The 57,509-nt window shown below is 53.9% G+C and carries 56 protein-coding genes, 3 tRNA genes and 1 pseudogene (2 of these 60 only partly in view); 9 read left to right on the forward strand and 51 right to left on the reverse strand.

Annotation, left to right across the window (positions count from 1 at the left end; genetic code table 11):
• The 13 genes from PHACT_RS01525 to uvrB form a co-directional block, all read right to left on the reverse strand.
• Positions 1–260, reverse strand: partial view of an EAL domain-containing protein gene (locus PHACT_RS01525; protein WP_245730543.1) — the beginning only. It extends 1,060 nt beyond the left edge of the window; 260 of the gene's 1,320 nt are visible here — the first part of the coding sequence; the start codon lies at positions 258–260; its stop codon lies beyond the left edge, outside the window.
• Positions 261–456: 196 nt separating this feature from the next.
• Positions 457–533 (reverse strand) — tRNA-Pro (locus tag PHACT_RS01530).
• A 166-nt stretch (positions 534–699) separates the two neighbouring features.
• Positions 700–3,597 (reverse strand): TonB-dependent receptor domain-containing protein, encoded by a 2,898-nt coding sequence (locus PHACT_RS01535; RefSeq protein WP_070115609.1) that lies wholly within the window; start codon positions 3,595–3,597, stop codon positions 700–702.
• A gap of 366 nt (positions 3,598–3,963) precedes the next feature.
• Complete coding sequence (locus PHACT_RS01540) at positions 3,964–4,317, reverse strand: MerR family transcriptional regulator (RefSeq protein ID WP_070115610.1); 354 nt, start codon at positions 4,315–4,317, stop codon at positions 3,964–3,966.
• The gene (ihfA, locus tag PHACT_RS01545; protein ID WP_070115611.1) at positions 4,301–4,606 is read right to left on the reverse strand and encodes an integration host factor subunit alpha; all 306 of its coding nucleotides are present in this window, start codon (positions 4,604–4,606) and stop codon (positions 4,301–4,303) included. The genes PHACT_RS01540 and ihfA overlap by 17 nt, the downstream gene beginning before the upstream one ends.
• A 2-nt stretch (positions 4,607–4,608) precedes the next feature.
• Positions 4,609–7,023 carry a phenylalanine--tRNA ligase subunit beta gene (pheT, locus tag PHACT_RS01550; RefSeq protein WP_070115612.1) on the reverse strand — a complete coding sequence of 805 codons (2,415 nt, stop codon included), beginning with the start codon at positions 7,021–7,023 and terminating at the stop codon, positions 4,609–4,611.
• Positions 7,024–7,067: 44 nt separating this feature from the next.
• A complete protein-coding gene (gene pheS, locus PHACT_RS01555; RefSeq protein ID WP_070115613.1) occupies positions 7,068–8,084 on the reverse strand; it encodes a phenylalanine--tRNA ligase subunit alpha in 1,017 nt (338 codons plus the stop codon).
• A gap of 88 nt (positions 8,085–8,172) precedes the next feature.
• Positions 8,173–8,529: a 50S ribosomal protein L20 gene (gene rplT / locus PHACT_RS01560; RefSeq protein ID WP_070115614.1), complete on the reverse strand. Its 357-nt coding sequence runs from the start codon at positions 8,527–8,529 to the stop codon at positions 8,173–8,175.
• A gap of 26 nt (positions 8,530–8,555) precedes the next feature.
• On the reverse strand, positions 8,556–8,750 hold the full coding sequence (rpmI, locus tag PHACT_RS01565) for a 50S ribosomal protein L35 (RefSeq protein ID WP_070115615.1): 195 nt from the start codon (positions 8,748–8,750) through the stop codon (positions 8,556–8,558).
• 71 nt (positions 8,751–8,821) lie between these two features.
• On the reverse strand, positions 8,822–9,352 hold the full coding sequence (gene infC / locus PHACT_RS01570; protein WP_070115616.1) for a translation initiation factor IF-3: 531 nt from the start codon (positions 9,350–9,352) through the stop codon (positions 8,822–8,824).
• 54 nt (positions 9,353–9,406) lie between these two features.
• Positions 9,407–11,326: a threonine--tRNA ligase gene (gene thrS, locus PHACT_RS01575; RefSeq protein ID WP_070115617.1), complete on the reverse strand. Its 1,920-nt coding sequence runs from the start codon at positions 11,324–11,326 to the stop codon at positions 9,407–9,409.
• A gap of 89 nt (positions 11,327–11,415) precedes the next feature.
• Positions 11,416–11,492: transfer RNA gene (locus PHACT_RS01580), tRNA-Val, on the reverse strand.
• A gap of 149 nt (positions 11,493–11,641) precedes the next feature.
• Entirely contained in the window at positions 11,642–13,687 is a 2,046-nt protein-coding gene (uvrB, locus tag PHACT_RS01585; protein ID WP_070115618.1) for an excinuclease ABC subunit UvrB, read from the reverse strand.
• Positions 13,688–13,872: 185 nt separating this feature from the next.
• Between uvrB and PHACT_RS01590 the strand changes: the two genes are divergently transcribed.
• Positions 13,873–13,947 (forward strand) — tRNA-Asn (locus PHACT_RS01590).
• A gap of 152 nt (positions 13,948–14,099) precedes the next feature.
• The gene (locus tag PHACT_RS01595) at positions 14,100–14,804 is read left to right on the forward strand and encodes a peptidylprolyl isomerase (protein ID WP_317622234.1); all 705 of its coding nucleotides are present in this window, start codon (positions 14,100–14,102) and stop codon (positions 14,802–14,804) included.
• On the opposite strand, the gene PHACT_RS01600 is transcribed toward PHACT_RS01595, so the two are convergent.
• The 11 genes from PHACT_RS01600 to gyrA form a co-directional block, all read right to left on the reverse strand.
• The gene (locus PHACT_RS01600; RefSeq protein WP_070115619.1) at positions 14,805–16,784 is read right to left on the reverse strand and encodes a nucleoside-diphosphate sugar epimerase/dehydratase; all 1,980 of its coding nucleotides are present in this window, start codon (positions 16,782–16,784) and stop codon (positions 14,805–14,807) included.
• The gene (locus PHACT_RS01605; protein WP_169819364.1) at positions 16,781–17,725 is read right to left on the reverse strand and encodes an MraY family glycosyltransferase; all 945 of its coding nucleotides are present in this window, start codon (positions 17,723–17,725) and stop codon (positions 16,781–16,783) included. Before PHACT_RS01605 ends, PHACT_RS01600 begins: the two co-directional genes overlap by 4 nt.
• A gap of 217 nt (positions 17,726–17,942) precedes the next feature.
• Entirely contained in the window at positions 17,943–18,287 is a 345-nt protein-coding gene (locus PHACT_RS01610; protein ID WP_070115621.1) for a ComEA family DNA-binding protein, read from the reverse strand.
• Between the two features lie 102 nt (positions 18,288–18,389).
• Complete coding sequence (gene pyrF, locus PHACT_RS01615; protein ID WP_317622235.1) at positions 18,390–19,118, reverse strand: orotidine-5'-phosphate decarboxylase; 729 nt, start codon at positions 19,116–19,118, stop codon at positions 18,390–18,392.
• 35 nt (positions 19,119–19,153) lie between these two features.
• Complete coding sequence (locus PHACT_RS01620; RefSeq protein ID WP_139141399.1) at positions 19,154–19,444, reverse strand: lipopolysaccharide assembly protein LapA domain-containing protein; 291 nt, start codon at positions 19,442–19,444, stop codon at positions 19,154–19,156.
• Between the two features lie 121 nt (positions 19,445–19,565).
• Positions 19,566–19,856: an integration host factor subunit beta gene (ihfB, locus tag PHACT_RS01625; protein WP_070115623.1), complete on the reverse strand. Its 291-nt coding sequence runs from the start codon at positions 19,854–19,856 to the stop codon at positions 19,566–19,568.
• A 19-nt stretch (positions 19,857–19,875) separates the two neighbouring features.
• Complete coding sequence (gene rpsA / locus PHACT_RS01630; protein WP_070115624.1) at positions 19,876–21,552, reverse strand: 30S ribosomal protein S1; 1,677 nt, start codon at positions 21,550–21,552, stop codon at positions 19,876–19,878.
• Positions 21,553–21,829: 277 nt separating this feature from the next.
• Positions 21,830–22,525: a (d)CMP kinase gene (gene cmk / locus PHACT_RS01635; RefSeq protein WP_070115625.1), complete on the reverse strand. Its 696-nt coding sequence runs from the start codon at positions 22,523–22,525 to the stop codon at positions 21,830–21,832.
• Between the two features lie 31 nt (positions 22,526–22,556).
• On the reverse strand, positions 22,557–24,449 hold the full coding sequence (locus PHACT_RS01640; protein WP_070115626.1) for a prephenate dehydrogenase/arogenate dehydrogenase family protein: 1,893 nt from the start codon (positions 24,447–24,449) through the stop codon (positions 22,557–22,559).
• Positions 24,450–24,452: 3 nt separating this feature from the next.
• A complete protein-coding gene (pheA, locus tag PHACT_RS01645; RefSeq protein ID WP_169819365.1) occupies positions 24,453–25,322 on the reverse strand; it encodes a prephenate dehydratase in 870 nt (289 codons plus the stop codon).
• Positions 25,312–27,945, reverse strand: coding sequence for a DNA gyrase subunit A (gyrA, locus tag PHACT_RS01650; protein ID WP_070115628.1), 2,634 nt, complete (start codon positions 27,943–27,945; stop codon positions 25,312–25,314). The genes pheA and gyrA overlap by 11 nt, the downstream gene beginning before the upstream one ends.
• Positions 27,946–28,177: 232 nt before the next feature.
• On the opposite strand from gyrA, the gene PHACT_RS01655 reads away from it, so the two are divergent.
• The 6 genes from PHACT_RS01655 to PHACT_RS01680 all read left to right on the forward strand — a co-directional run bounded on the left by PHACT_RS01655 (position 28,178) and on the right by PHACT_RS01680 (position 33,398).
• Positions 28,178–29,536, forward strand: coding sequence for a TRZ/ATZ family hydrolase (locus tag PHACT_RS01655; RefSeq protein WP_070115629.1), 1,359 nt, complete (start codon positions 28,178–28,180; stop codon positions 29,534–29,536).
• Positions 29,533–30,243, forward strand: a complete 711-nt coding sequence (gene ubiG / locus PHACT_RS01660; protein WP_070115630.1) for a bifunctional 2-polyprenyl-6-hydroxyphenol methylase/3-demethylubiquinol 3-O-methyltransferase UbiG — start codon at positions 29,533–29,535, stop codon at positions 30,241–30,243. The genes PHACT_RS01655 and ubiG overlap by 4 nt, the downstream gene beginning before the upstream one ends.
• The gene (locus PHACT_RS01665; protein WP_070115631.1) at positions 30,240–30,959 is read left to right on the forward strand and encodes an HAD-IA family hydrolase; all 720 of its coding nucleotides are present in this window, start codon (positions 30,240–30,242) and stop codon (positions 30,957–30,959) included. The genes ubiG and PHACT_RS01665 overlap by 4 nt, the downstream gene beginning before the upstream one ends.
• Positions 30,949–31,764 (forward strand): YciK family oxidoreductase, encoded by an 816-nt coding sequence (locus PHACT_RS01670; protein ID WP_083264255.1) that lies wholly within the window; start codon positions 30,949–30,951, stop codon positions 31,762–31,764. Before PHACT_RS01665 ends, PHACT_RS01670 begins: the two co-directional genes overlap by 11 nt.
• 234 nt (positions 31,765–31,998) lie before the next feature.
• The gene (locus tag PHACT_RS01675) at positions 31,999–32,955 is read left to right on the forward strand and encodes a GGDEF domain-containing protein (protein WP_070115632.1); all 957 of its coding nucleotides are present in this window, start codon (positions 31,999–32,001) and stop codon (positions 32,953–32,955) included.
• Positions 32,955–33,398 carry a hypothetical protein gene (locus PHACT_RS01680; RefSeq protein ID WP_070115633.1) on the forward strand — a complete coding sequence of 148 codons (444 nt, stop codon included), beginning with the start codon at positions 32,955–32,957 and terminating at the stop codon, positions 33,396–33,398. The genes PHACT_RS01675 and PHACT_RS01680 overlap by 1 nt, the downstream gene beginning before the upstream one ends.
• 44 nt (positions 33,399–33,442) lie before the next feature.
• Here PHACT_RS01680 and rluB read toward each other — a convergent pair whose 3' ends face one another.
• The 5 genes from rluB to PHACT_RS01705 all read right to left on the reverse strand — a co-directional run bounded on the left by rluB (position 33,443) and on the right by PHACT_RS01705 (position 37,957).
• A complete protein-coding gene (gene rluB / locus PHACT_RS01685; RefSeq protein ID WP_070115634.1) occupies positions 33,443–34,261 on the reverse strand; it encodes a 23S rRNA pseudouridine(2605) synthase RluB in 819 nt (272 codons plus the stop codon).
• On the reverse strand, positions 34,254–35,030 hold the full coding sequence (gene scpB, locus PHACT_RS15935) for an SMC-Scp complex subunit ScpB (protein WP_317622271.1): 777 nt from the start codon (positions 35,028–35,030) through the stop codon (positions 34,254–34,256). Before scpB ends, rluB begins: the two co-directional genes overlap by 8 nt.
• A gap of 115 nt (positions 35,031–35,145) precedes the next feature.
• Positions 35,146–35,982 carry a segregation and condensation protein A gene (locus tag PHACT_RS01695; protein WP_070115635.1) on the reverse strand — a complete coding sequence of 279 codons (837 nt, stop codon included), beginning with the start codon at positions 35,980–35,982 and terminating at the stop codon, positions 35,146–35,148.
• A 25-nt stretch (positions 35,983–36,007) separates the two neighbouring features.
• The gene (locus tag PHACT_RS01700; protein WP_211284377.1) at positions 36,008–37,222 is read right to left on the reverse strand and encodes a tryptophan--tRNA ligase; all 1,215 of its coding nucleotides are present in this window, start codon (positions 37,220–37,222) and stop codon (positions 36,008–36,010) included.
• A 114-nt stretch (positions 37,223–37,336) separates the two neighbouring features.
• Complete coding sequence (locus PHACT_RS01705) at positions 37,337–37,957, reverse strand: L-threonylcarbamoyladenylate synthase (RefSeq protein WP_070115636.1); 621 nt, start codon at positions 37,955–37,957, stop codon at positions 37,337–37,339.
• Positions 37,958–38,153: 196 nt separating this feature from the next.
• Between PHACT_RS01705 and PHACT_RS01710 the strand changes: the two genes are divergently transcribed.
• Positions 38,154–38,453 (forward strand): YciI family protein, encoded by a 300-nt coding sequence (locus PHACT_RS01710; RefSeq protein WP_070115637.1) that lies wholly within the window; start codon positions 38,154–38,156, stop codon positions 38,451–38,453.
• A gap of 60 nt (positions 38,454–38,513) precedes the next feature.
• Here PHACT_RS01710 and PHACT_RS01715 read toward each other — a convergent pair whose 3' ends face one another.
• The 22 genes and pseudogenes from PHACT_RS01715 to PHACT_RS01820 form a co-directional block, all read right to left on the reverse strand.
• Positions 38,514–39,113: a peptidylprolyl isomerase gene (locus PHACT_RS01715; RefSeq protein WP_083264256.1), complete on the reverse strand. Its 600-nt coding sequence runs from the start codon at positions 39,111–39,113 to the stop codon at positions 38,514–38,516.
• Complete coding sequence (locus PHACT_RS01720) at positions 39,110–39,925, reverse strand: exodeoxyribonuclease III (RefSeq protein ID WP_245730545.1); 816 nt, start codon at positions 39,923–39,925, stop codon at positions 39,110–39,112. The genes PHACT_RS01715 and PHACT_RS01720 overlap by 4 nt, the downstream gene beginning before the upstream one ends.
• A 485-nt stretch (positions 39,926–40,410) precedes the next feature.
• Positions 40,411–40,932 carry a molybdenum cofactor biosynthesis protein B gene (gene moaB / locus PHACT_RS01725; protein WP_070115638.1) on the reverse strand — a complete coding sequence of 174 codons (522 nt, stop codon included), beginning with the start codon at positions 40,930–40,932 and terminating at the stop codon, positions 40,411–40,413.
• Between the two features lie 10 nt (positions 40,933–40,942).
• Entirely contained in the window at positions 40,943–42,016 is a 1,074-nt protein-coding gene (gene moaA, locus PHACT_RS01730) for a GTP 3',8-cyclase MoaA (protein WP_070115639.1), read from the reverse strand.
• 41 nt (positions 42,017–42,057) lie between these two features.
• On the reverse strand, positions 42,058–43,329 hold the full coding sequence (gene ccmI, locus PHACT_RS01735; protein WP_139141400.1) for a c-type cytochrome biogenesis protein CcmI: 1,272 nt from the start codon (positions 43,327–43,329) through the stop codon (positions 42,058–42,060).
• Between the two features lie 48 nt (positions 43,330–43,377).
• Positions 43,378–43,887 carry a cytochrome c-type biogenesis protein gene (locus tag PHACT_RS01740; protein WP_083264257.1) on the reverse strand — a complete coding sequence of 170 codons (510 nt, stop codon included), beginning with the start codon at positions 43,885–43,887 and terminating at the stop codon, positions 43,378–43,380.
• Positions 43,884–44,426: a DsbE family thiol:disulfide interchange protein gene (locus PHACT_RS01745; protein WP_070115641.1), complete on the reverse strand. Its 543-nt coding sequence runs from the start codon at positions 44,424–44,426 to the stop codon at positions 43,884–43,886. The genes PHACT_RS01740 and PHACT_RS01745 overlap by 4 nt, the downstream gene beginning before the upstream one ends.
• A gap of 71 nt (positions 44,427–44,497) precedes the next feature.
• Positions 44,498–46,459, reverse strand: a pseudogene (locus PHACT_RS01750) (heme lyase CcmF/NrfE family subunit); the annotation flags it as partial.
• Positions 46,456–46,932 (reverse strand): cytochrome c maturation protein CcmE, encoded by a 477-nt coding sequence (ccmE, locus tag PHACT_RS01755; RefSeq protein ID WP_070115643.1) that lies wholly within the window; start codon positions 46,930–46,932, stop codon positions 46,456–46,458. The gene ccmE and the pseudogene PHACT_RS01750, both read right to left, overlap by 4 nt.
• Entirely contained in the window at positions 46,929–47,162 is a 234-nt protein-coding gene (gene ccmD, locus PHACT_RS01760; RefSeq protein ID WP_083264258.1) for a heme exporter protein CcmD, read from the reverse strand. The genes ccmE and ccmD overlap by 4 nt, the downstream gene beginning before the upstream one ends.
• 59 nt (positions 47,163–47,221) lie before the next feature.
• Complete coding sequence (gene ccmC, locus PHACT_RS01765) at positions 47,222–47,968, reverse strand: heme ABC transporter permease CcmC (protein ID WP_070115644.1); 747 nt, start codon at positions 47,966–47,968, stop codon at positions 47,222–47,224.
• Between the two features lie 161 nt (positions 47,969–48,129).
• Positions 48,130–48,831: a heme exporter protein CcmB gene (gene ccmB, locus PHACT_RS01770; RefSeq protein ID WP_070115645.1), complete on the reverse strand. Its 702-nt coding sequence runs from the start codon at positions 48,829–48,831 to the stop codon at positions 48,130–48,132.
• Positions 48,828–49,514 carry a cytochrome c biogenesis heme-transporting ATPase CcmA gene (gene ccmA / locus PHACT_RS01775; protein ID WP_070115646.1) on the reverse strand — a complete coding sequence of 229 codons (687 nt, stop codon included), beginning with the start codon at positions 49,512–49,514 and terminating at the stop codon, positions 48,828–48,830. The genes ccmB and ccmA overlap by 4 nt, the downstream gene beginning before the upstream one ends.
• Positions 49,515–49,607: 93 nt before the next feature.
• On the reverse strand, positions 49,608–50,027 hold the full coding sequence (locus PHACT_RS01780; protein WP_083264259.1) for a DUF2802 domain-containing protein: 420 nt from the start codon (positions 50,025–50,027) through the stop codon (positions 49,608–49,610).
• 6 nt (positions 50,028–50,033) lie between these two features.
• Positions 50,034–50,507, reverse strand: a complete 474-nt coding sequence (locus PHACT_RS01785; RefSeq protein WP_070115648.1) for a chemotaxis protein CheW — start codon at positions 50,505–50,507, stop codon at positions 50,034–50,036.
• Between the two features lie 135 nt (positions 50,508–50,642).
• Complete coding sequence (locus tag PHACT_RS01790; RefSeq protein ID WP_070115649.1) at positions 50,643–51,482, reverse strand: chemotaxis protein CheW; 840 nt, start codon at positions 51,480–51,482, stop codon at positions 50,643–50,645.
• The gene (locus PHACT_RS01795; protein WP_070115650.1) at positions 51,475–52,287 is read right to left on the reverse strand and encodes a ParA family protein; all 813 of its coding nucleotides are present in this window, start codon (positions 52,285–52,287) and stop codon (positions 51,475–51,477) included. Before PHACT_RS01795 ends, PHACT_RS01790 begins: the two co-directional genes overlap by 8 nt.
• Before the next feature lie 34 nt (positions 52,288–52,321).
• Positions 52,322–53,365, reverse strand: a complete 1,044-nt coding sequence (locus tag PHACT_RS01800; RefSeq protein WP_070115651.1) for a protein-glutamate methylesterase/protein-glutamine glutaminase — start codon at positions 53,363–53,365, stop codon at positions 52,322–52,324.
• A gap of 73 nt (positions 53,366–53,438) precedes the next feature.
• Positions 53,439–55,628 (reverse strand): chemotaxis protein CheA, encoded by a 2,190-nt coding sequence (locus PHACT_RS01805; protein WP_070115652.1) that lies wholly within the window; start codon positions 55,626–55,628, stop codon positions 53,439–53,441.
• Between the two features lie 51 nt (positions 55,629–55,679).
• Positions 55,680–56,543 carry a protein phosphatase CheZ gene (locus PHACT_RS01810; protein WP_083264260.1) on the reverse strand — a complete coding sequence of 288 codons (864 nt, stop codon included), beginning with the start codon at positions 56,541–56,543 and terminating at the stop codon, positions 55,680–55,682.
• A 10-nt stretch (positions 56,544–56,553) separates the two neighbouring features.
• Entirely contained in the window at positions 56,554–56,934 is a 381-nt protein-coding gene (locus PHACT_RS01815) for a chemotaxis response regulator CheY (RefSeq protein ID WP_317622236.1), read from the reverse strand.
• A gap of 184 nt (positions 56,935–57,118) precedes the next feature.
• Positions 57,119–57,509, reverse strand: the 3' portion of a protein-coding gene (locus tag PHACT_RS01820; RefSeq protein WP_070115653.1) for an RNA polymerase sigma factor FliA. It continues 344 nt past the right edge of the window; the window shows 391 of its 735 coding nt (coding positions 345–735); its start codon lies off the right edge, out of view — the gene reads right to left on this strand; it ends in the stop codon at positions 57,119–57,121.

Here is a 57,509-nt window from a genome sequence, read left to right on the forward strand (position 1 = left end):
GGGCCACGGCGGCCCACTTCAATTTCACTGCCATCGGGTCGTTCCAGCACGATCTCGACCCGTCCGCTCTGCATAAAGTAGGCGCACTCACCCGGCTCACCCTGACGCATGATGATCTCACCTGCACGGTACAGCTTTTCTACCTGCAGGCCATCCACTGGATCCAGTACGGGTACCTCCCCAGGGGTCGTGTCCGCGTTGTCCGATGCGGCCTCAGCCTTGGTATCAGGCCCGGCGTTGTTGTCAGGATCTATTTTCACATTCACTACTTTTTTCTAACGACGGATTGGTGACCTGAGTTTACGATGGATTGTCGCTTAACACCAGCAGGCAAGCATCTGAAAGAAAAGGGTATAAAGTCAGCGACAGGCAGCGGGCAAAATCCAAAAAAAAAGAGCAAACCAGAGGTTTGCTCTTTTTAACAGGCCAGTCGACAGAAGTCTCCAGCCCCGGATCTGGTCGGAACGGCAGGATTTGAACCTGCGACCCCTACACCCCCAGTGTAGTGCGCTACCAGACTGCGCTACGCCCCGAAAATCGAGCTGGCATTATACTTGGCTTGTGCCGGCTTGCAAGCCCGACAGGTAATAAACCTGAGCGAAAAAAACAAGGCGGCCCGGGGGGAAACCTGGCCGCCTTGTTAGTGATCTCATGCGTGGTGCGGTGCCTGCCGTCGAAAGCGACGACAGGCAACAGCACTTACATCTCGAACGTTACCCGGCCATAGACCATGCGGCCAGTCGGGTCATACAGGAAGGACTCCACACCACCGAGCAATGGCACTTTCTGCGGTGCCCGGTCAAACAGGTTGCGTGCACCGACAGTGAACGCAAATTCGCCACCAAACGCTTCCAGGCCACGGTAGTTGTAGCTGGCATCGGTAATGGTAGACGCGCGCAGCACGTCGACATCACGATAATTGCTGAACGGCAGGAACTGCTGGAACGAGAACTTGCTGGCATCAAAGGTCATCTCATCGAGGTAACGCACGATCACGTTGACGCTGTGTTGATCACGAGACCAGCCCAGACGAACGTTGGCTTTCCATTCCGGCATTGGCGGTACTGCACCGGTGAGGTTGTTCTGGTTGCCTACGGCTTCCACAACATCCCGATCGGGTGACAGCTGATACTCATAAGTATCTACAAACGTGGCGTCAACGCCAACGTTGAACATACCCAGGTCAGCAACCGGGAACAGATAGTCGAATTTGATATCAATTGCTTCCACCAGCATGCTGGACGCATTGGTGTCACTGCTGATGATACGATCTATCTGCGCAACGTTGTTGGGATCGCGCTGGATACGGGGATCAGACTGAGGACTGGCAACCCAGGCGCGGACCATATCGGCTGGTGGCGTACCCGTACCGGAGTATCCAGTGGCCTGACGGAAGTTAAAGAAGTCAGACGCCAGAATATCAGCCGTGGTGGAGGAGATAATACGATCAGTAAAATCTGTCTCGCTATAGTCGATATCAAGTGTCATGCCTTCCAGCAGGTTCAGCGTAAAACCTATACCCATGGTGTCTGCCGATTCCGGTACCAGATCGGGGTTACCCTGGGAACAGTTGGCAGTGAACGCAGCGAATGTCGTGAACGGATCGGCGACATTGGTCAGACCACAGGACTGCGGCGCATTCAACTGATTGAGTGACGGTGCAATAAACGAGGTACCTTTGGTGGCACGTATCGACAGCCAGTCAGTCGGCAGGTAGATCAGGCCGTACTTCGGATCAGTTGAGCTTTGACCGGTGCTGTACTCTTCGTTTCGCACGGCAACCTGCAGCTCCAGGTTATCCAGGACCGGCAGTGCCAGCTCACCAAAGAACGCGTCCGCTGTTCGGCTGTCGCTGAACGGAAACAGCTGAGTGCCGATAAACACGTCGCCAGTCAGGCTGTGCAGGCTGGGCGTATTGTCAAAACGGTCGTCACGGCGTTGATAACCCACCGCAGCACCAATTTGCCCACCTGGCAGCTCAAACCCGCCCGGCGCGATAACACCATTAAACACCAGATCAAACGTTTGCAGGGTGTCAACATCATCAACACGGTTCTGCACGTAGGTGGAGTCAGCAACTGCCTGAGTGTTCAGGTTATTGCCGTCGGGTGACACAAATGGGTTAAAGCAGGCTTCGCGGTCATTGACCACGTCGCAATTCAGCCCCTGAGTCAAAAAGCCCAGGCTGAAGTTGTTAGCGCGGCTGTTGTCTGTCGAGCGTGCATACATATAAGTCGCTTTACCATCCCAGCCTTCGACAAACGGTACGGTAAAGTCAGCAGACAGCGCAGAGCGGAAGCCAAACAGCAGGCCTGACCCTACGGTAGAACCATCGGCTCCAAGCTGTGATGGCAAGGTGCCATGTTTACCCCAAGGACGCCAGGCTGAGAACGCAACATCTTCGTTAAACGGGATACCGCTCGGGTCACGAATTACCTGACCGTTAGGACCACGATCGGGCACACCATCACCGTTGGCATCCTGAGCAAATAGCTGATTGCCATTTGCATCCTGCGCCGGGAACGGGTTGCCAGGCAACTCGCCACGAATATCGGGCAGCTCACCGGTTCGACCACCAGGGTTAGACGGTGAACCACGGTTGGCCGTCCAGCGCTTGTAGTAGCTCCATTGACCAGAAAGCGTCAGGTCTGAGCTGACGTCGTATGTCAGGTGTGTGAACGCCTGCGCTGAATCCTGCGCAGCACGGTAATCCCAGAACTCTCCAAAATCGAACCAGCACTGGCCGCCAAAGGTGAAACCGTTGGGGTTATTGCCAACCTGGGTAGGATCCTGACGGACACCGCCGCAATTAGGGTCAGAGCGGACGGCAGTGGCACCGGTCAAATCGCCGTTCTCATCACGCAACGGCACGCGGTAACGGCCCGGGTTAGGTGTGCTTGAGGATGTCAGGCCAGCATTCATCAGCTCGGGCCGATCAATCATTTTCAGTCGACCATTGGTGCGGTATTCACCGGCAACAACAATGTCGATCCCGTTCCATTCGGTACCTGCCAGCAGGCTGAACTGATCGTCAGTGTAATCGCCACGGTCATCGCCCTGGCGATATGCTTCCAGCCGCACACCGTCATAGGATTTGCGTGGCACAAAGTTGACCACACCAGCAACTGCCTGAGAGCCGTAAAGAGCAGCGGCACCATCTGTCACAATATCCAGACGGGCAATGGCGATCTGTGGCAGGAAGGTATTGACGTTAGTGCCAATAACACGCATGCCATCGACCAGGTTCAATGTAGCACCGGCCCCCAGGCCACGCAGATTGATTGACGTCGCGGTGCTTGATGCACCTGTTAACGAGTTTTGAGTAACTGAAGAACCTTGGTTAAAGCTCAGGTTATTGATGACATCACCCATGTTGGGTGTGCCTTCAGTGGCAATGTCTTCAGCATCAAATTGAAGAATTGGAGATGCCGCCTGAAATCCTTCAGTGCGGCGGATAAAGGAGCCGGTTACAACAACTTCCTCTACCTCAGGTGATCCTTGTTGAGCAATGGCAGCGCCAGTAGGCACTAACAGGCTTGCAGCAATTGCTGCGGATAGCAGTTTGACTCTGTAAGTAAAAACAGACTTTGGTTTCATCCATAGACCTCTAGCATTTTTTATGATTGTAGGTCTGCCACACAGATGGGATGCATGACAACAAGTGGCAATATTTTTTGCCTTTTTGCATCCGACAGCACACTTGGTACCTTCGAATCGCTGATGGACTATATCACTGCAGATTATGTTGTAAAGGCCAAAAGGTGACGAATTGTTACGCCATCCCGGACAACTGTTCGGTATGGCACCTTTACACTGCAATTAATGTGAGAGATCTGGAACCTGAGGCGGGGGTAATGAGTACAAAGGACAGAGCCAGAGCATGAGTCTGAGTCTGAGCAAGGTCAAAACAGAAAAGAGAGGAAATGGAATAGGAACAGGAGAGAACTCAAAGCATGAGCGAAATCAAAGAAAAGACAACGCTTCTTCCAGTTCCTTGATCATCTGTTTGAGCTCAGCTGATTCAACAGCGGGTCCGGCAGAGGTTTCCTGGTGACCATTCATGCGCTGGCGCGCACCACCGATGGTAAAGCCCTGTTCGTATAGCAAGGATTTGATCTGACGGATCAGTAGGACGTCTTCGCGCTGGTAATAACGACGATTGCCTCGGCGCTTGACAGGTTTCAGTTGCGGGAATTCCTGCTCCCAGTAACGTAGCACGTGAGGCTTCACTGTACACAGTTCACCTACTTCGCCAATGGTGAAGTATCGTTTCGCCGGTATCGGCGGAAGTTCCTTGGTGCTATTGGGTTCCAGCATACTTTTCTACCCGCGCCTTCAACTTCTGCCCTGGCCGGAATGTGACAACACGTCGCGCCTTGATTGGAATTTCTTCACCGGTTTTGGGGTTTCGACCCGGACGCTGCTTTTTGTCGCGCAAGTCGAAATTACCGAATCCGGACAGTTTAACCTGCTCACTGCTTTCCAGTGCCAGCCGGATTTCCTCAAAAAACTGTTCAACCAGTTCCTTGGCTTCGCGTTTATTGACGCCGAGCTCATCAAATAAGCGTTCGGCCATCTCAGCTTTTGTCAGTGCGCCCTTCTCCATGCTTATTTCCTTAACTTTGCATTAAATTTGTCTTCCAGGCCTTTGACACAACGCTCAATTATCACATTGATATCGTCGTCGCCTAGAGTGCGCGAAGGATGCTGCCAGGTCAAGCCCAGAGCCACACTTTTTTTGTTTTTACCCAGTGCATCACCTTGAAATACATCAAATATTCGTAAACCGACGAGGAATTCGCCTGCTTCTGCCTGCAAATACTCTCGCAATGCACCTGAGGTCACCTGTTGATCAAGTACCACGGCCAGATCGCGACTCACCTCCGGGAAGCGTGACAGCGGGCTGAATTGTGGCACTGTCGCTGACAGTAATGAGTCAAGTTCGATTTCGAAAACAAATACACGCTGACTTAAATCCAGCTCACGCTGAAGCTGAGGTGACAGCGCTCCGATATGCCCAACATGCCTGCCATTAAGGACAACTCTTGCACTCTGCCCACTGTGCAGGGCCGGGTGATGCGCGCTTTCGAAGGTGAAGGCATCGCCGTGACCGGTTAACGCCAACAGGGTTTCAAGGTCACCCTTAAGATCAAAATAGTCCACAGCCTCCCTGCCCTGCGACCATTCAGCCGGTTGACGGGAACCATAAACCAGACCAGCCAGCATTTCTGGCTGCCTGATCGTCTGTTCGTGGTCGCCTTCACGACGCAGGAAAATCTGCCCTGTCTCAAATATTCTTACCCGCGGCTGTTGCCGGTTCACATTATATTTGAGTGTGCTGATCAGGCCAGGCCAAAGACTGGTTCGCATAACCGACATGTCAGCCGATATTGGGTTCTGCAACGGCACCGGAGGCGGACTGGGCTGAACTGACGCCATCAGTTCCGGTTCAACAAAACTGTAGGTAATGACCTGCTGATAACCCAGCGTCACCAGACGTTCGCGTAAACGTGCCATGCCCACATCGGCTTCGGGCTGATCCGGTAATTGCATGCGAACTGCCGGCTGTGTTACCGGTAATTTGTCATAGCCATGCACACGGGCCAGTTCCTCAATCAGGTCAGCCTCAATGCTGATATCAAAGCGGTAGGATGGCACAGAGAAGCGCATCTCCGTGTCAGATACTTCGATAGATTCCATTCCCAGGCTATTGAGAATACGAACAATTTCATCGGAGCTCATGGCCATGCCGAGCAGTTTTAACACATTCTCTGGCTTGAGCGTCACTTCACGTCTGGCAGGCAAGTCGCCCAGCTGTTCGGTAACAGGGCCTGCTTCGCCGCCACATATTTCGAGCAACAATGCTGTTGCGCGCTCCATGGCCAGTCCCTGAATTTCGAAGTCCACACCCCGCTCGTAGCGATGCGAGGCGTCAGTATGCAGGCCATAACGGCGGGCGCGCCCCACCACCGCCAATGGTGCAAAGAACGCACATTCGAGAAATACATCACGGGTCGCTTCCGTGACGCCGCTGTGCTCACCACCCATGACGCCGGCCAGAGCCAGCGGTCCGGATGCATCCGCTATCAATAAGGTATCCGCGTCCGGTTGCACCGTCTTGCCATCGAGCAGCACCAGCTCATCATCTGCGCTCGCCATCCGTACACAGATTTCCTGGTTCAGACTCAACAGATCAAAGGCATGCATGGGCTGCCCCAGCTCCAGCAGAACATAGTTGGTGATATCAACGACGGGATCGATACTGCGCAAACCACAGCGACGCAGCTTTTCCTGCATCCACAAGGGTGTCGCAGCCGTCACGTCGATATTGCGCACGACCCGGCCCAGATAGCGTGGGCATGCGTCAGGGGCAGCAAGACGGACGGGGAACGTATCCTCAATCGTGGCAGCTACATTGGGTATTTGTGGCCCCGCGACCTTCACGTCATTCAGCGCGCCTATTTCGCGCGCAATACCGTTGATGCCAAGGCAATCGCCACGATTGGGCGTCAGGTCCAGTTCAAAGAAGCTGTCGTCCAGCTCCAGGTAGTTGCGAATATCAGTACCGGCAGGCGCATCGGCCGGCAATTCGAACAAGCCGTCCGCGGCTTCAGACAGACCAAGCTCGGCCGCCGAACACAACATGCCATCAGACTCGACGCCGCGTAATCTGGCTTTCTTGATGCGAAACGTTTTACCCGCTTCGGCGCCTGGTAGTTCCGCGCCGATGGTGGCATACGGTACTTTCAGGCCAACGCGAACATTGGGCGCGCCACAAACGACCTGAAGTGTTTGCTGACCGTCGTTTACCGAGCAAATGCGTAACTTGTCTGCATCAGGATGCGGTCGAACGTCGGTCACCTCAGCCACAATGACACCACTGAAGGCAGCAGCCACCGGACCATGTGCATCCACTTCCAGGCCAGCCATGGTAAGCTGAAATACCAGTCGCTCAGCTGTCAGCAGTGACGGATCAATGCTGTCATCCAGCCACTCTCGAATCCATTGTTGTGTGAAGATCATGTCTTGAGGCTCTTTTTATTGCGGTGCGGCGTGCATGGAAAAGGTCAGTTGAACTGTTTAAGAAAACGCAGATCGTTTTCAAAAAACAGACGCAGATCATTGACGCCATAGTGCAGCATGGCCAGACGTTCGACGCCCATGCCAAAGGCGTAACCGCGATACTGTTCACTGTCGATACCCGACGCTTCCAGGACAGACGGATGCACCATGCCGCAGCCCAGCACTTCCAGCCACCCGGTCTGCTTGCAGACACGACAGCCCTTGCCTTCGCACATAACGCAGCTCATGTCGACTTCAGCTGAGGGCTCGGTGAACGGAAAATAGGATGGACGAAAGCGTACGGCCAGATCAGCCTCAAAGAACGCCCGCAGGAAGTCCTCCAACGTGCCTTTCAGATCGGCAAAGCTGACATTTTCAGCAATCAGCAGGCCTTCTATCTGATGAAACATCGGTGTGTGCGTCAGATCAGAGTCGCAGCGGTAAACTCGGCCTGGGCAGATCATGCGGAATGGGGGCTTGCCCTGTTCCATGACCCTTACCTGTACCGGAGACGTATGCGTGCGCAGCACAGTCGATGGATTAATATAGAAGGTGTCGTGCATGGCACGAGCCGGGTGATGCCCGGGGATATTGAGAGCCTCGAAGTTGTGATAATCATCTTCGATCTCGGGCCCTTCCGCCACGCTATAACCAACCGATTCGAACAGGCGCTGAATCCGGTCAATGGTACGGCTGACCGGGTGCAGACCACCGGCTGACTGACGTCGCCCGGGCAGCGTGACATCGATTGTCTCCTGAGCCAGTTGTGATTCCATTGCCTGCGCTACCAGCGTCTCTCGTCTGGCATCCAGCGCCTCCTGTATTCGGCGCTTGGCAATATTAATGGATTCACCGGCCGCCGGCCGCTGCTCGGCAGGCAGTTTGCCCAAGCCTTTAAGCAGATCGGTCAGCTGTCCTTTTTTACCGAGATAATCAACCCGCAATTGTTCCAGCGCGCGCTCGTCAGTCGTCGCGTCGATGGCCTGCAGGGCTGTGTCTAACAGAGTTGTTGTATCAGTCATGGATTAATCCGCTTATACCATGAAAGCACAAAGCCGGAACGGGACATTAGGAAAACCCGGACCGGCTCTGCAAAGGTAACGCTATTACTTACGCCAGGGCGGCTTTTGCCTGATTCACCAGCGCAGCAAAAGCTGCTTTATCGTGTACAGCCAGATCGGCCATGACGCGACGATCTACAGCGATGTTGGCTTTCTTCAAACCAGCAATCAATTGGCTGTAAGTCATACCATTGACGCGTGACTGCGCGTTGATACGCGTGATCCACAGCGAGCGGAATACCCGCTTCTTGGTACGACGGTCGCGGTAAGCGTACTGACCGGCTTTGATCACTGCCTGGAACGCTACGCGATACACACGGCTACGGGCACCGTAGTAACCTTTTGCCGCTTTCAGAATCTTTTTGTGACGGCGACGTGCCGTTACGCCTCGTTTAACTCGGGCCATATCAGTCTCCTCGGAATCCTAAATGATTAAATTTTGCGCAACATGCGGTCGATCAACGGCTTATCGCTGGCAGCAACCAGTGAAGTACCGCGCAGATGACGTTTGCGCTTGGTGGTCATTTTGGTGAGGATGTGGCTCTTGTTAGCGCTTTTGCACTTCCAGCCGCTCGCTGTCTTCTTGAAGCGCTTGGAGGCGCCACTGTGGGTCTTCATCTTGCTCATTTCGGGTATTACTCCGCATTTATCAGCCATCACTGGCGATACAGTTTAGATAAACGAAGGCTTGACCGGTGTCAGGCCTTCTTCTTCTTCGTCGGTGCCAGAACCATTACGATCTGACGACCTTCCATCTTGGGGGTCTGCTCGACGGTACCGTAGTCTTCCAGATCTTTAGCGATCCGCTGTACCAATTCGAGTCCAAGATGCTGATGGGCGAGTTCGCGTCCACGGAATCTTAGCGATACCTTGGCCTTGTCCCCATCTTCTAGGAAACGTATCAGGTTGCGTAGTTTTACCTGATAATCCCCTTCTTCCGTCCCTGGTCGAAACTTTATTTCTTTAATCTGGGTCTTGCGCTGCTTTTTCTTGCTGGCAGCCTTCTGCTTCTTGATATCAAAGACATGCTTGCCGTAATCCATGATTTTGCAGACTGGTGGTTCAGCATCAGGAGCGATCAACACCAGGTCAAGCTTGGCCTCTGCGGCTTCCGCTCGTGCTTCCTCAATCGTCACAACGCCTTTTTGCTCACCATCAGCCAGTACCAGACGGACTTCGGTGGCTTCAATATTTTCGTTAATGACGGGTTTTTTGGAACTGCTCTTCATATTCGACAGCGTCTTCTCTCCTGTATAAGTTTAAATTGGGCTCGCCGGTGACTTTCAGTTACCGGTACGACCCAGGCGCGCGACCTCTGTTGCCAGATGCTCAGCGAATGCCTCAAGTGTCATGGTGCCCAGATCCTGGCCATCCTGCGTACGGACGGAAATCTGACCGTTTTCCATTTCCCGGTCACCAGCTACCAGCAGAAATGGAACCTTCTGCATGGTGTGCTCGCGAATTTTAAAGCCGATCTTCTCATTTCTCAAGTCCGCACTGACCCGAAATCCCTTTTCTGCCAATATTTTACGTACTTTTTCGCAATAATCGCCCTGTTTGTCGGTAATATTAAGAATTACCGCCTGCTCAGGTGCCAGCCAGACCGGCAACGCGCCGGCATAATGCTCGATGAGAACGCCAATAAAACGCTCGAATGATCCCAGAATCGCGCGATGCAACATGACCGGCACCTTTCGGTTGCCATCTTCCGCCACATACTGCGCACCCAGGCGCTCTGGCATTGAGAAATCCACCTGAATGGTGCCGCACTGCTGAATCCGGCCCATGCAGTCTTTCAGGGAGAATTCGATCTTGGGTCCGTAAAACGCCCCCTCGCCCGGCAGCAACTCCCAAGCCAGGCCGCTGTTATTCAGTGCCTGACGCAGCGCCTCTTCGGACTTGTCCCACATCTCATCACTGCCAACCCGTTTTTCAGGTCGTGTAGACAGGCGCAGGATGATCTCATCAAAGCCAAAATCTTTATAAACCCGGAACAGCAGCTCCATGAACTGGGCTACCTCGTCCTGAATAGCAGATTCGGCGCAGAATATGTGCGCATCATCCTGAGTAAAGCTGCGTACGCGCATCAGGCCGTGCATGGAGCCTGAGGGCTCAAAACGGTGGCAGGAGCCAAATTCAGCCAGCCGCAACGGCAGGTCACGGTAGCTTTTTAACCCCTGATTAAACACCTGCACGTGGCACGGGCAATTCATGGGTTTGATGGCATACATGCGATTTTCAGATTCAACGCTGAACATCTCATCGGCAAACTTGTCAGCATGGCCGGATTTTTCCCACAATGTGTAGTCGACCAGTTGTGGTGTTCGGATTTCCTGGTAGCCACTCTCATTCTGCAGCTTCTGCATGTAATGTTGAATGGTCTGGTAAATCGACCAGCCTTTGGGGTGCCAGAACACCATGCCGGGGGCTTCTTCCTGAAAGTGAAACAGATCCAGTTTTTTGCCGATTTTACGATGATCGCGTTTCTGGGCTTCTTCCAGCCGGAACAGATAGTCGGCGAGCGCCTTTTTGTCACCCCAGGCCGTGCCATAAATGCGCTGAAGCATTTCGTTGCTGGCATCGCCGCGCCAGTAGGCGCCTGCGACTGATGTCAGTTTGAACGCTTTGAATTTGCCGGTATTGGGTACATGCGGGCCACGGCACAGGTCAATGAAGTCACCCTGACGGTAGAATGACAACTCCTCGTTGCCGGGAATGTCCTTGATTATCTCGACTTTGTACTTCTCGCCCATCTTGTCAAACATGGCAATGGCGTCATCACGACTCATCACTTCACGTGAGACCGGCAGGTTTTCCTTGACGATTTCACCCATGGCCTTTTCGATCTGCGCCAGATCTTCCGGGGTGAAAGCGCGTTCGTAGGCAAAATCGTAGAAAAAACCATCTTCGATGACCGGGCCTATGGTGACCTGCGCCTCCGGAAACAGACGCTGCACTGCCTGCGCCATCAAGTGTGCACAGGAGTGCCGGATCACATCAAGGCCATCGGCATCACGTTCGGTAATAATCGCCAGCTCCGCATCATCGGTAATCAGATACGAGGTGTCGACCAGAGTGCCATCCACACGCCCGGCCAGCGCCGCCTTGGCCAGGCCGGCACCTATGGATTCAGCGACTTGCGCTACCGTTACGGATGCGTCAAAGCTACGTTGACTGCCGTCAGGAAGAGTAATTGCAGGCATAGGATGAAGTGTTTATCAATTAAAGGTCGGTTTAAAGAAAAGCAACACGAAGCGTGACTCCAAGAAATGTCAGCTTCAGGGCAGAAAGGTGGTAGGCACGACCAGATTCGAACTGGTGACCTCTACCATGTCAAGGTAGCGCTCTAACCAACTGAGCTACGCGCCTGTAATTCGCTTTACAACTGTTTACAGAAATCGCCGACCAAACTGCTTTTGGGGTGCTTTTATCAAGGTTGGCGATTATAGGGGGAGCGGACTAAAACTACAATAGCAAGTACCAGAGCTGACAGTGTTTTTCGCCCGTTTTTAGCAGTTTTACACCTGCAGCAGCTGTTTGCGCAGAACAGCGACTTCATCACGCAGTCTGGCTGCCTCCTCAAACTCAAGATTCCTGGCCAATTCCAGCATACGAGCCTCAATACGCGCTATCTCCCGAGTCAATGATTTAACGTCGAGTGCCACATCGGGTTGCGCTCCTGTACCGTAGGCGGCAATTTTTTCTGCTACCGAGGCTGACTGGCGACTACGCTTTCGGTTCTTGCCCTCGCCATTGGCGCCGCCGTAGGCACCTTCCATGACATCCATGATGCTCTTGTTAACGCCTGCCGGCGTAATATTGTTGGCAGTATTAAACGCCACCTGGATCTCGCGGCGACGGTCAGACTCGTCCATGGCCCGCTGCATGGAGCCGGTAACACGATCCGCATACAGGATGGCCCGACCGCGAATATTACGCGCCGCCCGGCCCATGGTCTGGATAAGAGAGCGTTCGGAGCGCAAAAAGCCTTCCTTATCGGCGTCCAGAATCGCAACCAGAGACACCTCCGGTATATCCAGCCCCTCGCGCAACAGATTGATGCCGACCAGAACATCGAAGTTGCCCAGACGAAGGTCCCGGATAATCTCGGAGCGTTCGACCGTGTCGATATCTGAATGCAGGTAGCGCACCCGCACATCATGATCCATCAGATAGTCAGTCAGATCCTCTGCCATGCGCTTGGTCAGCACCGTCACCAGCACCCGTTCCTGGCGGACGACAATCTGACGGATTTCCGATAACAGATCATCCACCTGAGTTCCGGCTGGCCGTACCTCGACCGCCGGATCAATCAGCCCCGTCGGACGCACCACCTGGCGCACGGTCTGGCCAGCGCGGTCGGCTTCATACGGGCCCGGCGTTGCCGACACAAATATGAGTTGTGGTGTCAACGACTCCCATTCTTCGAAACGCAGCGGGCGGTTGTCCATTGCTGACGGCAGCCGGAACCCGTACTGCACAAGTGTTTCCTTGCGCGAACGGTCACCCTTATACATCGCACCAATCTGCGGTATTGAGACGTGTGATTCATCAACAATCACCAGCGCATCAGGTGGCAGGTAGTCAAACAATGTGGGTGGCGGCTGTCCTGACTGTCGTCCGGACAAATAACGCGAGTAGTTCTCAATACCGGTGCAGTATCCCAGCTCATTCATCATTTCCAGATCAAACTTGGTTCGCTGCGAAAGCCGCTGCGCTTCAACCAGCTGATGGTTGCTTTCCAGTTGCAACACACGTTCATTCAATTCGACCTTTATCTGATCGAGCGCGTCGAGAACCTTCTCTCTGGGCGTCACATAATGAGATTTCGGAAATATAGTTAGACGCGGTACTTTACGTAATACTTCGCCAGTCAGCGGATCAAAGAAAGCCAGGTTCTCTATTTCGTCATCAAACAGTTCGATGCGCACAGCATATTTTTCCGAGTCTGCTGGGTACACATCAATGACATCGCCACGCACACGATAGGTAGCACGCTGCAACTCCATGTCGTTACGGGTGTACTGCATATCTGCGAGTCGGCGCAAAATGTAACGCTGATCAACCTTGTCACCGCGATCCAGGTGTAGCACCATTTTCAGGTACGAGCCCGGATCACCAAGGCCATAAATCGCTGAAACCGTTGCTACCACGATGACATCTCGCCGCTCCAGCAGCGCCTTGGTTGCCGACAGACGCATCTGCTCTATGTGTTCGTTTATTGATGAATCTTTTTCGATATACAGATCAGACGAAGGTACGTAGGCCTCTGGCTGATAGTAATCATAGTAGGACACAAAATATTCGACAGCGTTGTCGGGAAAGAACTCGGCAAACTCGCCATAAAGCTGAGCCGCCAGCGTCTTGTTGGGCGCCATAACCAGAGCCGGACGCTGTGTTTTTTCGATGACGTTGGCAATGGTAAAGGTCTTGCCTGAGCCGGTGACCCCCAACAGGGTTTGAGCCAGCAACCCCTCCTCCAGGCCGTCAGCCAGCGCTTCAATCGCAGCCGGCTGATCCCCGGCCGGTTCGAAGGGTGAAAACATTTTGAATTGATTGCTCATGCCCCGCAGTATACACGGTTGCCATCCCGGTAAGCGATGGACGCAGGCAAACGTGGCACGCATATAACATGTAGACTGTCGGCGTCTGTCGCAACCATCAAAAGATGACAATCAAGGGTTGACCCTTCTTAAAAATCTCATTAGTATACGCGTCCTGTTGAGGTCACTCAGTTGACCAGCACAATTGCCCAATAGCTCAATGGTAGAGTAGGTGACTGTTAATCACTTGGTTCCTGGTTCGAGTCCAGGTTGGGCAGCCATATTCCCCTCCCTCCCCCGGTTGCATGAAGTTCCTTCGCAAATGACTCCATCCGAAATGGCAATGTAGCACTCTAACACTGGCATCATTTATATCTGCGGTTATAATCAGTCGCTCTGGCTAAACCTAGTTTTGACAAAGCGGGAATTGATTATGATTGCAAACAGTTACAAGCACGTATTTATGGCTCTGCTAATGGGCGGCACCCTGGTCCTTGGCGCATGCTCCGACAACAGCGAAGCGCCTGAGGAGCTGGAGAACATGGCAGAACAGGCCGCTGATACCGCCAATGAGGTGGCTGAAACAGTGACTGAAGCTGTTTCCGATGCTGCCGACTCCATCAGCGATGAGATCGACGGCAATCCGGTCGTGGTCATGGAAACCAGTATGGGCAGCATTGAAATTGAATTATGGGCTGACCGGGCTCCGATCACTGTTGCCAACTTCCTGCGCTATGTCGACAACGACCTGTACAACAACCTGACCTTTCACCGCGTGATCCCTGGCTTCATGATTCAGGGTGGTGGCTACAACAGCGATTTTGTCGAGGTCTCGGGTTATCCGGCTATTACCAATGAAGCTGATCCGTCACTGGAGAATGATCGAGGCACCCTGGCGATGGCACGTACCAATGTCGTAGACAGCGCAACCAGCCAGTTCTTCATCAACCTGGTCGATAATGACTTCCTTAATCAGACCGGCAGAACGCCCCAGCAGTTTGGTTATGCCGCCTTTGGTGAGGTGGTTAGTGGTATGGATGTGGTCGATCAGATTGCTACGGTGGAAACCGCTAACCGCAACCAGCACCAGAATGTGCCGGTTGAACCCGTTGTCATCGAGTCTGTCACTCGACGTTAATCAGCGTTTGTGTATCGGCGTTACGTTGGCAGGAGCGGCTCTGACAAAGACCGCATCCTGCTGCGACGTCGCCGGCTGTTCCAGCCAGAGCGGATCATCTGACAGGGTATCAGGCTCAAAACCATCCACCGCCTGCATGAGAATACGGCGGATGCTGCCCAGATCAAGCTCGGTACAGGCTGCCTGAAGCTCGTTCAGCATGGGTTCCAGCACTTCCCATGGCAGGTAGTCTTCCTCTGCCCGCATGATTTTGGGATGCTCGGTGCCAGTAACCGATTCACCAATCAACAGCTCTTCGAACAGTTTCTCTCCTGGCCGCAGGCCTGAGTATTCGATTGCTATATCGCCGCGATAGGAATTTTCATCCCGCACATCGTAACCCATCAAGTGGATCATCTTCCGCGCCAGGTCCACAATTTTGATCGGGTCATGCATGTCGAGAACAAACACATCGCCACCGCTTGCCATGGAACCGGCCTGAATAACCAGTTGAGCGGCTTCCTCTACGGTCATAAAATAACGGGTAACCTCAGGGTGCGTCACGGTGACCGGCCCCCCTTCACTGATTTGCCGTCGGAACAAAGGCACTACCGACCCCGATGACCCCAGGACATTGCCAAAACGGACCATGCTAAAGCACGTCGTGCCCTGAGTGGCGGTGAGTGCCTGCAGCACCTGTTCGGCAAAACGTTTGGTGGCGCCCATGACGTTGGTAGGCCGGACCGCTTTGTCGGTAGAGATCAGAACAAAGTGCTGCACACCACACTGTTTTGCTGCGAGCGCAGAAACCGCAGTACCAAAAACATTGTTGTGAACCCCTTCAACGACATTGCGCTCAACCATGGGTACCTGTTTATAGGCAGCCACATGGTAAACCGTATCGACCCCGAACCGTGTCATCACGGCATTCATCTGGCCCTGATTACAGACGTTGCCCAGCAAAGCAATAATTTCAGGCTCTTCCGCACTGTCGCTCTCAGGCAGGGAGTCGCGCAGCGCCTGTAATTCAAGTTCTACGTCATAGAGACCGAATTCGAAACTGTCGAGTAATACCAGTCTGGCGGGACGCAGACTGATTATCTGCCGGCACAGCTCCGAACCGATAGACCCGGCGGCACCCGTCACCAGGACAGATTTGCCCGTGATACATGCCCCCATCAGACCCTGATCCGGCGGTACAATATCACGCCCCAGAAGGTCCTCAATATCAATGTCCCGAACTTCATCGACATGCACTTTACCCGAGCGCATATCGAACAGTTCCGGCACTGTTTTTACATGGACCGGCAAATGTTCAAGTCGATTGAGAATCTCTTTACGCTCAGCATGGCTGGCGGAAGGCATGGCCAGCAATATCTGTCGGACCGAAAAATTGGTAATCAGATCAGCCAGAGCCGATGGGCTGTAGACACGAATACCATGAACAATGCTACCAACGATGTGACGACTGTCGTCAACAAACGCCACCGGCAGGTATTGGTCACCATTCTGTAAGGCTGCCACCAATTGCATACCGGAACTGCCAGCGCCATAGATTATGACGGGCTCTTTGGGACGAAAGTTCTGAATCAGGCTCTGCAGTGCTATTTTGGCTACAAAACGACTGCCGCCAATAAACAGCAGAGCCAGCATCCAGAAGATGGGCACGGCGGCATTATTGGCCTGCGGAAATGAAAATACGAGGTAATAACCGCCCGCGAAAAAAAGTGCGGCAATGGAGACACCCTGCAACACAATAAACCCGGACTGCACACCCATATAGAGCAATAGTGCCCGGTATAGGCCAATGCGAAAGAATACCAGCACACTGATCAGTATGGCGACGCCGGTAAACACCGTCATTCTATCCGCCAGTGGACCCGCGCTTATACCAAGCATGCTAAAAGACAACCAGGCAGCCGTTGCCAGCATGAATCCGTCAACCAGCATTAACAAAGCCTGCTTAACGTTTCTCGATAGCGGTATCGTGTATAGGTTCATACCTGGTCCTTTGATTCGAAGCCTTTGCGGGCACCGCGATCGGTCCCTGCTCCTAACATGGCGGCTAACAACATTAACGGTACTATACCAGAGATTGCCAGCACTACCCCATATTCAGGGTATACCGTCGCCAGCCAGGCCAACGGTAGCAGCCACACAAGATTTACCGCGGTCAGCACAATTGCCACCCTGGTATGACTATTCAGCCGGCGAGCCAGATGCTGATAGGCATGGGTACTATGCCCCTGAGTCACACTATGGCCGGATAGGCACCGACGCAGCAAGGTGAAGGTGGTATCCGCGATAAATACACCCATCAGCAGCACCCATACCCAGACTGACAGGCTGCCATTAAAATGACTCAGCAACCCGAGTAAACCCAGAAAGAATCCGAGGAATGTGCTGCCGACATCACCCATGAACAGGCGGGCTGGTGGCATGTTCCACAGGAAGAAACCGGATGTTGCGACAAACAGCCCGACACAGGCCCAGATCAGGCCAATCTCAGACGCAGGCAACAGGAAGGCAGCAGCGCCACTGACAAAAAGACATTGCCCCGCTGCCAGCGTATCGATACCGTCCATAAAATTGTACAAATTAAGTAGCCACACCAGAGCCACCATTAACAGTGCCGACATCAAAACAAAGGGAAGTTCTACCACGCCGCTGAAAAAGGGTTCAGGAACAGGGCCTAGAAGCGCGAGGGCAACAAACGCTGACAACAGATGCAGTGGCAATCTGATTTTGACTGACAGCGACCGAATATCATCAGCGAATCCAGCTGCTGCTACCGGCAGCGCACACAGAAGCACACTGAACTGAAACAGGCTTAAGAGATTCAGACTGGCAAGTATCGAGAGAAAAACATAAATGCCGATTACAATCGCGAGACCACCCCCGCGCGGAGTGGCCTGAAGATGCGCACTGCGGTCTACAGGCATATCCATTAGCCACGTTGAACCGCGGCGAACAAGCACCGCACAAAGCAGCCAGGACAACAGGAATATTCCTGGCAACGCGAACCAAACCAACATAGTGAGCCCATCATCCATCGCCAGCTGTTAGCAGCAGCGGGCAAAATAATAAAATGCCGACACTCTCATTCAGGGAGCCCCGACACAGGGCTCCCATTCTACCGTATGCTGGTTGGTCGCGTCCTCAGTCGGTTGAGTCCGACAGTAAAATTCGTGAACGATTGCGCTCCAGTGTCGCCGGGCCGATACCGCTGACTTCCTGCAACTGCTCGACCGTCTCAAAGTCACCATTTTGCTCTCGGTAGCTAATAATATCCATGGCCCGGGTTTCGCCCACTCCATCCAGAGCCAGCGCGAGCGTTTCGGCATCTGCAGTATTGATATTGACCTGATTTTCAATACTTATTTCGGGCGCAACTGGTTCGTCCTGCGCCAGAGTTACGGGCATGGTAACCACACCCAGGCAGGCCAACAGGCCAAACAGGAGAGAACACAGACCAGCCTTGCTAAAACGTTTTGATATTTGCATATGGAAACTCCTTTTCCAGATTTCATTTTCAGATTTCAGTACATCTACGTGATAGCCACTTATCACTTTTAGACAGGGGCTGATCAGTGTTTAGCACAAATTCTACTGCACGCCAGAAATTTCTTGCTGTATCAGTGCCAGTTTTTCTATCGGCTCCCGGGCACGGGTAATCGGTCTACCTATCACCAGGTAGTCACTGCCCTGCTGTATTGCAGCGGCGGGCGTCACGATACGTTTTTGATCGTTGGCGGCATCACCCTGAGGCCGGATACCCGGGGTGACCAGCAGAAAATCCTTACGCAGCAGCATTCTGAGCTCACTGACTTCTGCAGCAGAGCAGACCACGCCGTCCATACCGCATTCCTGTGCCAGTGACGCCAGTCGCTGTACCTGCTCCAGCGGTGATCGTGCTACGCCCTGAATCGCCAGATCATTTTCTGCCAGACTGGTTAACAATGTCACCGCAACCAGTAGTGGTTTATGTTCGCTATTATCGACAGCATCGCGTGCTGCACGCAACATGTCCGAACCGCCGGCTGCATGCAGCGTCAACATCCAGACCCCAAGATCCGCTGCTGCCGCTACAGCCTTGTTAACAGTATTGGGAATATCATGGAATTTTAGATCAAGAAAAATATCAAAACCCATGTCTGCTACCCTTCTGACCAGATCCGGCCCATATCGGGTAAACAGTTCCTTGCCTATTTTTACCCGGCAGCTTGATGGGTCAAGTTGACGTAAAAGCGCCATCACATCATTGTCACTGGCCATATCCAGGGCAATAATTATTTTATTCGGATCTTGCACGGTATCGCCTCCAACGGTTTCCACGTCAATTTGCAGGCAACCTGAGTTGCCGTGTGTTCTCAGTCTGTTCTGGTGGGTTTAGCACCGGAACGTTTGGCCAACTCCTTTTCCAACGCCCGAATACGAAAACGTAAGCGGGTATCCCGAATCAGGCCAGCGCCTATCAACAGCCCTGTCAGCCCACCCATACAGAAGGTGATAATCAGCCAGAATGACAACGGCCTGACGGCGAACTCATAAAAGCCAAATGACAATGCGACCGGTTCCGTATTCCACATTGAGAAGCCGACACTCAGTATAAAAATCAACAACAATAACAGAAACATCAACCAACGCTTGAGTCGTTGCACAACAGTCAGCTCCCGGTAGACGAAAGTTTAGTGTCTTACAAATAAAAACGGCGCCATTCTTGCGAATACGCCGTTTTATATTTGTGCTTACAATGCTCTGAATCACGCCATACCAGGATGGTTAATGCTCCAGGGTATTATTGACACGGTCTCTCAGTTCTTTGCCTGGTTTGAAATGCGGAACATGCTTTCCACTGAGCGCCACCGGTGTCCCGGTTTTCGGATTACGTCCGATCCGGGGCACACGGTAATGCAGTGAAAAACTGCCAAATCCGCGAATTTCAATCCGGCCACCTTCTGACAAAGCCTCAGACATATACTCAATGACCGCCTTAACGGCAAACTCGCAATCTTTAGCTGACAGTTGCGACTGTTTGGCGGCTATGCGCTCGATAAGCTCAGACTTTGTCATGACAGGTTCCTTGAGTTAGTTATTTCTTTTCCATTTGGGCTTTGATCAGGTCACCGATGGTAGTCGGGCCGGAAGCCGCAACGTCCTGGTTCTTATGATCCTGAATGGCGGCTTTCTCGTCATCCATTTCAATGGCTTTTACAGAAACGCCAAGCACTCGGTTCTTGCGGTCAACACTGACCACTTTAACGTCAAGCTGGTCGCCTTCTTTCAGCACATTACGGGCGTCTTCTACCTTGTCCCGGCTAATTTCGGAAGCACGCAACATGCCTTCAACGCCATTACCCAGATCGACTGTGGCAGACTTGGCTTCGACGGCCGTGATGGTTGCCTTGACTATGCTGCCTTTCTCAAACTCGCCAACGTAGTTCGCGAACGGATCTTCAGACAGCTGCTTGATGCCAAGGGAAATGCGCTCACGCTCTGGATCAACAGACAGAATGACGGTTTCAATTTCGTCGCCTTTTTTGTAGGCACGAACCGCATCTTCACCTGATTCATCCCAGGAGATGTCAGACAGGTGAACCAGACCGTCGATGTTGCCATCAAGCCCGATAAAGATACCGAAATCAGTGATTGATTTGATGCTACCGGAGATCTTGTCGCCTTTCTTGAACTGCTCGGCAAAACGATCCCATGGGTTCTGGAAGCACTGTTTGATACCCAGAGAGATACGACGACGTTCTTCGTCTATGTCCAGGATCATCACTTCTACTTCGTCACCCAGCTGCACAATCTTGGATGGATGAACGTTTTTGTTTGTCCAATCCATTTCCGACACGTGTACCAGACCTTCAACGCCTTCTTCCAGCTCGGCGAAGCAGCCGTAGTCAGTCAGATTGGTAACGCGTGCCTTGACCTTGGTTTCTTCCGGGTAACGGGCTTTGATATCAACCCATGGATCTTCACCCAGTTGTTTCAGGCCCAGAGATACACGATTACGCTCGCGGTCATACTTCAATACTTTGACTTTGATCTCGTCGCCGACATTGACGATTTCGCTTGGGTGCTTAATGCGCTTCCACGACATGTCAGTAATATGCAGCAGGCCGTCTACACCGCCCAGATCGACGAATGCGCCGTAATCTGTCAGGTTCTTGACGATACCCTTGATAACAAGACCTTCCTGCAGGCTTGCCAGCAACTCATCACGCTCTTCCGAGCTGACTGCTTCCAGCACAGCACGACGTGATACCACAACGTTGTTGCGCTTCTGATCCAGTTTGATCAGTTTAAATTCAAGCAGCTGACCTTCCAGATGCGTGGTGTCGCGAATCGGACGAATGTCGACCAGAGAACCTGGCAGGAACGCACGGATATTGTTGAGGTCGACAGTGAAACCGCCTTTGACCTTTCCGTTGATAATACCTTTGACCACTTCGTTCTTTTCGAAAGCCGCTTCCAGCTCCATCCAGGACTCTGCCCGTTTGGCTTTCTCTCTGGACAGTCGTGTTTCACCAAAACCGTCTTCGACGGCTTCCAGTGCTACTTTGACGATGTCACCAACTGACAGAGAAAAACTGCCGTTCTCATCCAGGAACTGGCTTTTGGGAATAACGCCCTCGGACTTGAGTCCGGCGTGGACGGTAACCCAGTCAGAATCGATATCGATAACTGTGCCGTTGACGATGGCGCCAGGTGTCATATCAACATCAATCAGACTTTGTTCAAATAATTCAGCGAAACTTTCACTCATGTTTAATCCTGTAAATTAAATTAGCCGTCAAAAGGTACCAGGAGGCACGTTCTGCAGCTTCAGTACAACCGCACACCAGCATGTACGGGCCAATGACAAAAAGCCCGCTGATGGACAATGCTGGCTCCATCATCAGGCCGGGTACTCAGTCTAACTTGTTGCGGTCCTGCTTGGGTCTTGCCTGAATCTGGTTCGATTCAGTCGTGCCTGCCGGTTCAGATTCACCGGACTGTTTTGTTCATATTTTTTATTTATAACTTTGCAATTGTTCAGATTTTTACAGCATGGATTCACGCTTTTTATTTACCATGGCCAGTATCTGACTGACCACTTCCGGGATGCTCATCCGGGTTGTATCGACGACGATGGCATCATCAGCCGGTCGCAGTGGCGCAACCGCCCTGCTACTGTCCCGAGCATCACGCGCATTGATATCCGCTAAAAGGTCGCCGATATTAACATCAATACCCTTTGCAATCAACTGCTTATATCGCCGATCTGCACGCTCTTGCGCAGACGCTGTCAAAAACACTTTCTGCAGTGCATCAATAAACACCACAGTGCCCATGTCGCGCCCATCCGCAACAAGGCCCGGTGCCTGCCGGAACGCTCTCTGGCGCAGCAATAGCGCTTCCCTGACCGCCGGCAGCGCCGCAACGACGGAAGCCATGGCGCCCGCTTCTTCATGGCGTATATGCGCTGACACCTCTTCGCCCTGCAGCCAGACGCTGTCGTCGCTACCGGTACCAAAACGAATGTCCAGCGCCGGGACCAGTGCTGCCACTCGCGGTTCGTCTTCCAGTGCTACCGCACTGCGCCTGGCAGCCAGCGCCACTATTCTGTAAAGCGCCCCGCTGTCCAGGTAGTGCCAGCCCAAAGCAGACGCCAGCAAACGACTGACCGTCCCCTTGCCTGCGCCACCAGGCCCGTCGATTGCCAATACGGGAACCGCATCGCCCTGAGTCTCAGTCATCGGGCCCCCTGCCTTTTATCAAATCGTGTTGTCATGATGTTCGCTCCAGCGCTAACCCAAAGCCCAGTTTCTGCAATTGGGCGAGTAACCCCGGATATTTGTCGACAAATGCGGCAAACCCGGTCAGTTCAAGCCGGCCCGATACTCGCTGCGCGAGCACGATGCATAACAAGGTGAATTCAGGGTCATTGCGACAGGCCAGCACACCCGATGCCAGCAGCGAGCGCGATACGGTAATGACGTCGTCCGTCCATTCAATGTTTGCACCAAGCGCCTGCCATGCTGTGATCGCGCCCGTTATACGGGCATTGTCGGCCAGATTGGCAACTCGCAGGCAGGTTTTACCGTCCGCCAGCATTCCGGCGACAATATAACCCAGAACCTGTTCCTCAACCGCTGCCAGCTTATTGCCCTCAGGCAACACATCGCCGGCGATGACGCTGAAATCAAGCTCACAACTATCAAGCGCCGACGGTTTAACCAGTACATCCAGTAACGCTTGCCCAGAATCCTGATTGCTCATCAACTGCAAATCGGCGCCCATTTGCTGGAATGCCTGCAGCGGATGTTCATGGCCATCTGCGCCCGCATAGACACAACGCAGTGTCAGTCGTGACTCAGCGACACTGCTGGCAGCCAGCGCCAGTGCCAGTATGACAAAATCATTAGCCGGCAATTCAGTGCCTGGCGACAAGGGCCGGTTATTGGTTGTTTGCTCAGCCTCGCAACCCTGACCCGCTACCAAATCAGCGTCCGGCTCGCTACCATAAACAGTCACACTGGCTTGCTCGGGGCCAACCACAGGCACGCCGGCAGCCCGCAAGGCCTGAATCAGCGCCAGAGTCTCGCCGTCCTCTGGAATGCCACGCAACAACGTGACCGCATCGCGACAGGCAGCGTCCTGCAAGTATTGCCGGGCCGTATCTACTGACGCAGCGGCCCTGAATTCACCCTGTAACGACAGACTGGGGCGGCATACCAGGGAGCCAGTGTCCTGGGAATGCTCCGCGAACACGCGAGGTTTAGTCTCGGGCTTTTGAAATCGTTGATAGAATTCGTCTCTAACGTGTTTCGCACGGGAGAATTCCCGGGTCATTGCAGCGCCATCAGCACGTAGTAGAACCGATCGCATTTTCTGCAAAGACTCAATATAGGCATCAAGTATATCAACCGTTGCCTGTGAGTTAGCGAGAAAAATATCTCGCCACATGACCGGGTCACTGGAGGCGATACGGCTGAAATCAGCAAACCCGCCAGCAGCATAATCGAAAACCTGCTGCACACGGTCCGGTTCGCTGATGCTGTCTACCAAAGTATTCACCAGGGCAAAGGCCAGCAGGTGTGGCAGGTGGCTGGTGCCTGCGAGTACGCGGTCATGACGCTCCGCACTCATGGCATGAATGTCCGCACCCAGACACTGCCACAAGGCCATGACCGTGCGCACTGCATCAGTATCATTATCGGGTTGAGGAGTGAGAATGACCTTGCGCTTATCAAACAGGTCTGCACGGGATGCGGGGTAGCCACTACGCTCGGAACCCGCAATCGGGTGTCCAGGCACAAAGCGACAAGCCCTTGCCCTCAGCACCTGCCGTGCATCCGCCACCACATTTCCTTTTACGCTGGCGGCATCGGTAATGATGACGCTGTCATCGACCAGCTCAATGAGCTGTTCAAGGATGGCTCGCACCGACTGGGTCGGTACTGTGATCATGATTAAATCAGCTTCCGGTGCCAGCGTGGCAAGGTCGGTGGCGTAGGCATGGATACTGCCATCCAGCATGGCGGTGTGCAGTACGGTTTCATCACGGCCGACAGCAAGTATGCGCTGGCATGCATTGCTCGCGGCCAGTCCCCGGGCAATCGAGCCGCCAATCAGACCCAGCCCGACAATAAGAACGGTTTTATTCTTGAGCAGCGTCATGGCTCAGACCCGGGCTCTGGGATAAGAACCGAGGTTCTTGATTTTGACAGCTCGGCCAGCGAGTTTGCCGAACACGTTTTTGACGGCATCGTCCTGCATGTGGCCTTCAAAATCGACAAAAAACACATAGGACCACATGCTGTCACGGGCTGGACGCGTTTCGATTCGGGTCAGGCTAACCTGAAAATCATCAAACGGCTCAAGCACCCTGAATAAGGCGCCTGGCTTGTTCTCGGTGTAGACCAGAATGGACGTTTTGTCCTGTCCGGTCGATACCCCTGCTACCTGATGTTCAGTTCCGAGCGCAGCATGCTCGCGCGCCATCACCAGAAAACGGGTGGTGTTGTCCTGCCGGTCCTGGATTCGGTCAGCGACCACTGTCAGGTCAAAAAAACGGGCCGCAACCTCCCCGGCAATCGCTGCCGTCGCTGGGTCATCAGCCGCCAGGCGCGCCGCTTCTGCATTGCTGCTGACCTCACATAGCTCCATGTCGGGATAATGTGTGCGCAGCCAGAGTCGGCATTGGCCAAGGGACTGTTTGTGCGACACGATGCGCCTGACTTCAGACAGTCGCGCGGGGTCTTTCAACAGGAGATTGTGTTCAATAGGCAAATAAATTTCCCCGACAATCGTCAGGGACGTATCTATCAGACAATCCTGAGTGCTGTTGACGGCACCTTCAGTGGAATTTTCCACCGGCACAACACCAAAACCGGCATTGCCCGCCTCGACTTCCAGAAAAACGTCGTCGATATTTGCCACGCTCAGGCGCTCTTGGGCATCGCTGTGGCCAAAAAACCTGTCTACTGCCGCATGTGAGAAGGTACCCGGCGGACCCAGAAATGCAATCCGGTCAGGCACCTCACTCATCATCAGCCTCGCCGCTTTGCGGCTTATTTTCGACGACCGCATGTTCTGATACGTCGCCTTCAATCACATCCTCGACGACATCGTCAGGCAACTCATCGGCGGCATCAGCGACCGGCTCAACACCCACCAGCAGCTCGTCTTTCTTGAGCTTGATCAGCCGTACGCCCTGTGTGTTTCGGCTAAGCACTGACACTTCATCCACGCGGATGCGTACCAGTGTGCCTTTATTGGAGATCAGCATGATCTGGCCGCCATCTGCCACCTGAACCGCTCCGACCAGCGAGCCATTGCGTTCACTGGTCTGCATGCCGATGACACCCTGGCCGCCACGGCCATAAACAGGGAATTCAGCAACATCGGTTCGCTTGCCATAACCATTTTCACTGACCGTCAGCACCTGTTCGCCTTCTTCAGGAATGATCAACGCTATCATTTCCTGGCCCGGCGCCAGGCGGATACCGCGCACCCCGCGGGCTGTCCGGCCCATGGTGCGCACGCCAGCTTCATTAAACCGGAGCACCTTGCCGCCGCTACCAAACAACATGATGTCGCGCTGGCCATCGGTCAGTGCAGTGCCTACCAGGCGATCGCCCTCGTCCAGTTCAATGGCTCGCAGGCCCACACTGCGTGGACGAGAGAAACTTGTCAGGGAGGTCTTTTTAACCGTACCCATGGCGGTTGCCATGAAGATGAAATAACCCTCAGTGTATTCGCGTATCGGCAACATGCTGGTGATTCGCTCACCTTCTTCCAATGGCAGAATATTGACCAGAGGACGCCCCCGCGATGCGCGGCTGGCCAGCGGGATATTGAATACACGCAGCCAGTAAACTTTGCCGGTGCTGCTGAAGCACAACAGGGTATCGTGACTGCTGGCAATCAACAGGTGCTCGACCACATCTTCATCTTTCACGGCAGCCGCTGCTTTACCCATGCCGCCGCGACGCTGGGCGTGATAATCGGTCAGTGGCTGCGATTTGGCATAACCACTTCGTGAAATCGTGACCACACGGTCTTCCTCGGATATGAGGTCCTCCATGCTCAGGTCCAGCTGCGATCCGACAATTTCGGTGCGGCGCTTGTCGCCATAATTGTTGCGCACCAGGTTGAGCTCTTCCCGCATTACTTCGAACAGGCGAACATCACTGCCCAGAATCTCAAGAAAGTCCGCAATTTGTTGCAGCAAATCCTTGTAATCATTGATAAGTTTCTCGTGCTCCAGACCCGTCAGGCGGTGCAGACGCAGATCCAGAATGGCTTGTGCCTGAGCGGGAGACAGATAGTACTCCTCGCCTTTCAGGCCAAATTCAACCGGTAATTCTTCCGGCCGGCACGAATCCGCACCGGCCTCGCCCAACATGGCCAGGACGCTGGTCGACAGCCACGAACGTGCAAGCAGCTTTTCTTTTGCTTCTGCCGAACTGGGCGACTCCTTGATAAGCTGGATGACTGCATCAATATTGGCCAGTGCGACCGCCAGACCTTCCAGAATATGGCCTTTTTCGCGGGCCTTGCGCAGCAGATAGATGGTCCGGCGTGTGACCACTTCCCGGCGGTGACGGATAAAAGACTGCAGTATTTCTTTCAGGTTCAGCAGCTTCGGCTGACCATCTACCAGCGCCACCATGTTAATGCCAAACACCGATTGCATCTGGGTCTGGGCATACAGGTTATTCAGCACCACTTCACCAACTTCTCCACGGCGAAGCTCTATCACCACGCGCAAACCGTCTTTGTCCGATTCGTCACGCAGTTCCGTGATGCCTTCTATCTTCTTTTCCTTGACCAATTCGGCAATTTTTTCCACCAGCCGCGCCTTGTTCAGCTGATAGGGTATTTCCGTGATGATAATGGTGGGCTTGTTGCTCTTTTCATCTTCGATGATTTCCGCGCGTGCACGCATGTAGATGCGGCCACGACCGGTTTTGTAGGCTTCGACAATGCCAGCCCGGCCATTAATGATGGCCGCCGTGGGGAAATCAGGGCCCTTGATATGCTCCATCAGATCATCAATGGAGATATCCTCGTCATCCATCAACGCCAGGCAGGCATCCACAACCTCCGTCAGGTTGTGAGGCGGAATATTGGTTGCCATGCCGACAGCGATGCCCGAGGAGCCGTTTACCAGCAGATTGGGAACCTGTGTCGGGAAAACATCGGGAATACGTTCGGTGCCATCATAGTTGTCGGAGAAATCAACCGTTTCCTTGTCCAGATCTGCCATCAGATCGTGGGCGATTTTGGCCATGCGAATTTCGGTGTAACGCATTGCTGCAGCCGAATCACCGTCTATCGAGCCAAAGTTACCCTGGCCATCAACCAGCGGGTAACGCAGGGAGAAGTCCTGTGCCATACGTACGATGGTGTCATAAACAGCAGAATCGCCATGTGGATGGTATTTACCGATAACATCACCGACCACACGAGCGGACTTTTTGTAGGGCTTGTTCCAGTCGTTCGACAGCACGTTCATGGCAAACAGCACGCGTCTGTGTACAGGCTTGAGCCCATCCCTGACATCCGGTAACGCACGACCAACAATTACGCTCATGGCGTAGGCAAGGTAGGATTCACGCATCTCGCTTTCGAGCGAAACAGGCGATATCTGGTTTGTAGATTCCGTCATATTTTACAGGCTCTCATACGGACTGTAAGCGGCTCATCCAAGCGCGCCCGGGGCAGTCCTTTCGGCAGTTCTTTCGGCAGTTCTTAAAGTAGCAATCGCCGATCGATAAAATTGATCAATACTACCACAAATGCCCCGCAGCCGGACACAAAAATACGGTTTAATATCAAGCTCCTGCTTTACTGCAATATTCGTTATAATCGCCGCTCTGATGACCTCAACCGGAGCCGCAATGAGCCCCAGCGAAAACCAGCCCGACGTCGATCTCGTAATACATGCACGCTGGATAATTCCGGCTACCGATGACCAGGCGATTCTGGAAAACCACAGCATAGCGGTGCGCAATGGCAGTATTGTCGGGCTGCACCCGACCCCTGATATAGCACGGCATTATAGCAGTGCGCGCCGGGAATTGACGCTGGATCAGCATGCGCTGATCCCCGGCCTGATCAACGCACATGGCCATGCCGGCATGACGCTGATGCGCGGCATAGCCGATGACCTCCCCTTGCAGACCTGGCTGCATGACCACATCTGGCCACTGGAAGGCAAGTGGATCAGCGAAGAGTTTGTCTACCAGGGAACGCAGCTGGCCATTGCTGAAATGATTCGCGGCGGCACCACCTGTTATGCCGATATGTATTTTTTTCCTGAGGCCAGCGCCAGGGCTGCCAGCGAGGCGGGTATTCGTGTCCAACTGGCAGCGCCTGTCATCGATTTCCCGACACCTTGGGCAGCCGATGCCGATGAATGCATCAGCAAGACCACGGAGCTGCACGACGCCTGGCGTAACAGCGAACTGGTCAGTACCGCGTTTGGCCCTCATGCGCCCTACACTGTGTCTGACGAATCCCTGCGCAAGGTCCTTACCTTCGCTGAAGAGCTCGATCTGCCTATTCACATGCATGTGCACGAAACTGCTTTTGAAGTTGAAGACGCGCTCAAAAACACGGGGCAACGACCGATACGGCGCCTGCATGATCTTGGTCTGCTGGGCCCCCGCCTGCTCTGTGTACATGCCACCCAGCTGGATGACGACGACCTGGCGTTACTGCAGCAGACCTCCACTCATGTGGTGCACTGCCCTGAATCCAATCTGAAACTGGCCAGTGGGTTCTGCCCGGTACACCAATTGCAGACCACCGGTATCAATGTCGCATTGGGCACCGATGGCGCGGCCAGCAATAATGATCTGGACATGTTTTCGGAAATGCGCACAGCGGCCTTACTGGCCAAAGCCTGTGCCGGTGATGCCAGTGCGCTGCCAGCCTACGGTGCCCTGCAGATGGCAACCATTAATGGCGCCAGAGCGATGGGCCTCGAGCATTTGACAGGGACACTGGAATCGGGCAAACGCGCCGATATGACGGCAGTCCGCCTCGACAGCCTGAACGCCATGCCGGTTTATAATCCAGTGTCACAACTGGTGTATTCAACCCAGGCCAGCCAGGTCAGTCATGTCTGGGTCAATGGCAAAGCCTTGTTAGACGACGGCGAACTGACCACTATCAATCGGCGCCAGATACAGGAGTTGGCACGCACCTGGCAACAACGATTGCAGCACTCAACCAACGATGGAGAAAATGCATGAATGCGCAGCACGGCAATCGCGATGACGCAGAAATACGCAAATTCGAAGCCCTGGCCGCGCGCTGGTGGGATCCCAACAGCGAATTCAGGCCACTACATGAAATAAATCCGCTGCGTATGGGATTTATCAGCGGCAAGATCAATCCTGCCGGCCAGCATTGTATCGATATTGGCTGTGGCGGTGGCATTCTAAGCGAAGCCCTGGCGCATCAAGGCGCTCAGGTCACGGCCATCGATCTGGCTGAGGCATCACTTGCGGTTGCCCGCCTGCACAAACTGGAAAGCGGTCTCGATATCCGCTACGAGAACATAGCCGCCGAAACCATGGCTGAGCAGGAACCCGGGCAGTACGATATCGTCACCTGCCTGGAAATGCTCGAACACGTGCCCGACCCTGAAGCGATCGTGGAAGCCTGTGTCAAACTCGCCAAACCCGGCGGCCATATCTTTTTTTCCACGCTAAACCGGAATCCAAAATCATGGCTGTTTGCAATTGTCGGTGCCGAATATGTTCTTAATCTGCTGCCCAAAGGCACACATGACTATGCCAAGTTCATCAAGCCGTCTGAACTGGCTTCATGGTGTCGTCATTACGGCCTGGAACAGGGTGAACTGACCGGGATGGGTTACAACCCGCTGACAAAGCGCTACCGTCTGCAGAATGATATTGATGTCAATTACCTGGTTCACTACCGGAAGCCGGCATGACCACGATGACCGGAAATCAGACTGCGGCCGTGCTTTTTGACCTGGACGGCACCCTGATTGACACCGCGCCAGACTTTAGCGCCGTCTTGCATCAGCTGTGCGCGGATCAGGGCGTGACACCCCCGAGCGATAACGCCATTCTGGCCACGGTTTCCAGCGGTGCCCGGGCCCTGGTGGAGCTGGCCTTCGGCCTGCGACCGGATGCGCAGGGCTTTGATGCGCTGTTTCAGACGCTGCTGAATCAATACATGGACCAGCTCCAGAACACGCGCTCCGTGCTGTTTGCCGACATGGACGTGTTATTGGGCCAACTGGAAGCAAGCGGCATAGCCTGGGGCGTTGTTACCAACAAGCCTGAGCGTTTCAGCATCCCGTTAATGCAGCGACTTGATCTGGCACATCGCTGCTCGATTCTGATTTGCCCGGATCATGTCAGTCAGACCAAGCCCCATCCCGAACCGCTGCTACTGGCATGCGACCGCCTGGGCTGTGATCCGGCCCACAGTATCTACGTGGGCGATCATCCACGCGATATCGAGGCTGGTAATGCTGCCGGTATGCGCACCATAGCAGCCGCCTACGGCTACCTGCCGCCCTTTCCTGCCATCAGTGAGTGGGGAGCAGACCACATTTCGCCATCGGTTGCTGACATTGCACTCTACCTGAGCAACCATCTCATTTTTTCTGCCCAGAAAGGACTCACTCATGAAAATTGAACCCGCCCGCAACCATGACAACAGCGACACCGAGAACACCGCGCTGACAATTCCGGTCAATGACAGCTTGCAGGGTCGCACCATACTGGTCACGGGTGCCGGCGACGGCATAGGTAAGGCCGCAGCGCTCACCTATGCGCGTAGTGGCGCGACAGTGATTCTGCTTGGGCGTACACAAAGCAAACTGGAGGCTGTTTACGATGCCATTGCCAGTGAAAAGCTACCCGAAGCTGTCATTCATCCGCTGGATCTGGCGATCGCAGGCAGTGAAGACTACGACGTACTGGGTCGATCCATTATTGATCAGTTCCCGGCGCTGGACGGCCTGCTGCACAATGCCAGCGAACTGGGCGCGCTGGGGCCCATCCAGTACTACGCACCGGAAAGCTGGATGAAGCTCATGCAGATCAACGTCAATGCTGTTTTTCTGTTGACCCGCGCGCTATTGCCAGCGCTGGAAAAATCCGACGAAGCCCGCATTCTGATGACCTCCTCCAGTGTCGGCCGCAAAGGCCGGGCATACTGGGGCGCCTATGCGGTCAGCAAATTTGCCACCGAAGGGCTTATGCAGGTGCTGGCCGATGAGCTGGCTGACACTACCAATATACGCGTCAACAGCATCAATCCGGGGGCCACTCGCACAGAAATGCGCCGATCCGCCTATCCCGCGGAAAATCCCTTGTCATTGCCCACGCCCGAGTCTTTGATGCCGGCCTACCTGCACCTGATGCAGGCTGCCAGTCACCCTCTGCATGGTCAGGCCATCGATATCCGGACGTTATTGACTGAACTGTCCGCCAAGTAAAACGGGTGATGCCAATACCCGACGGCAAACTGGCACTCCCGGAACGGCAAGCGTCAGTAAACCGGCAATTTATTGCCGCTGATGCTTGCCAGCTTTTGCACTCAACCCTCCGCCGGTTCTTCCAAAGCATTAAAAAATCCTGTACCACGCTGTATTTATTACCTTTATTTAGTACTTAACAATTCTGGCACAATAATCGCTTGTCTTCGGTAGACGCTAACTCCGGAGACTCACATGGCTATGCCACTCAGCTCGGCCACAGCAGTAGAAATTACGACACAGGGGCGTGCCCAACTCACGCTGCTTCCGGCTGCCAATGAGTATCAGCTGCCCGACGGTAACAAACCGCTGTCGCAAACGCGTTACCGCCTGTTGACCAAACTGCAGACATCTCTGGACCTGAACACAATACTGTCGCTTTTCCACGAAGAAAGCAGTGCGCTGGTCGACTATTGCGGCCTTGTCTACGTCAACGAAACCATGAATCTGCAATTGTCTGTAGGCGACGTCGAGCTGCACAGCTGCAGCTATCGGCTGATCACCCAGCGCGACAATCTCGGCGAGATCGTGCTTTACCACCAGGCGCGATTCAGTGAGCCAGATCTGGACACTATTGAGACCCTGTTAAGCACCCTGCTCTGTCCGCTCCGCAATGCTTTGCAATACCGTGCCGCTATTGATGCCTCCACGACCGATGCACTGACCGGGGCCGGCAATCGTCTGGCCATGATGGCCGACCTGGACCATGAGTTAAATCTGGCGCGCCGTTATCAGCACGACCTGTCAGTACTGGTCATTGATATTGATAGATTCAAGAAGATAAACGACACCGAAGGTCACGCCACCGGCGATACCGTGCTGAAGGAAATGGTGCGTCTGATCACCAAGGTCAATCGCAACACGGATCGGGTCTATCGCTATGGTGGCGAAGAATTTGTGGTCCTGCTGAGTAAAACTGACAAATACGGCGCGCTCGTTATTGCTGAGCGCTTACGAGAGGCTGTTGCCGGTCTCAGGGTTTGCGCCGATACAGGGTCACTAAGCATTACCATCAGCATCGGCGCCTCGACGTTCACTGACAGTGACACCACAGAGGGTCTGTTAAAGCGGGCAGACAAAGCCATGTACGAAATAAAAAACAAGGGCGGAAATGGATCCGCTTTCAAACCGGGTGACCAGGGGAACGTTTGATGACTGCGTATCTGCACAGCACATTAGAAAACACGGAACAACAACCTGCGACAAAGGATGCACAGGCATCACTCAAGCGTAAACAACGAGAGCAGGAACTGCGTCAATTGCTAAGCGAAAACCTTGGCGGAACTCTGGAAATTTCGGCACTGCAGCAACGCCTGTTGAACAGCATGACCAGAGGCGTTGCACTGGACGGTCTGCATTATCACCATGAGGCACTGGATGTTGATATCCGCATTGGCAAACAGTCATCACACAGCTGCGGCTATCGCCTGTTATGCACCGACGAATACCTGGGCGAAATCGTTTTTAAACGCAATCGCAAGTTTACCGAACGTGAACTGCAACTGATTGAAGCACTCATCCCTGCGCTGGTGAGCCCGCTTCGCAACAGCCTTCGCTCAAAGCAGCAATCCGCTACAGACACACCAGTCCGCTGATTAATACGGTAACGCTGCTGATATCGCGTCAGCAGCGTTCAACACTAGCCACGACCGGGACGACCATCTTTACGCTTTCTGGCAACGGTGCGCTTTCTGGTAGCAACAGGTGGCGTCATCCCTACCGTCTCGTATAACCCTGCGATCTCCGCATTCTTCATTTCGTAAAACTGACCCTTCTTGACCCGACTGGGAATAAACACCGGCCCATATCGAACACGTTTCAGCCGACTGACCTTGACCCCTTGTGACTCCCACAGCTTTCTTACTTCACGATTTCGTCCTTCCATAATCACAACGTGGTACCAGCTGTTGCGTCCTTCACCAGCAAAAAACTGAACATCGGTAAAGCGACAAAGGTGCTCTTCAATCATCACCCCTTTCTGCAGATTGGCAATCATCTCGTCACTGACATCACCCAATACCCGCACGGCATATTCACGATCGATATTGGCAGAGGGATGCATCAGACGATTGGCCAACTCTCCATCGGTGGTAAACAACAACAGACCGCTGGTATTGAAGTCCAATCGGCCAACGGCAACCCAGCGTCCATGCTTGATCATGGGCAGGTGATCATAAACAGATTTTCGGCCTTCCGGGTCACGACGCGAACAAATCTCGTTTTCCGGCTTATTGTAAACAAGAACGCGTGGCGCGCTATTGTCAGGCGCCGTATTGGAGACTTTTTTGCCATCGACAATCAGTTTGTCGTCAGGACCGGCCCGGTCACCCAGCGTTGCCACATTGCCATTCAGGCGCACACGCCCCTGACTGATCCAGCTTTCCATTTGTCGACGCGAGCCGAACCCGGCACGCGCCAATACTTTCTGGATTTTTTCATCCTGTACAACATCATTCATTGTCGTTTTCCTGAGAGCCGGAGACATCAGAGTCTCCCGTCGCTTCATCTTTTTTGCGGCCGTAGCCAAGAATGTCATCAAGCGGACGCCTGGCCAGTGCCATGGCTTCGTCCTCATCCAGCAACTCTGGCTGTTCGCCGTCTTCGTCCACGTTGTCTTCGTCGACCGGCTCTTCCGGTAACACCAGCACCCGCCCTTCGTCGTCGCTCAGGTCAAGCTCCGGATTCAATTGGTCCAGGTCACGTATTTCAGACAACGGTGGCAGTTCCTGAAGATTTTTCAGATTAAAGTAGTCGAGAAAATGGCGCGTGGTGGCAAACATTGCAGGCCGGCCAGGAACATCCCGGTGCCCTACGACACGAATCCATTCACGATCCAGCAAGGTCCTGATAATAGTTGAGCTGACCGCGACACCACGGATCTCTTCGATATCACCGCGGGTAATCGGTTGCCGATAGGCGATCAGGCCAAGCGTTTCAAGCAATGCGCGCGTGTAGCGCTGTGGCTTTTCTTCAGACAGGCGTGATATCCACGGACTCAGTTTCTGTCGAACCTGAAAGCGGAATCCTGAGGCAACTTCCTTCAATTCAAAGCCCCGGCCCTCGCAGTCCAGTGCAATAACATTCAGAATTTCCCTGATCTGTTCATTCGTGGGACGCTCCCCTTCCACGAACAGTTCAGACAACGCGGTTACTGACAGTGGCCGCCCCGCGCTCAGCAGCAAGCCTTCAATGATCTGCTGAAGCATCTCTGGCTCAAGCGCCTGCACGGGATAGGTTACGTCCTCAAAAGCGGCATCGGCTTCCTGCGTGTTGTCGATGTCGGCGTCATTGCCTGTGCTCATGTTGTCACTCGTCATGTCAATAATCTGTAAATGGTTGGCGTTAGCTTCGGGCCTTGATGTGGATAGGCGCAAATGGTTCACTCTGTACGATGTCGACCAGCGAGTCCTTGATCAGCTCCATCACTGCCAGGAAAGTCACCACCACACCCAGGCGGCCCTCCTCACGCATCAGCAAAGATACCAGTGGAACGAATTTTTCAGATGACAGACGCACCAGGATTTCTGCCATTTTCTCGCGTGTCGATAAGGTTTCGCGCTGTATCTGATGGTGCTCAAACATATCTGCACGCCGTAAAGCACCTGAAAGCGCCATCAGAATTTCCTGTAACTCAACAACAGGGTCAGGTGTATTACGTTCCAGCTGCGGCCCCTGAGCTCCAGCCAGAAAAACATCACGATCCAGCCGGGGCATCTGATCCAGGTCTTCCGCCGCTTTCTTGTAGCGCTCATATTCCTGCAGTCGACGAATCAACTGGGCACGCGGATCCTCTTCATCATCTTCTTCCTGGGTACTGCGCGGTAACAGCATGCGCGACTTGATTTCAGCAAGCATGGCTGCCATGACCAGATACTCAGCGGCGAGTTCAAACTGGTGAGACTCCATCAGGTCGACGTACGCCATATACTGCTCGGTAATCAACGCGACATCGATATCGAGAATATCAATGTTCTGGCGTTTAATCAGGTACAACAACAGGTCGAGTGGTCCTTCAAACGCTTCCAGGAATACTTCCAGTGCATCTGGTGGTATGTACAGATCCTGAGGCAATTGAGTGATCGCTTTACCGGCAACATACGCAAACGGCATTTCATGTTGTGGTGGTGCGGCCACAATCTGAATATCGTTGCTATCGGACGATTCTGCCTGTTCGCTCATCACAAATTTCTCCGTTGCGTCCGCTCTAACGGTACGACAACCCCATGGCTTCCCGGACATCCTGCAGGGTTTCGCGAGCGGACTCCCGCGCCTGCTCACATCCTTCGGCGATAATGCTGCGTACAATATCCGGGTCTTTCTCGTATTGCCGGGCGCGCTCCTGTATTGGCTCCAGTTCAGCTGCCACGGCATCAATCACTGGCTTTTTACAGGCCAGGCAACCGATCCCGGCACTGCGGCAACCCTGTTGCACCCAGGCCTTAGTGTCGTCATCTGAATAAACGTCGTGTAATTGCCAGACTGGACACTTGTCCGGATCACCGGGGTCTTTGAGGCGCACCCGGGCCGGATCCGTGGGCATGGTATTGATCTTTTTTGCCACATCGTCAATCGGTTCACGCAAGGCAATGGTATTGCCATAAGACTTGGACATTTTCTGGCCATCCAGACCGGGCATTTTAGCTGCCGGGGTCAACAGAGCCTGGGGTTCGGCGAGAATCATTTTGCCACTCCCCTCAAGGTAGCCCAGCAAACGCTCGCGATCACCCAGAGAGATATTCTGCTGCTCTTTGATGAGCGCCTGCGCCCGTTCCAGCGCGTCATGATCGCCCTGCTCCTGATAGGCCGTTCGCAGATTGTTATAGATCCGCGCCGCCTTTTTACCCATTTTCTTCACCGCCGCTTCGGCGTTGTCTTCGAAGCCGGGCTCACGACCATATAAATGATTAAAGCGACGCGCGACCTCCCGGGTCAGTTCCACATGTGCCACCTGATCAGCGCCCACGGGTACCTGACCGGCGCGATATATCAGTATGTCAGCACTTTGCAGTAACGGATATCCCAGAAAGCCATAGGTTTCCAGGTCCCTGTCACGCAGTTTTTCCTGTTGATCCTTGTAGCTGGGTACACGTTCCAGCCAACCCAGCGGTGTCATCATCGACAGTAACAGATGCAGCTCTGCGTGTTCTGGCACTCTGGACTGAACAAAAATCGAAGCGGAACCCGGGTTAACACCCGCGGCTAACCAGTCAATGACCATACTCAGAGCATTGTCACCGATCACCTGCGGGGTCGCATAGTGAGTGGTCAGTGCGTGCCAGTCGGCTACAAAAAAGAAACACTCGTACTCGTGCTGCAATTTTACCCAGTTTTTCAGAACACCGTGATAATGACCCAAATGCAGCTGTCCTGTCGGACGCATACCCGACAACACCCGTTTCTGCGATTCCACTGTAGACAAACCCCTTCCCTCTGCCAGCTGAGTGCCAGCCAGTCAAATATAGTTAATACCTTAGCATTATCGCACGAAACACAGCGACAACCGCATCATCCTGTAATTCTGAACTTATCCGGATCAGGTAAATGGAGCCGGATCACCTTTGCCGACACGAACCACCACCGGTGCCCCGTCAACCAGGTCAATGACTGTTGATGGTTCAATCCCACAGGCGCCACTTTCAATAATCAGATCAACCAACTTGCCCAGCTTTTCTTCAATGTCATAAATTTCGGAAAGCGGCTGATCGTCGTCAGGCAGTATCAGACTGGTGCTCAATATCGGTTCGCCGACAGCTTCCAGTAATGCCTTTGCCACCGGATGCTCGGGGATTCGCAGACCGATTGTTTTTCGTTTCGGGTGCATCAGCCGACGCGGCACCTCAGCGGTGGCTGCCAGAATGAAGGTATACGGGCCTGGCGTGTACGCCTTTAACAATCGATAGGCGCTGTTGCTGACCTTTGCATAAGTGGCAATCGCCGACAAATCAGAGCAGATCAGCGTCATATTATGTTTTTCGCCGAGTTTGCGGATACGACGCACACGCTCCAGCGCGGCTTTATCGCCTATGTGGCATGCCAGCGCATAGGTCGAATCAGTCGGGTACACAATAACCCCGCCTTGCTGCAGGCACTCTGCTGCCTGTTTTATCAGCCTGGGCTCGGGGTCAACTGGGTGAATTTCCAATGATAGTGCCATACCGAATCGCTTTCTCTTTCGTGAATCCTGTAACCTGAAAAAAGAGCAGCCGCCGTATCAGCATTGCCTTCCGGACAACGATTTTCTATCATGCCGGTGGCTGCAAACCGGCAACAATAACAGGCCGCTTTGCCAAAGTCGATGACTTGATCCAAGCCCCCATGCCATAGCTGCTGACACCTGCAAAAGGAATATTATGTACTACGCCATTATCAGTGAAGACGTTGACAACAGCCTGCCCCTGCGCATTCAGGCCAGGCCCGCCCACCTGGTCAGAGTGGAAGCGCTGAAAGCATCCGGCAAACTCGTTATTGCCGGGCCGCATCCAGCCATTGACGATGAAAACCCTGATGCGGAAGGATTCTCCGGCAGTCTGATCATCGCCGAGTTCGACTCGATGGCGGCAGCCGAAGCCTGGGCGGCGGATGACCCCTATGTCGCGGCGGGTGTTTACAAAAAAGTGACCGTTAAACCCTTCCGTCAGGTCCTGCCCTGAACGTCGGAGCCAGACTACTCTGAACCCGCGCCCGAACCCAAGACAGGGCCCGCCCGGAGTCTAGGGGGTCGGCGCCGGGCGGAGATCGGGGTAATTCTCATTGAGAACGGCATTCCAGCTCTCCAGCTGTCCCGCTTTCTGAGCCCACAAGGCACTGATATCGCCGGATATTGTGATGCGCTCAATGATATCGCCAGCACGCAGACTATTGACAACATCCATACCCTGAGTCACCCCACCGAAGACTGAATGCAGGCCATCGAGATGTGGCGTGCGCACATGCGTGATGAAGAACTGGCTGCCCTCTGTACCGGGCCCCGAATTAGCCATGGAGATCACACCCGGTCGATTGTGGCGCAAGTGAGTCTCACCGCTGAAGCGATAACCCGGCGTTCCGGTGCCGGTACCCAGTGGATCGCCACCCTGAATCATGAAGCGCGGCTCAAACCGATGAAAGCTTAAGCCATCGTAAAAGCCACGACGAGCGAGGTTAACAAAGTTGGCAACGGTCGTCGGCGCTGCGCGCGCGTTCAACTCCAACTCAATTTCTCCCTTACTGGTACTGATAAGCGCCGATAAAGGCTGGCCAAACGCATTTGGCACAGGCGCCAGCAGCGTCACCGCCAGCAAAACAATAGACACAAGATTGCCTGTTTTCATGATATAGCCTCCTCCAGCGGGTCCTTCTGTTGCAGTAGCGACAGCGTAACCGGCGCATGGTCCGAAAAATACGCGTCAGTATATATGGTTGCCGACGCAACCGCAGGCGCCAATGCCGGGCTAATGACATGATAGTCGAGCCGCCAACCAACATTTTTGGCTCTGGCCTGCCCCCGGTTGGACCACCAGCTGTACTGGCCTTCTGATTTATTTACCAGTCTGAACGCATCAACAAAACCCAATTCGTCATATAACTGGTCCAGCCAGGCCCGCTCCTCCGGCAGAAACCCGGGGTTCTTGCGGTTTGCTCGCCAATTTCTGAGATCAATCTCCTTATGACACATGTTCCAGTCCGCGCAAATCACATAATCTCTGCCATCAGTGCGCAATGCCTGCAAGTGCTGCATAAACAGGTCCAGAAAACGGAATTTAACTGCCTGCCTGACTTCACCACTGGAGCCTGAGGGCATATACAGCGAGATCACGCTAAGGTTGCCAAAATCAGCCTGAATAAAGCGACCTTCTCTGTCCGCAAAATCCCAGCCCAGGCCTTTGATCACACGGTCGGGTTTCTGCCGACTGTAAATGGCGACACCTGCGTAACCCTTTTTCTCTGCATCATAGTAGTGGCAATGATAGTTCTCTGGAAAGAATGGGCCTTCCCGTAGTTGCGCCTCGTGTGCCCGAGTTTCCTGAAGGCAAACCACATCCGGCGCATGCTGCTCCAGCCAATCAAAGAAGCCTTTTCTGGCCGCAGAGCGCACGCCGTTGCAATTAAACGTGGTGATGCTGATCTGTTTACCGCATTTCATCGTTTAAACGTTACTTTCTATCGGAAATGTGAATATTTAACCATATATGTGTTACTTATAGCCCCATTTGTGTTACTATGCGCACAGTTACTGAGGTGCACAACGCCAAAAGTAACAAAAACCCAAATATGAACGTCTCACCCACAAGGAGAACACCTCATGAGCGAACTTATCATCAGCGCACGAGCCGCATTAGTTACTGCAGCCATCGTTACCGCGTCTGTTGCAGTCCCTGTTCTGACCATTCTGGCAGCGCAGTAAAAATAAGCACCTGGCGATAAACCCGCTGCATTCAGAGGATTATCACTAGGGGGTCTTACAGACAGCCCACCCTGAACGGGAGCTTATTATGATAGATCAGATCAGCCACGAGTCTGCAGGCGTATTGATGTTGAATATGCTGGCCGTGACTCTGTTTTTAGCATTACCCGCGTGGACGGTTTTTACAGCATCAGCCCTCTGAACTTTTCGTCTCGATTGAAAAGTCAGCTACCGGGCTGGTGCACATTTTTCAGCTTATCCACGAAATGACAAGGCTTATGCCGACTGTCCAGTTGTTGTTCGATCAACCCTTCCCATGCAGTACGGCATGCCCCGGTCGACCCCGGCATGCAAAATACGATAGCGCCATTACTCATTCCTGCAAACGCCCTTGACTGTACTGTTGAACTGCCAATCTCGGCATGGGACAGGTAGCGGAAAATCTCACCAAAACCATCAATATGCATATCCAGTAACGGCGTCACTGCCTTGACTGTATTGTCTCGCGCCGTGAACCCTGTTCCCCCGGTGACCAGAATCGCCTGCACCTGGTCGTCAGCAATCAGGCTCGCTATCAACGCTCGCAATTTGTAGGTGTCATCTTTGATAATGATTTTGTGGAGGAGACGGTGACCTGCATTTTCCAGTTGTTCCGCCAGATAACGGCCGGAACTGTCTGTGTCTTCGGTGCGCGTGTCGGAAACCGTTACAACGGCGGCATTTACCGCAATAGAGTTACTGCTCATCAGTGACCTGTCAGCCTCCTGTCATGTTCATCAGGCGCACCGGTTGTGCGTAATCCTGTTCATAAAAATGATGTCGCTCCGGTTTCAGGTCCATTGCCGCAATTATGGCCTGCTTCAACGCATCGCTGACGGGCGTTTCGCTGGCTCGTTCCAGACTTGCCAGCTCGTCCTGAATCGCGGCGTCACTGCCCTGCCGCAGCACCGAGCGCAGATCGGCGGAGTGCTCGTTGCCCAGACACAGCAGCAGGCGCCCTTCGACGGTGACGCGCACGCGATTACAGTCAGCGCAGAAGTTATGTGACATGGGGGATATAAAGCCAATACGACTTTTTTGACCCGGAATCTGAAAATACTTGGACGGGCCTGCTGTGGTTGCTGCGCTGTTAACCAGCGTGTAACGCGATTCAATTCGCTCACGGACCCAGTCATTGCTGCACACAGTATCTTCACGGGCATGGTCTGAGGCCTGCCCCAGCGGCATTTCTTCAATAAACGCGATATCAATATCGTGATTTACCGCATAATCGGTCAGAGCAAGAATTTCATCCTCGTTGTAACCTTTCATGATCACAGCGTTAAGCCGAATTCGGTCGAAGCCGACTTTGCGTGCGGCCTCAATGCCCGACAGCACCTTGTCCAGGCGCCCTACGCGCGTAATACGTTTGAAGCGCTCACTATCAAGACTGTCGATGCTGATGTTGATGCGATTCACCCCGGCATCCCGCAATGGAGCCGCCAGTTTGCCCAGCTGAGCGCCATTGGTTGTCAGCAGTAGCTCCTGCAAACCGGGCAAGCGACCCAATGCCTGAATAAGCGACATCACGTTGTTACGCACCAGGGGCTCGCCGCCCGTCAGCCGAAGTTTGGTGACACCCAGTTCGGTAAACGCACGGCCGACACTGTAGATCTCTTCCAGCGTCAGCACCTGTTGGCGAGGCAAAAATTGCATGTCTTCAGTCATGCAGTAAACACAACGGAAATCACATCGATCAGTCACTGACAGCCGCACATAATCAACTCGCCGACCAAAGCGGTCGATCAGCGAAGGTGCTTGTGCTGTATCAGTATCATCAGGTCGGGGCATAAAAACTCGAATTCTTTAGTAGCATGGGCCTACTGACTGCATCAGGGCAGCGCATCGGCAATTTGCATTTGCAGCCGGACCGGCTCATCGTCGGAGAGTTGCAGTGTCGGCGATCGCACCTGGAAGTCTCCTGATTGTACATCGGCTGACCCACTGAGCGAAACCGTCGCCACTATGGTGACTTCCTCAGCTGAAGAGAGATTAAAGGGTCCGACAGCATTGGCATCCGACAAGCTAACCACCGCAGGCAGATCGGCGACTGTCAGCACCTGTGCTGCCAGAGGCGGACCTGTCATCTCAACATTACGTGCGGACACAAACACCCGGGTATCAGGCGCAAACTCCAGTTCCGGCTGCAGCGACAGACTGATCTCGACTCGTGGACCCTGAAGACTATCAATCGTTTCTCCGGCCGCAGCCATTCGCTGCTGAGCCTCTGCCATCATCTGTTGCAGAAACTGCCTGTCATCCTGATTCCGGGACATGCCCAGCAATTGTTGCCAGTACGTTATTGCACCCTGATAGTTTTCATTCACAAAGGCATCAGCGCCCAGCAGTTGCAGCACCGATTGTTCTGCCGGGTTCAGGCGTTGAGCCTGATCAATAATTGCCTGGACTTCCTGTGTTATCTGTTGCCCGGAAGAAATGTAGGCAGCCTGCGCGTACTGTCCCAGAACAATAGCCCGATCCTGCTCATTTTCAATATTCGCCGCTGCCCGCTCAAACGCCTGGGCGGCCTCATTTATCTGACCGAGGCTGACCAGATGTCGAGCCAGGTAGTACCAGGCCCAGCCGTTCCGGGCGTCTTCCTCGATAATTGCACCCAATTCAAAAATCAGGTCTCGAAGCTCTTCCGGATCACCCTGGTTATCCCGACTGCGTTCAAATACATCCGCGATCTCCAGGTCTCGCTCAAAACCCCAGACGCCGTAGAGATAAAATGCCAGCGGCAGCATCAGCACGATGGTTAATACCGGTAGCAACCGTGACGGTGCCAGCAATGCCGAAAACCCGGGCGTTTGTGCTCGTGCAGGAGCCGATTCTTTCTCTGCTGTTTCCGGTTTAATATCTGCCAGCAGGGTTCGTTGCAGTTCTGCTTTTAGTGCCTGATACTGCTCGTCATCCAGAGCCCCGCCCTCACGCTCTGCATCCAGCTCGGCCAGTCTTTCCTCAAAAATCATCAGATTCGCCGAGTCCCGATGAAATTGCCCACCACTAACCGCATGTTTCTGTTGCATCGCAAACCGCACGACCGGCACCAGCACAAAAAGTACCGCGAGCAACATGAGTAGCAGACTGACTATCCAGAACAAATTATCACCTTCTTGGCAGTGGGAGGGGTTGGTAAGGGCGTCTTAGCGCTAGTCCTGTCCTGTTTTCGCTTTTTCAGCAAGAAGCTGTTTTAGCCGGACTTCTTCATCGTCGCTGAGCGACCCGGATGCTTGCGGGGTTTCTTTGCCGCTTCGTTTCATAATCGAATACGCAGCCCAGATACCGATGAGCAAGAACAGCAACGGACCAAACCAGAGCAGAACTGTCTCCAGCGTCAGTCGTGGTCGATACAAAATAAAGTCTCCATATCGGGCCAGCATGAACGCTTCAATTTCCTGATCCGTCTGCCCCTCAATGATCATGCGATAGATTTCGCGTCGCAGATCCGCAGCAACGCCACCTGGCGAGCTGGTCAGATTGGCGTTCTGACACATGGGGCAACGAAACTCGTTGGACAGAGCACGGAAGCGCTGCTCCTGCTCTGCCGTTTCAAACTCATAAACATCAACCGCCGCCTGTGTGTCTTCGCTGTGCAGTGGTATCAGCAACACGAGTGATAATAGCAAGGCGAAGCTTTTTAGTAATGAACGACGCATCATGAACCTGCCTCGGCCTGCACGGCATCAATAACGGGCAAAATTTCCTCGTCCCATGACTGATAATCAATCACACCGATATGTTTGTATCGAATGACACCCTGTGCATCAACAATGAAGGTCTCAGGTGCACCATAAACACCCAGGTCAATACCATAGCGCCCGGTGTCATCAATAATGCTCAGCGTGAACGGGTTGCCATTATCGTCCAGCCACTCGCGGGCAGCAGCGTCTGTATCTTTATAGTTCACACCGATAATGGGAATGACATCTGCTTCCTTGGCTGCCATGAAAATCGGGTTCTCCTGCAGACATGGCAGACAGTAACTACCCCATATATTAAGGATGAACGGTTCATCAGGCAGGTCCTGCACAGACAGCAGCTGATCGCCTGTTTCCAGCGCTCTGAGCTCGAACTCGGGCAAGGGTCGGTCCAGCAGCATCGATGGCAATGTGCGCGAATCAAGGTACAACCCCCGCCACATCAGCACTGCCAGCGCAGCAAACCCAATCACGGGCAGATACAACTTCAGGTTCTTCATGACGTCAACTCCCCGCCATGCTGTGTCGGTGCCGGGTCAGATGCAGTTCCATGAGAAGTCCCATCAGGACCGACACTGACTGCTTCCCCGCGCCGGACTTTGTAACGTCGATAACGTTTGTCGGTGACCGCGAGAATACCACCCAGAGCGATGAATAATGTTCCTATCCAGATCCAGCGTACAAAAGGTTTTACATACAGACTCATGGTCCAGGCACCACTGGCGCGTGGGTCCCCCAGAGACACAAACAGGTCACGGAAGAATCGACCGTCTATTCCCATCTGCGTGGTGGGTGTGCCACTGGCCGTGTACAGACGCTTCTGCGGATACAGATCAAGCATGTAAGTATCGCCACGAATCACCGTGATGGATGCTTCGTCAGCAATAAAATTGGGACCTTGAACCGGCTCGGTGCCGTTAAAAACAAAGGTGTAGTTGCCCAGTTCCGCGCTCTGCCCTGGCTGCAGCAACACGCTGCGTTCGATACTGTAAATACTGGTCAGACAGGCGCCGGCCATGGTCATGACAAAACCGAAATGCGCCAGTTGCATGCCCCAGTAGCTTAGCGACAAACTCTTGAGTCCGGCCAGCCGGGTTGCCTTGTTGCCGGATTTACTCCAGAGATCCCTGAACATGGCAAACATCACCCATAAGGCCAGCACTACGGTGCCGATGGCAGCCAGTGGTACTTCCAGTGTCAACACAACTGGAATGGCGACGCCCAGTGTCAGCGCAGCAATCAGTACCTTCATCAACTGTTGTCGCAAATAACTGGCCGATGTTTTTTTCCATCGGCTGATGGGGCCAATGCCCATCAACACCACCAGAATTCCCATCAGCGGAACAAAAATTGTATTGAAGTACGGTGGTCCGACAGAAATAAGGTCACCACCGGTGGCGGCCTGATAGACGATGGGGTACAACGTGCCCAGCAGTATCGCAGCACTGGCCACAACCAGAATCATATTATTGGCCAGCAGGAAAACTTCTCTGGACCAGGAACCAAAACCGAATTCGCTTTTGAGTGCCGGGGCCCGCATCGCATACAGCAATAACGAACCACCAATTATCAGACCCAGGAAACCCAGAATATAAACACCGCGGGTCGGGTCAGTAGCAAATGCATGCACCGACGTCAGCAACCCCGAACGCGTAATGAACGTGCCCAGCAGACTGGATGCAAATGCCATGATGGCCAGCAGCACTGTCCAGCTTTTAAACACACCGCGCTTTTCGGTCGCCGCCAGCGAGTGAATCATGGCGGCCCCCAGCAACCAGGTAATCAGTGGTGGATTCTCTACCGGATCCCAGGCCCACCAACCGCCCCAGCCCAATTCGTAATACGCCCACCAGGAACCCAGAGACAGACCGAGCGTCAGAATCGCCCATGCCGCATTGGCCCAGGGCCGACACCAGCGCGCCCATGCTGCATCCAGACGACCGCTGATCAGCGCCGCAATGGCAAAGGCAAACACGACGGAGAAACCGACATAACCCATGTAGAGCGATGGCGGATGAATGATGAAGGCAAAATCCTGCAGCGCCGCATTCAGGTCAGCTCCATCAGCGGGAGCCAGTGGCAACACCCGGTCAAACGGGTTCGAAGTCGCCAGCATGAACAGGGTATAACCGACACAGATAAGGCCCATGATGGACAGCACACGGGCAACAAAATCGTCGGGCATGGCCTTGCTGAACACTGTGACCGCCAGCATCCACGCCGACAACATCCAGGTCCAGAACAGGAAAGATCCTTCATGACCACCCCAGACTGCGGTAATCTTGTACTGTATGGGCAATGCCGAGTTGGAGTGATTGGCGACAAATGCCACAGAAAAGTCATCGGTGACAAAACTGTAACCAAGAATCAGCAGGCTGATAGAGAGAAACACAAAAATGCCGGCAGTGAGCGGGCGCGCCAGTTTCATCCACAGCAGGTTGTCGCGTGCAGCACCAATCATCGGAATCACGCCCAGAATGATGCTCAGGCAGAATGCCAGTATCAGGGAGAAATTACCGAGTTCAGGAATCATTGATAGCTCCCCTGACCCTGCGCTGGCGCCTGACCCATGACCCGTTCCCGCTCTGCCGCGTCCATCGCAGCTTTGACTTCGACAGACATGTAGTTTTCATCGTGACGAGCCAGCACACGCGACGCAACAAACTGCCCTTCGGGTGTGACGCTGCCTTCAGCAACAATACCCTGCCCTTCACGGAACAGGTCCGGCAAAATACCGTTGTATTGCACATCAACATCGTTGGCATAATCCGTGGCTACAAAATTGACCTGCAACTGCTCTTCGCTGTGCAGAATGGAACCTTCCTTGACCATGCCACCTATGCGGATTCGTTGCCCCGGTGCCACTTCACCTGCGGCAATCTGTGTCGGCGTATAAAAAAGATCTATGTTTGAGCTGAGTGCGTACAGCGACAGACCGATGGCCACGCTCAGGCCAGCCGCGATGAACAGGATGATACCCAGGGTTTTTTTGCGATGCGCTTTCATCCTTCACCTCTGCTATGGCTGTCTTTACGGCGGGCAGCCTGAACCGTCAACTCTGCGTCGCGTTGCGCGCGGCGCTTCTGCTCGCTTACAAACTGTTTGCGCTGTAGTCCCGGCAACAGCAGATTGTAACCCACAAAAACCGCAAACAGCAGGTAAACCACCCACACGTGAAAGCTGTACGCGCCCATCTGGATGAATTCGCTAACGCTGGAAAACTGCAATGTTGGCATTTTGGTCCCCGACTCCCCGGATACAAGGTGAATAGCGAGCTGATTCGTCTAATTGCGCATCAACCCTGGCTGCGTGCAACTAATTCGGTCACCCATTGCGACCGGCGCTCACGCTGCAGAATTTCATTGCGTGTGCGTAAAATAAGCGAAATCACAAACAGCAGATAAACCGCCGCAATCATGATCAAGAGCGGCACCCATATCTCCGGCGGATTCGGCGCGGTGGCGTCCATGGAGATTGTGCTGGCGGGCTGGTGTAAGGTGTTCCACCATTCCACCGAATATTTGATGATGGGCACATTGATGGCGCCGACAATAGCCAGCACAGCACAGGCTTTGGCTGCCGCATCGGTACTTTCAATAGCTGAACGCAGTGCTATCACGCCGACAAACAGGAAAAACTGGATCAGCATCGATGTTAATCTGGCATCCCAGGCCCACCAGGTGCCCCATATCGGCTCGCCCCAGATCGCCCCTGTGGCCAGCGCCAGGCCGGTAAACCAAAGCCCTATCGGCGCCACACATTTGGCGACCATGTCGGCCAGTTTCATTTTCCATACCAGCGTGATGGCACCAGCAATTGCCATCAGTGGAAAGCAGGCCAGAGAAATACTGGCTACCGGTACATGCACGTACATGATCCGGATTGTATTCCCCTGCTGGTAATCTTCCGGCACAAACAAAAGCGCCCAGGTCAGGCCCACCAGCATCAGCACCGCCATGGCGGCGTAGAGCCAGGGCAGCCACTTGCTGGACAATTCATAGAACCAGCGTGGAGACCCCAGTTTTGAAAACCATAACCACATAGTTGCCTGTTTCTCTTTCTGTATCGGTTAAACTGATTTTAAGGTTAGCGCGCACCTGCAAGAACTTACGCTAAGCCGCTGATTACTTGACTATAACACGCTGATCTCGGCACCCCTGTTACGCTTTGTAACGCACCTGTAGCCAGCACCAGAAGCCATTCTTAACTGACACTGATCCGCAATGCAGCAGCTGACGCCAGCGGCGCAATACTCAGCGCGACCGCCAGGATCGCCCCCAGCAAGGCAAAATGACTGCCCACTGGCAGCCCGAACATGACATCGCTGACTGCTTTGGCGCCGATTATAAGCACCGGCATCGTCAACGGCAAAACAATCACCGCCAGAATAAGGCCGCGGCTACCCAGGCCTACGGTCAGCGCCACGCCGATGGAGCCAAACAGGCTTAATACCGGTGTACCTATCAATAACGTCAGCACCAGCGTCCAGTAGGCCGATTCAGGCAGATAAAGCATGTACGCAAGTAACGGGGACAATACCACCACAGGCAGACCACTGATCAGCCAGTGTGCGATATTCTTTGCCAGCACCAGAAAAAACAGGGGCTGTGGCGATAACAGCAACTGCTCCAGGGAACCGTCCTCATAATCGGCCCGGTACAGGTTGTCCAGAGACAGCATGGAGGCCAGCAACGCGGACACCCAGACCACACCTGCGGCTATCCGGGTCAATTCCAGAGGGTCCGGGCTCACGCCAAGCGGAAACAGCGTCACCACGATCAGAAAAAACATGATCGGGTTAAGCAGGTCGTTGCGGCGTTTAAAGGCAACCAGCAGATCACGTCGTAGCGTCGCCAGAAACGCGCCCCAGGTGCTGACCTCGGGTGTTGTTGAAGAGGCGCTCATGCCGGTTGCTCCACGCCGTCCAGGTTCAGACGTTCAACCGCGCAGGGAACATTAAGCCGATGGTGCGTAGTGACCAGCACAGCGCCGCCCTTGCCGACATGCTCGGAAAGCAGCTGTTCCAGCTCGCGAACGCCGTAAACATCCAGAGTTGTGAAGGGTTCATCGAGGATCCACAGCACCGCTGGACTGATCAACAGTCGGGCCAGAGATACCCGCTGATTCTGACCGGCCGACAGATTCCGGCATGGCACATCCTCATAGGCCTTGAGGCCAACCCTCGCCAGCGCGCTGTCAATACGACTGTCGTCCACCGGCGTGTGCAGGGAGGCGCTCCAGCGCAGATTTTCACGAGGCGTCAGAATCCGGTTCACACCGACGCGGTGCCCAATATAAAGCAGCGAAGCCAGAAAGGTCTCGCGTTGTTCGCGAACCGGCTCGCCGCACCACAGGATATTGCCTTGGTAACTGTCATTGAGGCCACAGATGATACGCAGCAACGTGGTTTTGCCACTGCCATTGCTGCCCAGCACCTGCAACAGTTGTCCGGCTTGCAGGGAAAAGTTCAAATCCGAAAAAAGCACCCGCTCGTCACGCTCACAGAACAACGACTGTACCTGTAACAGTGAGTCTGTACCCGACTGCAGGTCGGTTTCGGTCGAAATCAGGGGTTCATCAGGGGTCATAAGGCGAGTGATATGGCGATAGTTCTCGGCGGCTGCAATGAAGCCTCGATTATAACCACAAAATCGCAGGAAATCTTGTTACCGGAGACTGAATCAGGCAGGTTTGCCAACACCCCGGGCCGCCATCAGCGACACCAGTTTAGCTTCAGCCTGGGACAGCCCGCAGGTTTTTACCAGATCCTCTGGGGCTGCGCCCATCTGAATCAGTTTGCTTGCCTGGTCGTAGGTCAGACTGCCCGCATCCTTGTTTTCCAGCTCCTGCTGTCGCCTGGCAGTCAGCGTCACCCGCTGCTCCAGGCTGTGCATGCTCTGGCCCAGCTTTACCACAGCGCCACCATTGGCGCGCATCAATGCTTCCTGACGCGTAGAGACTTCCGTCAACGCCTGATTCAATCGATTGACTTTACGCATGTTGACGATCTGCAAGGCGCCCAGGGTCAGGCCAAAACCAGCAATCAGGACCAGTGTCAGTGCCGTGCTTAAGGTCATCAACATCATCAAGCTCCAATTCATTCCAGATCAATTATCGAGTTCGGCCAGTTCTTCTTCACTGAGCAGTTTGTCCAGCTCCACCAGGATCAGGAGCTGATCGTCGCGATGACAGACCCCCTGTATAAAACGAGCCGAATCGTCTTTATTTACTTGTGGCGGTGTTTCGATCTCGGAACGCTTCAGGTAAACCACCTCAGCCACACTGTCGACCACAATGCCAATAATATGCTGTCCAATTTCTATGATGACGATACGGGTATTGTCATCTGGCTCACGGTCCGGCAAGCCAAAACGGCACCGGGTATTGATAACCGATATCACCGTGCCACGAATATTGATAATGCCCATGACATAGGAAGGCGCACCAGGAACCGGCGCAATATCCTGAAATTTAAGCACTTCTTTGACGACCATGACATCAACGCCGTAGGTCTCATTCTCCAGTTGGAACGTTACCCACTGCAGTACCTGATCGTTATCCTGTTTCTTGACTTCGCCCATGGGCTTCCCCGTTATTAAATGTCTATTATGACAAGCGTCAATTTTCCAGCGCTTCAGAAGACCACACAGACATCCGCAATATATAATGCAGGTTCTGTGCCATTGTTTTAGTCCAGACTCGGCGCGCCGCTTTGTTTAATCTTCCTTAAGCAGGTCCGCTTTAATCTGCCGGGCCGTATCACTGGCATCCAGCATGCTTACCAGCACTTCCACATCCAGCAGCGCGCACAAACGTCCCAACACGGTACCTGCCAGCCAGGGTCGTTTACCCGAAGTCTTGCGCCACCGAATGTCCGCGGGCTGCAGATGAGCGGACTGATCTGCGTTGTTGACCGCCAATGCCCAATGACTGTCGCCCAGCACAACAATGCTCTGGTACTCGATCTGTTGTTCTGCGTCTACCCGTTCAGGCATGACAAAGCGCGCAGTATCGACCACCCGTATGGTTTTGCCGTTCCAGCGGATCAGCCCCATAAACCAGTCGGCCTGCGCTACCATGGGCTGCAGCTTGTCTGCCAGGGGCATTATCCCGCCCAGTTCGTGCAGGGGCGCCGCCAGCTTCAGTCCCACCACATCAAATAACAGACTGGCAAAGGGTTTCTCGGCCCAGGGCATAGACGCCCCAGCCGGCTCCTGCTCCTGCTCCTGGTTCGTGGTTGGTGTTTCTACCCGCGACAGGTCAAGCGTCTGCTCAGGGGCCGGTATCGCCAGCTCAGGTGCCAACTCGGGCTCCGGCGCCACAACCTGCTGTAGCACCGGACTGGCGACCGGGTCGGCCGACCATTCTTCAAGAGAGGTGGCCTCTGATACAGTCGCAGCCATCTGCGTTGACACAGCTTGTGACGGTGACGTCAGGTCTGGTTGTGGCTCTTCATCTGGCAGAACATTGCGCAGCAATACATCCAGATAATCCTGGACAACACCCTGTGATGCCGATTTCGAATGCGTTTGTGTCGACACCTGTTCGTTAACCATGGACAACTGCTCCTGTTGCGACCAGCGGCGCCTCTGATGTCGTTTTCAACAAAGTCTTCAACAACGAGCCATAGGCCTGAATACCGCGACTGTCGGGGTCCAGCGCCAGTGGCGTGACGCCTTTGGCACTGGCATCGCGCAGTCGAGTATCAACCGGAATCGCCGAATTCCAGACATGCTCAGGCCAGGTTTTGCGCATGTGCCTGAAGCTGCTGACGCCAGCCTGGGTGCGCCGGTCAAACAGCGTCGGCACTAACAGGTAGGGCAAAGGATGTCGCCGGGAGCGATTGATCATTTGCAGTGTATTAAGCATGCGTTCAACACCTTTGATCGCGAGAAATTCTGTCTGTACTGGCACAATGACCTGTTCTGATGCGGCCAGCGCATTGACCAGCAGCACGCCCAGTGTCGGTGGACTGTCTATCAGAACATGGTCAAATCGATCCCACAGACAGGTCAGCGCGCGCGAGACCGCCAGGCCCATGCCTTCCTGAGAAACTGCATTGCGCTCCATGGTCGCGAGCGCGGTATTTCCGGGCACCAGACTGAGACCCGACGCGTCAGTATCATGAATGCTGGCATCAAGCTGCGCTGGGTCCAGTTTGCCTGGCGGCGCAAACCAGTCAAAGCTGCTATGCGATGTGGATTCAGGCGAATGACCAAAATAGCTGCCCAGAGACGCCTGCGGATCCAGATCAAGCATCAGCACCCGCTTGCCTTGCTGAGCCAACAGGCAGCCAAGGGCAACCGTGGTAGTCGTTTTACCAACGCCCCCTTTCTGATTGGCTACTGACCAGACTCTCATGTCAACAGGCCTCGCTGCGTATGTTTATGCGCGTTCAGTTGATTTCTTCACAAAGTCGTGGCGCAACGCGCCGCAGATCCAGTACCTCGTCGACCAGCCCGGCTTTGGCGACAGCCATCGGCATCCCGTAGATAACACAACTTGCCTCATCCTGCGCCCAGATTGTAGCCCCTTCGGCTTTAAGCAGTCGCGCCCCTTCCCGGCCATCAGCCCCCATACCTGTGAGCACCACACCCAGGACTTTGCCGCCCAGATCCCGCGCAACGGACCCGAAGGTGACGTCCAGTGAGGGTTTGTAGTTGAGATGCGATTCACCTTCAGTCACCCGGATTCGCATATGACCATCAGACAACATCTGTTTGCCACCCGGTGCCAGATAAGCATGCCCCGCTCGCAATACATCACCGTCTTTGGCTTCACTGACACTGATCTGACAAATCCGGTCCAGCCGCTCAGCGAACGCCTTGGTAAAAGTGCCCGGCATATGTTGTACCAGCAGTATGGGCAAGCGGAAGTTGGCAGGCAAGCGGGTCAGCACTTCCTGCAAGGCCATCGGCCCACCGGTAGAGGCCCCAATCACAACCAGTTGCGTTGAGCGCAGTCCGCCCCGTCGCGTCGGCGTTGCCGCGACCGCTGGCGCAGGGGCGGCCGTTGTTGGTGCAGCCGAAGCCACGGAAGTCCGGCTGCCGGACACCATAACGATACGGTCGCACAGTATTTTTTGTATTTCTTCCGGGTGCTTCGATATCTCTTCGAAGTTCTTGGGAAGATAGTCAACAGCCCCCGCCTCAAGTGCATCAAGCGTTACCCGTGCGCCCTCATAGGTCAGCGACGAAAACATCAACACTGGAATGCGCAGCTTGCGATGGATTTCACGCAAGGAGGTGATGCCATCCATCACCGGCATTTCATAGTCCATGGTGATGACATCTGGACGCAGGCGGCCTGCCTGGTCAATCGCTTCCTGGCCGTTACTTGCGGTACCGATAACCTGCAACCGGCCATCCGCATTGATCAGTTCTGTCAGTCGACGCCGGAAGAAACCCGAATCATCGACCACCAACACCTTAATTGTCATTGTTCATTGTACCTGTTGGCGCTAATAGCGCCTTTGAAGCCAACCTTTACATTCCAGCTTTGCGTCGATGCCATCAGGCAGCATAACGTTTAAGCAAACCGGGAACATCGAGAATCACTGCGATACGACCATCCCCGGTTATGGTTGCGCCGGCCATACCTGGCGTGCCGTGCAGCATTCGCCCCAGCGGCTTGATAACCACTTCCTCCTGGCCAATCAGCGTGTCCACTACAAAGCCGACCCGTTGTGCACCGACACTGACTATAACCACGTTAGCATCAGTTTTCTGTTCACCGGCACTCTGCGGCATATCCTGAGTCAGCCAACGCCGCAAATGAAACAGCGGCAAGGCTTTGTCGCGCACGGTGACAACCTGCTGTCCATCAACCACATGGGTACCGTTTAAATCGAGGTTGAATATTTCGCTGACACTGGCCAGCGGCAAAGCAAAGGCCTGTTCGCCGACCAGAATCATCAATGTCGGCATTATCGCCAGCGTCAAGGGCACCTTGATTTCGATGCGCGTGCCTTCGCCTGGCTTGGAGTCGATAAACACGGAGCCATTCAGTTGTGTGATTTTGGTTTTCACCACGTCCATACCAACACCCCGGCCGGAGACATCCGAGACTTCGGTCTTGGTAGAAAAACCAGGTGCAAATATCAGATCAAAACACTCGCTGTTGCTGAGCCGGTCAGCGGCATCTTTGTCCATAATGCCTTTTTCCACGGCCTTGCCGCGCAACACATCGGGATCCATGCCATTACCATCATCACTGATGGTCAACAGGATATGATCACCTTCCTGTTCTGCCGCCAACAAAATTGTACCTTGTCGGGGTTTACCTCCCGCTGCTCGCTTGTCCGGCAATTCGATACCATGATCGACGGCGTTTCTGACCAGGTGGACCAACGGGTCGGCAAGCGCCTCTACCAGATTCTTGTCGAGGTCGGTGTCTTCGCCGTGCAGTTCCAGTGTAACTTCTTTTTTCAAACTACGCGCCAGGTCTCTTACCACCCGGGGGAAGCGACCAAACACCTTCTTGATTGGCTGCATACGGGTCTTCATGACCGAGCTTTGCAAGTCAGCCGTCACCAGGTCCAGGTTGGCAACCGCTTTCGACAACATTTCGTCCGCAGCTGTTGATCCGATTCGAACCAGCCGGTTTCGAACCAGAACCAGTTCGCCGACCATATTCATGATGTCATCCAGACGACGCGTATCAACGCGCACTGTGGTTTCAGCCGCAGGAGCCTGATCGGCCGCGGGCGTCTTGGTCTCGGGCTTTGTTGCCGGCTTGCTGCCTGTGGTGGGTACCGCTTTCAGAGTGGGCTTGGGTTGTGCTGCTGGCTGAACAGGTTCAGGTGTCGACGCGGGCTCCGGGGCGGTGTCGGAGGATTTTCCACCATGGAGTTGATCGAGCAGAGCTTCAAACTCGTCATCGGTGATTTCGTCGTTATTGGGGTTGCTGGCGTCGGCTGAGGGCGCTTTATCCGCTGAGGGTGCTTTATCCGCTGAGGGCTCTTTCTTGGCTGACGGCTCTTTCTGAGCTGAGGGCTCTTTATCCGCTGAGGGCTCTTTACCAGCCGCAGACGCATTCGGCGCTCCCTGCAACTGGTCGAGCAGTGCTTCGAACTCGTCGTCGCTAATTTCATCGCCGCCGGCACCCTGGTCCGGAGCTGTCGTCGATTCGCTGGCACGGTTTTCCGCTTCCGCTTCAAAGTCCGCCGAGTCCAGTGCTGCCAGTAACTGATCGAATTCCTCGTCAGTCATGTCATCACCGGCACTGGCTTCAGCGGAAAGCTTCGCATCCTGTGGCGCCGTCACCTGAGCAACAACTGACGCATCCGGGCTCGCTGCTGCAGGCTCAAGGTCATCACCATTTGCCAGCATTTGCAACGCTTCCAGCAATTCGTCGCTTGCCGGTTCCGGCGGCACCCGCTCTTTGATCTGGGCGAACATGTTGTTCACACAATCAAGCGCCTGCAACACAATATCCATCAATTCCGAGGTCACCTGGCGCTTACCATTACGCAGGTTATCAAACAGGTTCTCAGTGACGTGGCAACAGTCGACCATTGGCGTTAGCTGCAGGAAACCTGCGCCGCCTTTGACTGTGTGAAAGCCGCGGAAGATCGCGTTCAGCAGATCTTTGTCTTCCGGTTGTTTTTCCAGCTGCACAAGTTGCTCAGAGAGCTGTTCCAGAATTTCACCGGCCTCGACCAGGAAATCTTCCAGAATCTCTTCGTCATCAAAAAAACTCATGTTGCTGCTCTCCTGCGATTCACCATCATCAGCCTCTGGCTGTTGCGTGAGTCAAAATCCAAGACTGGATAACAAATCGTCGACATCATCCTGGCCTGAAACCACGTCCTGATTATTCTGCTGATTGATTTGCGGCCCTTCAGCACGAATGCGTTGACTCTCGTCCCGCTCAGCCTTCTGGTCACTGCTGGCCGGCTTGATACCGGCAACCTCTTCAACATTACTGGCAAGTTTGACCAGCCGAACCAGATTCTGTTCTACGTCACTGACCAGCTCGATTACCCGCTTGATTACCTGGCCACTAAGGTCCTGATAACCTTGCGCCATCAAAATATCGGTGAGTCGGGTATGTATTCCCTGTCCGTCGTCGCTGATACGCTGCAGAAGCTCACCAACACGCTCAAACAACGCTGCCGAAGCGTCTTTCTGTGTCGCGCCTTCAGCCTGGAAGGCAATCCAGTCTTTATGAAGGTCGGCACTGTCATCAACGAGCTTTTGCACCATGGGCGCAGCTTCGTCGACACGGTCCATGGTCTGATTGGCAGCATCTTCTGTCATGGCAATAACATAGTTCAATCGACTGCGAGCATCCGCCATTTCCGACAGCTCGTGTTTGACCTCAGCACTGCCATGCAAACCAATTTCCAGATGAAAATCCTTCAGGGCATTGTGCAAGGCCCGGGTCAGTCGGCCCACTTCAACATAAAGCGTTTCATCTCGAGCGTGGTTTATCTGATGGATATAATCGGCCACTGCCGCCATGTCGTCCCGTTGCAGCGCTTCCAACAGCTGCTGTTTTCGCTCAACCATGGCATCCATGAAGCTTTTAGCGCCGGCTGCAGCCAGCTCTGAAATTTCGGAATCCGACGGGACTTTGCCCGCTTTTGCCAATGTATTTTTCTTTGAATCTGACATTTGGCTTCCCTTAATTGTTGGCGTCGATGCGCTCAAAGATTTTCTCAATCTTTTCCTGCAGCGCCGCTGCCGTAAAAGGTTTCACCACATAGCCATTCACACCTGCCTGGGCCGCTGCGATAATCTGATCTCTCTTCGCCTCAGCCGTCACCATCAGTATAGGCAGGGTTTTCAGCTTTTCGCTGGCTCGGCAGGCCTTTAGCAAATCGATACCGGTCATGCCCGGCATGTTCCAGTCGGTGATAAGGAAATCAAACTGCCCGTTCTCCAGCATTGGCAACGCGGAGCTACCGTCATCTGCCTCAGCGGTATTGGTGAACCCCAGGTCCCGTAACAGATTCTTGATAATCCGACGCATTGTTGAGAAATCATCAACAATGAGTATTTTCATGTTCTTGTCCAAAACCGCCTCCACGTCGTGTGCTCAACCCGGGGATACACGCCACCGGCGAGGTATCTCCCTAGCAGGTTATCGCTTGAAAGTTAAAAAAATTTAGCACTAATAAGGAAATAAATTCAGATGGCGAGCATTATAGCTCAGCGCGAAGCGCTTGTGGTGTGGGATATCAGGTAGCTTAGCGCCATTCCTGAAGGCGCGCGCGCAGACGGAGTGCCGCCTGGCTGTGTATCTGGCTGATACGGGATTCGCTGACGCCCAGAACCTCACCAATCTCTTTCAGATTGAGTTCTTCATCGTAATAAAGTGCCAGTACGAGCTTTTCACGCTCTGGCAGGCCTTCAATCGCTTTCGCCAGATGCGCCCGAAAGTCCTCGTCCTGAATTTCATCTGCCGGGCCTGATATTTCGCCCGACGCAGCTTCAAGCGCGGAGTCGTCCCCGCCTTCTGTCAGATCATCAAAGCTGAACAGCCGGCTGCCGGAAGCATCCTGCAGGATCGAGTAGTAGGTTTCCAGGTCAATGCCCAATTCTTCGGCTACTTCGGTGTCTTTGGCGTCACTGCCAGTG

The organism is Pseudohongiella acticola (assembly GCF_001758195.1).
GTDB lineage: Bacteria > Pseudomonadota > Gammaproteobacteria > Pseudomonadales > Pseudohongiellaceae > Pseudohongiella > Pseudohongiella acticola.

Coding starts and splice junctions, on each gene's coding strand:
- PHACT_RS01535 (WP_070115609.1), bottom strand. CDS start 3,597: ATGAAACCAAAGTCTGTTTTTACTTACAGAGTCAAACTGCTATCCGCA.
- PHACT_RS01540 (WP_070115610.1), bottom strand. CDS start 4,317: ATGCTGGAACCCAATAGCACCAAGGAACTTCCGCCGATACCGGCGAAA.
- ihfA (WP_070115611.1), bottom strand. CDS start 4,606: ATGGAGAAGGGCGCACTGACAAAAGCTGAGATGGCCGAACGCTTATTT.
- pheT (WP_070115612.1), bottom strand. CDS start 7,023: ATGATCTTCACACAACAATGGATTCGAGAGTGGCTGGATGACAGCATT.
- pheS (WP_070115613.1), bottom strand. CDS start 8,084: ATGACTGATACAACAACTCTGTTAGACACAGCCCTGCAGGCCATCGAC.
- rplT (WP_070115614.1), bottom strand. CDS start 8,529: ATGGCCCGAGTTAAACGAGGCGTAACGGCACGTCGCCGTCACAAAAAG.
- rpmI (WP_070115615.1), bottom strand. CDS start 8,750: ATGAGCAAGATGAAGACCCACAGTGGCGCCTCCAAGCGCTTCAAGAAG.
- infC (WP_070115616.1), bottom strand. CDS start 9,352: ATGAAGAGCAGTTCCAAAAAACCCGTCATTAACGAAAATATTGAAGCC.
- thrS (WP_070115617.1), bottom strand. CDS start 11,326: ATGCCTGCAATTACTCTTCCTGACGGCAGTCAACGTAGCTTTGACGCA.
- uvrB (WP_070115618.1), bottom strand. CDS start 13,687: ATGAGCAATCAATTCAAAATGTTTTCACCCTTCGAACCGGCCGGGGAT.
- PHACT_RS01595 (WP_317622234.1), top strand. CDS start 14,100: ATGATTGCAAACAGTTACAAGCACGTATTTATGGCTCTGCTAATGGGC.
- PHACT_RS01600 (WP_070115619.1), bottom strand. CDS start 16,784: ATGAACCTATACACGATACCGCTATCGAGAAACGTTAAGCAGGCTTTG.
- PHACT_RS01605 (WP_169819364.1), bottom strand. CDS start 17,725: ATGCCTGTAGACCGCAGTGCGCATCTTCAGGCCACTCCGCGCGGGGGT.
- PHACT_RS01610 (WP_070115621.1), bottom strand. CDS start 18,287: ATGCAAATATCAAAACGTTTTAGCAAGGCTGGTCTGTGTTCTCTCCTG.
- ihfB (WP_070115623.1), bottom strand. CDS start 19,856: ATGACAAAGTCTGAGCTTATCGAGCGCATAGCCGCCAAACAGTCGCAA.
- rpsA (WP_070115624.1), bottom strand. CDS start 21,552: ATGAGTGAAAGTTTCGCTGAATTATTTGAACAAAGTCTGATTGATGTT.
- cmk (WP_070115625.1), bottom strand. CDS start 22,525: ATGACTGAGACTCAGGGCGATGCGGTTCCCGTATTGGCAATCGACGGG.
- PHACT_RS01640 (WP_070115626.1), bottom strand. CDS start 24,449: ATGACGCTGCTCAAGAATAAAACCGTTCTTATTGTCGGGCTGGGTCTG.
- pheA (WP_169819365.1), bottom strand. CDS start 25,322: ATGATGAGTGAGGTGCCTGACCGGATTGCATTTCTGGGTCCGCCGGGT.
- gyrA (WP_070115628.1), bottom strand. CDS start 27,945: ATGACGGAATCTACAAACCAGATATCGCCTGTTTCGCTCGAAAGCGAG.
- PHACT_RS01655 (WP_070115629.1), top strand. CDS start 28,178: ATGAGCCCCAGCGAAAACCAGCCCGACGTCGATCTCGTAATACATGCA.
- ubiG (WP_070115630.1), top strand. CDS start 29,533: ATGAATGCGCAGCACGGCAATCGCGATGACGCAGAAATACGCAAATTC.
- PHACT_RS01665 (WP_070115631.1), top strand. CDS start 30,240: ATGACCACGATGACCGGAAATCAGACTGCGGCCGTGCTTTTTGACCTG.
- PHACT_RS01670 (WP_083264255.1), top strand. CDS start 30,949: ATGAAAATTGAACCCGCCCGCAACCATGACAACAGCGACACCGAGAAC.
- PHACT_RS01675 (WP_070115632.1), top strand. CDS start 31,999: ATGGCTATGCCACTCAGCTCGGCCACAGCAGTAGAAATTACGACACAG.
- PHACT_RS01680 (WP_070115633.1), top strand. CDS start 32,955: ATGACTGCGTATCTGCACAGCACATTAGAAAACACGGAACAACAACCT.
- rluB (WP_070115634.1), bottom strand. CDS start 34,261: ATGAATGATGTTGTACAGGATGAAAAAATCCAGAAAGTATTGGCGCGT.
- PHACT_RS01695 (WP_070115635.1), bottom strand. CDS start 35,982: ATGAGCGAACAGGCAGAATCGTCCGATAGCAACGATATTCAGATTGTG.
- PHACT_RS01705 (WP_070115636.1), bottom strand. CDS start 37,957: ATGGCACTATCATTGGAAATTCACCCAGTTGACCCCGAGCCCAGGCTG.
- PHACT_RS01710 (WP_070115637.1), top strand. CDS start 38,154: ATGTACTACGCCATTATCAGTGAAGACGTTGACAACAGCCTGCCCCTG.
- PHACT_RS01715 (WP_083264256.1), bottom strand. CDS start 39,113: ATGAAAACAGGCAATCTTGTGTCTATTGTTTTGCTGGCGGTGACGCTG.
- PHACT_RS01720 (WP_245730545.1), bottom strand. CDS start 39,925: ATGAAATGCGGTAAACAGATCAGCATCACCACGTTTAATTGCAACGGC.
- moaB (WP_070115638.1), bottom strand. CDS start 40,932: ATGAGCAGTAACTCTATTGCGGTAAATGCCGCCGTTGTAACGGTTTCC.
- moaA (WP_070115639.1), bottom strand. CDS start 42,016: ATGCCCCGACCTGATGATACTGATACAGCACAAGCACCTTCGCTGATC.
- PHACT_RS01740 (WP_083264257.1), bottom strand. CDS start 43,887: ATGATGCGTCGTTCATTACTAAAAAGCTTCGCCTTGCTATTATCACTC.
- PHACT_RS01745 (WP_070115641.1), bottom strand. CDS start 44,426: ATGAAGAACCTGAAGTTGTATCTGCCCGTGATTGGGTTTGCTGCGCTG.
- ccmE (WP_070115643.1), bottom strand. CDS start 46,932: ATGAAAGCGCATCGCAAAAAAACCCTGGGTATCATCCTGTTCATCGCG.
- ccmD (WP_083264258.1), bottom strand. CDS start 47,162: ATGCCAACATTGCAGTTTTCCAGCGTTAGCGAATTCATCCAGATGGGC.
- ccmC (WP_070115644.1), bottom strand. CDS start 47,968: ATGTGGTTATGGTTTTCAAAACTGGGGTCTCCACGCTGGTTCTATGAA.
- ccmB (WP_070115645.1), bottom strand. CDS start 48,831: ATGAGCGCCTCTTCAACAACACCCGAGGTCAGCACCTGGGGCGCGTTT.
- ccmA (WP_070115646.1), bottom strand. CDS start 49,514: ATGACCCCTGATGAACCCCTGATTTCGACCGAAACCGACCTGCAGTCG.
- PHACT_RS01780 (WP_083264259.1), bottom strand. CDS start 50,027: ATGAATTGGAGCTTGATGATGTTGATGACCTTAAGCACGGCACTGACA.
- PHACT_RS01785 (WP_070115648.1), bottom strand. CDS start 50,507: ATGGGCGAAGTCAAGAAACAGGATAACGATCAGGTACTGCAGTGGGTA.
- PHACT_RS01790 (WP_070115649.1), bottom strand. CDS start 51,482: ATGGTTAACGAACAGGTGTCGACACAAACGCATTCGAAATCGGCATCA.
- PHACT_RS01795 (WP_070115650.1), bottom strand. CDS start 52,287: ATGAGAGTCTGGTCAGTAGCCAATCAGAAAGGGGGCGTTGGTAAAACG.
- PHACT_RS01800 (WP_070115651.1), bottom strand. CDS start 53,365: ATGACAATTAAGGTGTTGGTGGTCGATGATTCGGGTTTCTTCCGGCGT.
- PHACT_RS01805 (WP_070115652.1), bottom strand. CDS start 55,628: ATGAGTTTTTTTGATGACGAAGAGATTCTGGAAGATTTCCTGGTCGAG.
- PHACT_RS01810 (WP_083264260.1), bottom strand. CDS start 56,543: ATGTCAGATTCAAAGAAAAATACATTGGCAAAAGCGGGCAAAGTCCCG.
- PHACT_RS01815 (WP_317622236.1), bottom strand. CDS start 56,934: ATGAAAATACTCATTGTTGATGATTTCTCAACAATGCGTCGGATTATC.